Below are 55,879 nucleotides of genomic sequence, written 5' to 3'. Positions count from 1 at the left end.
CGGGGCGGCGGTCCCCCTTGGCCGAACCCGGGCCGCCGCCGGTCAAGAGGTAGAGTCGTTGCTCGTGAAGATCGCCCTCGTGGACTCCGGAATCGGACTGCTCGCCGCCACCGCCGCGCTGCGCCGGCTGCGGCCGGACGCGGACCTGGTCATCTCCTGCGACCCCGACGGCATGCCCTGGGGCCCGCGCACCCCCGAGGACATCACCGAGCACGCCCTCGCCTGCGCCCGCGCCGCGGCCGCGCTGGAACCCGACGCGCTGGTGGTCGCCTGCAACACCGCCTCCGTGCACGCGCTGACCCGGCTGCGCGCCGAGTTCGAGCCCGACCTGCCGGTGATCGGCACCGTTCCCGCGATCAAGCCCGCCACCGCGGCCGGCGGCGTGGTCGCCATCTGGGCCACTCCCGCCACCACCGGCAGCGCCTACCAGCGCGGCCTGATCGCCGAATTCGGCGGCGACGCCGGCGAGGTCCACGAAGTCGCCTGCCCCGGCCTGGCCGAAGCCGTCGAGCACGCCGACGAGGACGCGATCGCCGCCGCGATCGCCTACGCGGCGGCCCGCACCCCCGCCACCACCACCGACATCGTCCTCGGCTGCACGCACTACGAACTCGTCGACGACCGCATCGCCTCGGCCCTGTCCGTCCCCGCCCGCTTCCACGGCTCCGCCGACGCCGTCGCCGCCCAGGCCCTCCGCCGCATCACCCGCACCACTCCGGGCGCGGGCACCCTCACCGTCCTGCACTCCGGCCGCCCCGCCGCCCTCCAGACGGCCGCCCTCAACTACCCCCAGGGCGAGATCCTCATCGGCGCCCGAGTCTGACCCTTCCGGCCAGCGCCACCCCCGGCCGCCAGGCCCGTACGCCTTCCGCGACCGGGCGGCCTTGCGCCGAGTCCGACACCGCAGCCCCCGCCGACCGACCGAACCACACCCAGGCCACCGACCGGCACCGCCCATCTCGGACAACCCCACCCGTCGCCCCTCGACCCGACGGACCGGGCCCGACGTCCCACACCTCTCCGGGCCACCCCCACCGCCCCCACCCGGCGACAGCCCGTCGCGCCTCGGCGTCCCCGCACCGCCCGTGAGGCACCCCGCCCCCGACAACACCGCCCCCACGGCCACCCCCACCCGGCGACAGCCCACCGCGCCTCGGCGCCCTCACACCACCCGTTAGGCACCCCGCCCCTCCCACGCAACACCGCCCCACCTCGACGCCCTCGAACCACCCGCCCCCAACAGCACCACCCCCGCGGCCACCCCCACCGCCCCCACCCGGCGGCAGCCCGTCGCGCCTCGGCGTCCTCGCACCGCCCGTGGGGCAGACTGCCGGGGTGACCGTGCTGTGGTGGGTGTCCGTGGTGGCGCTGCTGGCGTGGGTGTGGCTGGCGGTGTGTCACGGCGGGTTCTGGCGGACCGATCAGCGGCTGCCGCCGAGGCTCGCGGAGCCGTCGCGGTGGCCGGACGTGGTGGCGGTGGTGCCGGCCCGCGACGAGGCCGGCGTGCTGCCGCTGTCCCTCCCGTCCCTGCTCGCGCAGCAGTACCCGGGTCGGGCCCGTGTCGTCCTGGTCGACGATCACAGCACAGACGGCACGGCCGAGTTGGCCCGGATGCTCGCCGCCGCACCCGGCCTGGAGCTGGAGGTCACCACTCCCCCGCCCCTTCCGGAGGGCTGGACGGGCAAGCTGTGGGCGTTGCGGCACGGCGTCGCGCGCGCGGGCGACGCCGAGTGGCTGCTGCTGACGGACGCCGACATCGCGCACCGACCCGGTTCCCTGCGGGAGCTCGTCGCGGCGGGCGAGGCGCACGGCCTGGACCTGGTCTCGCAGATGGCCCGCCTGCGGGTGGCGTCCGGCTGGGAGCGGCTGATCGTCCCGGCGTTCGTGTACTTCTTCGCCCAGCTGTACCCGTTCCGCCGCGCCAACCGCCCCGCCTCCCGCACCGCCGCCGCAGCCGGCGGCTGCTCCCTGGTGCGCCGTCAGGCACTCGAACGGGCGGGCGGGGTGGCGGCGATCCGCGGCGCGGTGATCGACGACGTGTCACTCGCCCGGGCGGTCAAGCGCACCGGCGGCCGGACCTGGCTGGGGCTCGCCGACCGCGTCGACTCCGTCCGGCCGTACCCCGGACTCGCGCCGCTGTGGCGGATGGTCTCCCGCAGCGCCTATGCCCAACTCCGTTACTCCCCTGCCCTTTTGCTCGGCACCGTGCTCGGCCTGACGCTGGTCTACCTGGTGCCGCCGGTCGCCGCCATCACCGGCCTGCTCACGGCCGACTGGCGTACCGCCGGTACCGGCCTCGCCGCCTGGGCGGTCATGGCCGCCACCTTTGCCCCGATGCTCCGCTACTACGACCGGCCGGTCACGGAGGCCCCCCTCCTCCCCTTCACCGCACTGCTCTACCTGCTGATGACGGTCGACTCCGCCGTCCAGCACTGGTGCGGCCGCGGCTCGGCCTGGAAGGGCCGGACGTATCCGCACCCGCGGAGCGCCGACCGGCCGTCGACCACGCACCAGGCCTGACCGGATGATGGACCGTCGGGAAATCGGCCGGATCGCCCACCGCGACCACCCCGTGGCCGCCCCGGTCTCGGACCACTCGGTGCACCGCCTGCTGGAACGCCAGCTGCGCCGCTGCCCGGACGGCCGCGTCCTCGATCTCGGCTGCGGCGAATCCGCCTGGCTGGTACGGGCGTTGACCATGTGCCCGAACCTGCGCGCGGTCGGCGTGGACACCGACCGGGCCTCCCTGGACGACGGCCGCCGCGCCGCCGAACGCGCGGGCGTGACCGACCGAATCGCCCTCCACCCCATCGACGTCCGGGACTTCGAGGCGGCCGAGCCCTTCGACGCCGTCCTCTCCGTCGGCGCGACCTACGCCTTCGGCGGTCTGCTCCCGACCCTCGACGCCGTCCGTCCCCTCCTCGCTCCGGGCGGCACCCTGCTGCTCGGCGAGTCCTACTGGACCGGCCAACCCACCGCCCATGCCCGCGAGTTCTTCGGCGACGACCTCACCGACCTGCCCGGCATCCTCGCCACTCTCCGCGCCACCGGCTGGTGGCCGATCGCCGGCCATATCTCCACCCGCGAAGAGCTCGACACCTACGAATGGTCCTGGACCGGCTCCCTCACCGACTGGGCCCTCGACCAACCCCCGGGCCCCGACCGCACCCAGGCCCTGGACACCGCCACCCGCCACCGCACCCAGTGGCTGCACGAGTACCGCGACGCCTTCGGCTTCGTCACTCTCCTTCTCCGGCCCGCCGCTTGAGGGTGCTCCCACATCACGTCGGCAGGTCGACCATCATGTCGAGCGACAGCGAGCCGTCCGCCTCCGCGAACTCGCCGACCGACCGGAAGCCGTTCTTCTCGTAGTAGCGGATGGCCCGGAGGTTGTCGGCTCGGACGCCGCTCCACAGGATGATCCGCGTCCTGCCGAGCAGCCGGGCGACGTCCATGACCAGCGGAAAGGCGAGCGTTCCGAGGCCCCGGTCCTGCCAGTCGTCGGCCAGCGTCGGACCGAAGCGGCAGTCAGAACGCTCGGTGAGGCGAACACCCGCGTCCCGGTAGCGCGCGATGTCCGACGGAACCAGCGCGAGACTGAACTCGAACAGACCGACAATCCTGCCGGTCGCCACGTCCTCCAGCACCAGCCTGAGCTTGTCGTAGCGCGCGATGGCGTCGCACAACTCCCCGGCATGGGCGAGACCGTAGCCGCCAAAGGTGCTGAACCGCCGCGATTCGACGGACAGCGCCCCAAGAAACCCGGCCAGCCGCCCGACATCGGAGTGGGCCAGCGGACGGAAAACGATCACCCGACCCTCGCGAGCGGTCAGACGGCGCGTCAGGCGGCCGGGGTTCTCGGCGATGTCCGTCAGCGTGAGCACCCCGACATCCCTTCCGCGTCCACGTCCTGCCGACTCGAACCGTACCGACCGCCCCGGGTGGGAGCCTGCCGATCTGACAGGCCCGGGCCCGGCGGTCCGCACCACGCACCGCCCTCGGAGGTGGTCGGGCAGCAGGACGCCCCGCCCGGCCGAGCGCCGGGCGAAGGCCTCCCGTTGCTGCCGACCTGCGGCCGTGCCGCACGGATCCTGGACGGGCGACGGCCCGTCAGCGGGTGAGCAGGCGGCGGGCCGTCGGCTTGACGTATTCGTAGCGGGTCATCTGTTCGAGGTCGCGGAGCCAGGCGGTGCGGCCCGGGGGTTGGCGGAGGAGTTCGCGGTAGATCTCCTCGAAGGCGGTGGAGACGTGGTCGAGGGAGAACCGGCCGACGACCCAGTCGCGGCCCCAACTGCCAAGGTCGGCGCGGCGGTCGGGGTTGTCGGCGAGGGCGCGGATCTGGGCGGCGAGGGCTTTGGCGTCCGCCGGGCCGTCTCCGTGGCCGTACATGCAGCGGGAGGCGTGGGGTTCGACCAGGGGGCCGGGTTCGTGGATGGCGGTGTAGCCGTTCGCGCCGTGGACGATGACGGGTTTGGCGAAGGCGAGGCCGCGGAGGGCGGAGCCGCCCATGCCGAGGACGATGTCGGCGGCCTGGTAGGCGGGGCGCGGGTCGGCGCGCTGGCCGGTGAGGACGATGGCCTCGCGGCCGAGTTCGGCGTTGAGACGGGCGGCTTCGGCGCGCAGCGGCTCCTCGCTGGGGCCGCCGCCGACGACGGCGAGGACGAGGTCCGGGTCGTCGAGGAGGCGGACGGCGGCCATGGTGCGGCGGACGCCGGCGTCCTTCTCCAGGCCGGAGACCAGTCGGGTGACGATGCACAGCAGCAACTGGGAGGGAGCGGCGCCGACTTCGGCGCGGAAGGCGGAGCCGGGGACCGAACCGGGCGCGTCCTCCGCCGTGTTGACGGGGGGTTCGATGAGGCGCAGGTCGCGGTGTCCGAAGGCCCGCGCGTCGGGCATCAGCGCGCCGAGGCCGAGGACGAGGGGCTGGTGGCGGGGCATGCCGCGGAGCATGCGGATGCCGTAGAAGGTGGTGACGACGGGCAGGCGGCCCTGCCGGCCGGGGCCGAAGTACGCGTTGCGGGCGGCCCGGACCTCCCAGGCGTGGACGAGTTGGGAGCCGTGTTCGTCGGCGAGCCGGCCGAGGCGGGCGCGGATGACGGCGTGCGGGGTGTCGGGGTCGCCGGCCACCACGAGGTCGAGGTCGTGGGAGGCGGCGAGTTCGACGAGCGGCGCGGGGCCGTCGACTCCCTGCGCGAACAGCACGGGTTGGTGGCCGCGGTCGCGCAGGGTGCGGGCGATGTCGACGGCGTTGAGCTGGGCGCCGCCGAGGGCAAGGTTGTTGAGGTGGACCAGGACACGGACCGAACGCACGCTCACTCCTCCCACTGGTGCGGTACGAACACCGGCGCGGCGAGCACGACCGCGCGCGGCGGGGTGTCCAGCATCGGGCCGAACACGTCGAACTGGCCGGCGGAGTGCCAGCTCATCAGGGTGCCGCCGTCGGTCTTGCCGATGGAGTAGACGCCGGTCCACAGGGTGTAGCGGCCGCGCGGCAGCGGCAGCCGGGGGATGACGCAGGCGACGCGGTGGTCGCCGCCGGTCAGCCGGATCTCGTGGCTGATCTGGAAGATCGGGCTGGAGGTGCCTTCGCTGACGCCGAGGTGCAGGGTGGCGTCGCCGCGGTAGTCGCCGCCGAGGGTCAGTTCGACGGTGACGGGTTCGTCGGTGTGCAGGGTGTCCTCGCCGGCCTCGCCGCGCACCTCGTACTTGAGCAGTTGGAGGGGTTCGCCGACCCGGGCGGTGGCCTCGGACTGGGCCTCGATGGAGTCGCGGTAGCCGGCCAGCGCGTCCTTGATGCCGGCGTCGACCCGGACGGTGCCCTGCTCCAGCCAGACGCCGCGCCGGCAGATCGACTGAACGGCGGGCAGGTCGTGGGAGACGAAGACGATGGTGGTGCCCTGCTCGGCGACTTCGCGCATCCGGTCGAGGCAGCGCTGCTGGAAGACCGCGTCGCCGACGGCGAGCACCTCGTCGACCAGCAGGACGTGCGGCTCCAGGTAGGCGGCGACGGCGAAGCCGAGTCGCATCTGCATGCCGGACGAGTAGAACTTCACCTGCCGGTCGATCGCGCCGCCGAGCCGGGCGAACTCGACGATGTCGTCGAAGCGTCCGGCGACCTCGCGGCGCTTGAGGCCGAGCAGCGCGCCGAACAGGTAGATGTTCTCGCGGCCCGTCAGGTCGGGGTGGATGCCGGCCCGGATCTCGATCAGCGCGCCGATCCGGCCGCGGACGTCGATGATGCCCGCGTACGGGTACATGACCCGGGTGAGCATCTTCAACAGGGTGGACTTTCCCGACCCGTTGGAGCCGATCAGGCCGACCGACTCGCCCGGTTCGATGTGCAGGTTGATGTCCCGCAGCGCCCAGCGCCAGTCCTCGCCGCGGTCGCCGCGCAGTCGGCGGGCGGCCTGGTCGACCCGGTCGCGCAGCAGCATCCGCTGCTGGTCGGCGCGGAAGCGCTTCCAGACCTGTTCGGTGCGGATGGTGCCCAGTGGGTAGTCACGCGACATCGGCGATCCCCGTTTCCAGCTTCTTGAAGAACAGGTAGCCGCCGACCAGGAAGACCAGCGAGCTGGCGGCCGCGATCAGCGTCATCCGCCCGTCGGGGGCCTCGCCGTACAGCAGGGCCTTCCGGTAGCCCTCGATGACCGCGCCGAGCGGGTTGACGCCGACGTAGATCTCCTGCAGCCGGTGCGGGATCTTGGCCAGCGGGTAGGCGACGGGGGTGGCGAACACTCCCATCTGGGTGATGATCGGCAGCAGGTGGCGGACGTCGCGCAGGTACACCACGGCCACCGAGAGGATCAGCGCGATGCCGTAGGTGAAGGCGAACTGGATCAGCAGCAGCGGCAGCACCCACAGGAAGGTGGCGGCGGGGGCGGTCCAGAACACCAGGAACATCAGGCCGAGCACGCCGACGCCGATCGCCATGTCCACGGTGGCGACCAGCATGGTGGCCAGCGGGAACACCTCGCGCGGGCAGTACACCTTGTTCAGCAGGCTGAGGTTGTTGGCCAGGCTGAGCGCGCCCTGGTTCATGGTGTTGCTGAAGAACTGCCAGACGATCAGGCCGAGGTAGGCGAACAGCGTGTACGGGACGGCGCCGGTCTCGATCTTGACGGCGCGGTGGAAGACCAGCGTGAAGATGGCGCACAGCGCGAGCGGGGTGAGCACCGCCCAGGCGAAGCCGAGCACCGCCTGCTTGTACCGGGCGCGCAGGTCGCGTTCGGCCAGGGCGCGCACCAACTCCCGCGCGGCCCACAGCTCGTGGGCGACCTGGACGGGGCGCAGCCGGCGTTTGAAGACCAGTTCGGGCGGTGGCCCGGCCGGGATCGCGACGCCGCCGGGTGCCGGTCGGCCCTCGCGGTCGTCGATGACCTGTGCGCGCTGTCCCCCCACGGACTCCCGCCCTCTCCGGGCGCGGCGCGGCCGTGCCCGGTGTCTGTGTCGACTGTGTCGGAGCCGGGCGGACGGTGCGGTCCGGTCGGGCCCGGCGACCACCATGACACAGAGTGTGGGGGCAGCGGGCGGGTTCCGTGAAGATTGCGCCAGCTCAGCCCGGTTGTCGACGGTTCCTGGCCGAACTGTCCGCCTCGGCCCGGGAGTTCGCGTCGATCAGCGGGCCGGGGCGCCCTCGGCGAGCAGCTGGTCGAGCGCGGCGGGCACGTTGTCGACGCCGCCGGCCCGGTCGGGCGAGGTGCGGCGGTTGCCGTCCACGACCACGGTGGGCAGTTCGGTGACCTGGTAGTCGGTGAACAGCTTCGGCGCCTGCTCGACCGCTCGGTCCACCTCGGCGGAGCGGTACGCGGCACGGAACTTGGCGGCGTCGATGCCGTGCGCGGCGGCCCAGCCCGCGGCGCCCTGCTCGGTGGTCAGGTCGGCGTGCTCGTCACGGACGGCGTGGAACACCGCGGCCTGCTGGCGGTCGACCTCGCCGAGCCGGTCGAGCGTGTAGAACAGCCGCGCGTGGGCGCGCTGTTCGGCCTCGTTGGGGCTGCCGACCCAGATCGCGGGGACGCGGCGCAGCGTGACGTCCGCCCGGTGCTTGGCGGCCCAATTGGTGAGCGGGGCTTCGAGCGCGGCGGAGTGCATGCAGTTGTACCAGAAGAACTCGACGGCCTCGTGCACGCGGGCGACCTGCGGTCCGGCGGCCTGCGGACCGGCCGTCTGCGGACCGGCGGGCGGAGCCTGCGGCGCGGCAGCAGCCGGTGCGGGCGTCTCGGGAGCGGCCGCCCCGGAGTGCTGGCTCGGCCCGGAGTGCTGGCTCGGCCCGGACTGCTGAGCGGCGGCGAGGTACTGATCGGGCGTCAGCAGCTGCTTCCCGGTCAGGCCGTGCGACGCGTTCAGGCCGTGGGACGCGTTCGGGCCGTACGACGCGTTCGGGCGTGCGGACACGGCGTGGGCGGCGGTGGCCGGGGCGGCGGCCAGGCCCCCGGCGACGGCGATCAGGACGGTGGTTCTCAACAGCGGCTTCACGAGGGCAGCGTGGCAGGCCACCCCGGCGGGAGCCAGGCGATCCGGCCCCGGTCGGCGGAATTCGCCGGAACGGAGCAGTGCCGCTCGAACGGACGTCGGACGGTCGTGCACCGGCCGCACTCTCGGGCCAGTTTTCGGTTCCTCGGTGGGCGGGCGGCGCCCCCGCACACGCGCCCACCGGAACTCGACCTGCGGGGCCCGGTCTCCGGCCTGCGGCTACTTGCCGAGGTTGCGCAGCTGGGCCTTGGCGTCGGCCTCGGAGACCTGCGGAACGCCGATCAGCACCTGGGGAGAGCCCTCCTCCTTCACGGGGCAGTACCGGGCGTCCTTGACCTGCATGGGGAGGGAGAGCACGTCCTCGTTGCGGACCAGCACCAGCAGCGAGCCGGTGGTGCAGGAGGCGTTGGGGGCGACGGGCGGCGAGGCGAGCCAGGTGACGGCCTGGTAGATCGGCACGTTGGGGTGCAGCACGGTGCCGTGGGCCTTGTCGGTGGCGAAGGTGCCGGAGCCGAGGACGCCGGTGACGAGCTTCTCGAACTGGGCGGTGTGGTCGGTGCGCAGGTCGGCCTTGCCGTAGACGACGCAGTCCGTCTTGGTGGTGTTGGTGAGCTTGATGATGCCGGTGATCCGCGGGTCGGCGCTCCGGTCGAGGGTCAGTTCGGCCTTGACGTCGCTCTCCTTCTCGGAGTTGCCGCAGATCGGGACGTCGGCGGCGGACTTGCCGGCGGCGGCGGACGACGTGCCGCCGGTGCTGCCGGCTTCGCCGGCCGAGACGGGCGCGGCCGGCGGCGCGGCCGGGTTGCTCGCGGCCGTGCTGGTGGTGGACGCGGCGCTGGTGGAGCTGTCGGGGTCACAGGCCGTCAGAGCGAGGACGGAGCAGGCCAGCAGGGCCAGGGCGGCGGGCTTGCGGAGGTTCATCGAAGGCTCCTTGGGGGCGAGGCGTGCGGTCCGCCGATCGGCGGGCATGCGTCACCACGCGTCCGGTTGTCGGACGGTTCCTCGGGTATCTGTCCGGGACGCCGCTGTTACACACCCGAGGCCGTCCCGAAAGTGAACTCCCGCCAGGGCCGCGCCGGTTCGGACACGGACGACTCGGCGTGCGGCGACCCTCCCGACACTCCTGGCACAGCTGCGCACCGGCGCCGCCGGCAGCCGGGTCCCCCGAGCTGCTCGACGCTGCGCACCGGCGGGCATCGACCGACCGGTTCGGCTCCGCCGGGACGAGGTCAGCGGTCGCGGGCGACGTGGCGCAGCAGGTGCTGCCAGCGGGTGGCGACGGCGGCCAGGTCGAAGTGGGCGAGGGCGTGGGTGCGGGCGGCGTCGGCGTAGGGGGTGCGGTCGGCGGTGAGGAGGGTGCGGAGGGCGTCGGCGGTGGCGGTGGGGTCGTCGGGGGGTGTGAGGAGTCCGGTCTCGCCGTCGCGGACGACGTCGGAGACCCAGCCGACGTCGGTGGCGACGGCGGGCAGGGCGGCGAGGGCGGCTTCGATCAGGACGCCGGGGACGCCCTCCGAGTCGCTGGTGAGCAGCAGCAGGTCGGCGGCCCGGTAGAGCGGTGCGGGGTCGGCGAGCGGGCCGAGCAGGTGGGTGCGCGGACCGGCGGCGGCCACCAGGCTCGCGCGGAGCGGGCCTTCGCCGGCGAGGGCGAGGTGGACGCCCCCGGGCAGGCGGGCGTGGGCGGCGAGGGCGAGGTCGGGGCGTTTCTCGGGGCTGAGGGCGCCGATCCAGGCGATCAGCGGTCCGTCCTCGGGCAGCCCGAGAGCCGTGCGGGCGGCGGCCTTCTCGGCGGGCCCGGCCGGCGGCGAAAAGCGTTGCGCGGGGCGGGCGTTGGGCAGTACGTGCAGCCGACTCGCGGGCAGCCGGAACCGGTCGCGCAGCACGTCCACGGCGTGCGGCGAGATCGCCGCGACGGCGGCGGCCCGGTGCAGGAACGCGCCGACCCGCAGGCGGCGGGCGGGCGTCGACGTCCAGTGCCGGGGGTCGCCGATGTTCACGTAGACGAACGGGGTGCGGGCGGCGAGCAGCCCGAGCGCACACGCCTGGAGCGTGGACGAGCCGTGGGCGACCACCGCATCGACCCGCCCGGCTGCCCGTCGCAGGGCGCGCAGCGTCGCCGGGTGGTGCCGCGAGGGGCCCAGCACGGGCAGCGGGTCGGCGGGGTCGGCGTCCGGGTGCGGGTGCAGCGCCACCAGCTCGGACGCCTGCCCGCGGCGCAGCAGTTCGCCGTGCAGGTCACGGGCGAGGCGCTGCGCACCGCGGGCGCGCGGATCGGTGATCACGTGCAGGACGCGCGGCTCAGCCATGCGGCCGACCCTACCCAGGCGCCGGGGCCGGGCGGGCCGGGTTCGCCCAACTGCGGTCCGGTACAGCCCGGTTGCCTCTCCGGGTCGCCGACCGGCCGGCCGCCGCCGCTACAGTTCCGCCATGGAATTCGACTGGGCCGATTCGACGTACGAACTGAAGCTGACGCAGCGCCCGTCCGGCACGCACTTCTCGCAGTCGAGCACCACGGACGGGGAGAGCCCGCTGGCGCGGGACGACGGCGACAACTCGCTCCGCACTCATGCCGTGCTCTTCTCCGCCACCCCGGTGGCCGTGGGGATCTTCGTCGCGGGCCTCGTGGTGGGGGCCGTCGTCGCGGTGAAGGCCGCACCGCATGTCAAGCGCGGCCTCGGCAACCTCAGGTCGAAGCTGCGCCGCCGGGAGGACGAGAGCGCCGCCGTCGAGGAGTCGGCCGCCGTACCGGTCGAGCCGGAGCAGTCCGACCCCCCTCGGCTGCGCGCCGTCTGACCGACCGGGGCCGCCGCCCGGCCAGGCCCCGGCCCCGGCCCCGGCCCCGGCCCCGACGCATCCGGTCGGCACCGGACGACGCGACACGTCACGGCATGTCAGGTCAAGTCGGGTCACGGCAGGGTGAACATTGCCCGATGCGGCGCTGTGACCGGGAAGGTCGACCGTGTCCGGAAGGCGGCGCGAGGGGTTGGCGCACGCGAAGCGGCTGGTATTACTGGGGCATGCAGGAAGAGATTGCACGCTCCGCGATCGACACGTTCATCTCCGCGTTCAACGCCTCGGACGACAGCTATGTGACCGCCCTGCTTCCACAGGCCCTGACCTCGGACGTGGTCTTCTGGGGGCCGTTGGGCCGCAGCGAAGGAATCGCGGCGGTCGAGCGGTTCGTGCTGGACATCCGGCACCACCCGGCGGGGACCGGCACGATGGTGCGCTGCTCGGCGGTGGACATGCCCGACGAATGGGCCCGGTACCAGTGGGTGTTCACCACGCCCGACGGCGGCCCCCGCCTGGCGGGGACGGATGTCGTCCATCTGCGACGGAGCCTCATCGACCAGGTCATCGTCTTCGCGGGGGAGATCGAGCCGTTCGTCTCCTGAGTCGTCCCGGCAGTAGACGCCTATCCTCCGGTTTCGCGGACGCGGGCCCGTTCCGGCTGGGATGCTGAGCGGCGGTCAGGGGGTGGCCTGGGCGAGGGGGTTGCTGCGGTGCGCGTGGTGTACGTGATCGACAGTGTGAGCCGGGTGGGCGGCGCGGAGCAGGGGCTGGCGGCGATGGCGCCGCTGCTGGTGCGCGCGGGCGTGGACTTGCAGGTGGCGTTCCTGAAGGAGTCGCCGGACGGGTTCCAGGAGGAGTTGCGGGCGGCGGGCGCCGAGCCGGTGCCGGTGCTGCGCGGCTCGCGTCCGGCCCGACTGGCGGCGCTGCGCGCCGAGTTCCGCCGCCGCCGCCCGGACCTGGTGCACACCACGCTGTACGAGTCGGACGTGCTGGGCCGTCCGGCGGCGCTCGCGGCCCGGGTGCCAGTGGTCTCCAGCCTGGTCAACTCCGCGTACGGTCCGGAGCACCTGCGGGCCCGCGGCCTGAACCCGTGGAAGGTGCGGGCCGCGCAGGGCGTGGACGCGCTGACCGCGCAGGGCGTGCGGCGTTTCCATGCGCTGACCGAGCACGTCGCGGGCGCGATGGCGACCCGCCTGCTGGTGCCGCGCCGCCGGATCGACGTGGTGCCGCGCGGCCGGGACCCGCAGTTGCTCGGGTCGGTGACGCCGCAGCGGCGGGCCGCGGTACGGGCGGAGCTGGGCATCGGCGAGGAGGTGCCGGTGGTGCTGGCGGCGGCCCGGCAGCAGTACCAGAAGGGCCTGGACGTGCTGCTCGCCGCCTGGCCGGCGGTGCGCGCGGCCCGGCAGGACGCGGTGCTGCTGCTGGCGGGCAGCCGGGGCGCCGAGACGGCCCGGCTGGAGCAGTTGGCGGACCGGACCGAGGGGGTGCGGTTCCTGGGGCCGCGCGGCGACGTGTTCGACCTGATGGCGGCGGCGGAGGTGTGCGCGGTGCCGTCCCGCTGGGAGGGGCTGGGCAGCGCCGCGATGGAGGCGATGGGCGTCGGCGTGCCGCTGGTGTGCGCGGACGTGCCGGCGCTGCGCGAGACGGTCGGCTCGGAGGACTACGCGCTGCTGGTGCCGCCGCAGCGCCCCGGGGAGCTGGCCGCCGCACTGCTGCGGACGCTGGACGGGCCCGGCGAGGCGCTGGTGCGGGCGAAGGCGGCCCGGGCGCGTTTCCTGACCAGGTTCACCCTCCAGCAGGTCTCCGCCCGGATGGTGGAGTTCTACGAACGCGCACTGGCCTGACGGATCAAGGGCGGTTCGCCGACGGATGGAAGCGGAGCGCTTGATGACGGTTCGTCAGGTTGTGTGCAGGCGTCCGGAATACGTCCACGGCTTGGTACCGGAATCGCCAAAGTGCTTGCGCCGCAGGTCCGGGCCGGGAAGCATCGTTCGGTAGGGGATGTGGTCTGGGGGGACCGTCCATCTGTACGTGGCCGCAGCCGTGGAACGCCGTCCGTGGGACGGGTGGGCGCGGGCGTCGGGACGAGGCGAGGGGAACCAACCGGTGGAACCGGCAAATCTGTTCACCGTTCTGCGACGCTACTGGCGGCTGCTGGCCGGCTGTACCGTCGCCGCGCTGATCGTGGGGTTCGTGCTGACGCCGGCCGGTGACACGGTGGACAACGGCAAGTGGCAGTGCAAGGTGGCGATCACTCCGGTCGCGGGCGCGGCCGACACCGTCCGGGCCGACCAGGTGCTGTCGTACGCGCAGGGCTCGGCGGTGACGACGGCGGCGGCGCAGAAGCTGCACATCACGGACGTCGCCGGCCTCTCGGCGCGCCGCACGGTGGCGGCCGCCTCCACCCAGATGCTGGTGTTCACCACCACCGGGCCCACCCAGCAGGCCTGCGCGGACCTGGCGGCGGCGCTGTCGGAGGCCACCATCACCGGCTACAGCCAGGAGTCGAAGAAGAGCGCCGACGAGTCGATCAAGCGGCTGCGCGCCCAGTCCGACGCCCAGCAGCAGCAACTCGACGATCTGCAGAAGCAGTTCAGCCGGGCGAACGCCACCGATCAGGCCAAGCTCCAGCCGCAGCTGTCCACCGCGACGGCGGCGCTGACCAAGACCCTCGGCGCCATCGCCGACCTGCAGAACTACAGCCAGACCGACGCGATCCAGCAGTGGGGCTCGATCGACGCGAAGGAGCTCGGCGGCAACATGCTGACCTCGCCCACCCGCAGCGTCCGGCTCGCGCTGGCGGTGGTGCTGGGCCTGGCGCTGGGCGTGGTGGCGGCGCTGATGCTGTCCCGGATGGACACCCGGCTGCGCACCCGCGAGGGCGCCGAGGAGGCGTTCAACCTGCCGGTGATCGGCGAGATCCCCCGGCTGTCGCGGCGGCTGCTGCGGCTGCGCGAGCCGCTGGTGACGGCCCGCCCGGAGGATCCGGCGACCGAGGCGTACCGTTCGCTGCGCTCCACGCTGCTGCTGACCGGCCCGCGCGCGCTGTCCGCGCAGCTCGGCCAGGGCGGCCTGGACCCGGACGACCGACGGGCCCGGCGGGCCGCCGAGCCCGCGCCGGTGGTACTGGTGATGTCGGGGCGTTCGGGCGACGGGCGGACCACCACGGTGGCGAACCTGGCGGCGACGCTCGCCGAGACGGGACGTCAAGTCCTGCTGCTGGACTGCGACTTCCGCCAGCCCGGCTTGCGCGGCCACTTCGGGGTCGGCGACGGCCCGGGCATGGCGGAGCTGCTGTCGGGCGAGCAGCTGCCGGACCCGGTCGACCTGATCCGCCGCACCAACGTGGCGGGCGTGGCGCTGATCACCGGCGGCAACACCACCGCGTACCCGGCGGCGCTGGTGCTGCGCGCCGGGGAGGTGCTGAAACTGGCCCGCCGGCACGCCGACGTGGTGCTGATCGACACCTCGCCGCTGCTGCACGCCAACGACGCCTACGACCTGGTGCAGCACGCGGACGCGGTGCTGGTGACGGTGATGGCGGGCAACGTCCGCCCGGAGGAGGCGGACCGGGTCTCCGAGCTGCTGGCCCGCACCGGGGTGCCGGTGGCGGGCGTGGCGCTGCTGGGCGCGGAGGGCACCACGGGGCGGCGCAAGCGCACCCTGCGCCCGGGCCGGGCCGCCGCGAAGCCCGGCCCGGCCGCCCCCGCCGACCCGGCCGCCCCTCCGGGCCCGGCGGCCCCGCCGGCGCCCGAGCAGCGCCGCCCCGAGCAGCAGCGCCGTGAACCGCAGCACCGCGAACCGCAGCGCCGGGCCGAGCCGCAGCCCCGGGTGGAGCCGCAGCGCCGCCCGGGCGAGCACCAGCGGCCGGCCGATCCGCGCCCGGCCGCGCCCGGGTACGGCGAGCGGCCGGACCGCCGGGACGGGACGACGAGTTGGGGCCGCCGGCCGGCCGAACTGCCGCCGGAGGAGCCGGGCGAGACCACCCTGCAGCTGCGTCTCGGAGAGGACCGGTGAAGGGCGGACCGATCCGGGTGCTCTGGCTGGCCAAGGGCCTGGGCCGGGGCGGCGCGGAGCAGCTGCTGGTCAACTGCGCGGGCCACGTGGACCGTTCGCGGTACGAGGTCGAGGTGGCGTACGTGCTGCCGCACAAGGACGCGCTGGTGCCGGCGCTGGAGGCGGCCGGCTTACCGGTGCACTGCCTGGGCGGCGCGCCGGGGCGCCGTTGGCCGCTGCGGCTGCGGGCGCTGCTCGCGGAGCGCCGCTACGACCTGGTGCACACCCACATGCCGGTGCCGGCCGTCGCCGCCCGCCTGCTGACCTTCGGGCTGCGCACCGCCCGCGGGCGGCGGGTCGCCCTGGTGCACACCGAGCACAACCTGTGGGAGCGCTACCGCCTCCCGACCCGCTGGGCCAACGCGCTCACCTACTGGCGCAACGGCGCGGTGATCGCGGTCTCGCACGCGGTGGCGTCGGGCATCGGCTTCCGCCGCCCGGGCGACCGGCTGACGGTGGTGCACCACGGCCCGGACCTGGGCGACGCCCCGTCCGGCCCGGCCGCCCGCCGGGCCGCCCGTGCCGAACTCGGCCTGCCCGAGGACGCGTTGGTGATCGGCACGGTCGGCAACCTGACGGCGAAGAAGGACCAGGCCTCGCTGTTGGCCGCGTTCGCCCTGCTGCGCCGCGAGCACCCGGACGCCCGGCTGGTGCTGGTCGGCGCCGGGCCGCTGGAGCCGCAGCTGCGCCGACTCGCGGGCGAGGGCGTGCTGTTCACGGGCTCCCGGGGGGACGTGCCGGCGCTGCTGCCGGGATGGGACGTGTTCTGTCTGAGTTCCCGCCAGGAGGGCCTGCCGGTGGCGCTGATGGAGGCGATGACCAGTGGCCTGCCGTCGGTGGTGACCGAGGTCGGCGGCATGCCCGAGGTGCTGGACGACGGCGTCGAGGGCCGCCTGGTGCCGCCCGGCGACCCCGCCGAACTGGCCCGCGCGCTGGGCGGGTTGGCGGCCGATCCGGCGCTGCGGGAACGGATGGGCGCGGCCGCCCGGGAGCGGTCGAAGTCCTTCGACGTGGCGGGCGCCCAGCGGGCGATCGAGCGGGTGTACGCGCGGGTGCTGGCACGCTGAGTCCGGAGGGGACGAGCACGACGTGAGCGGTGAACTGACGTACCGCGGCCTGGAGTCGGCGGACGTCCCGGCGGTCCTGGAGCTGCTGACGGCTTCGCTGGCGGGCGGCCCGACCGGGCGGCGCAGCGCCGAGTTCTTCGAGTGGAAGCACCGGGCGAACCCGTTCGGGTCGAGCCCGGGCCTGGTGGCGCTGGCGCCGGACGGGCGGCCGGTCGGGGTGCGGCTGTTCCTGCGCTGGTCGTGGCGGGGCGCGGGGGGCCGCGAGGTGGCGGCGGTGCGGCCGGTGGACACCGCGACGCACCCGGACTTCCAGGGCCGCGGGATCTTCCGCCGGCTCACCCTGGATCTGCTCCGACAGGTGTCCGGTGACGCCGAGTTGGTGTTCAACACGCCGAACGGCAACAGCCTGCCGGGGTATCTGAAGATGGGCTGGCGGGAGCTGGGCCGGGTGCCGGTGGCGCTGCGGGTGGCCCGGCCGCTGTCGTTCGCCCGGGGTGCGCGGGCGGCGCTGGCCCGCCGCCCGGGCCCGGCGGGGCCGCCGCGCTGCGAACTGCCCACCGCCGCCGACTGGTTCGCCTTCCCGGACCCGCGACTGCCGGAGCTGCTGGCGGAGCGGGAGCTCGCGGACGCGGCCGAGGCCCGGCTGCACACGGCGCGCACGTCCGCCTACCTGGCCTGGCGGTACGGGGCGGCGCCGGGCCTGGACTACCGGGTGGTGACGGTGGAGCGCGGCGGCGAGCTGGTCGGGCTGGCCTTCGGCCGGCCCCGGCGGCGCGGCCCGCTGGCCGAGTTCACCCTGTCCGAGCTGATCGTCCGCCCCGGCGACCGGGCCGCAGCCGGACGGCTGCTGCGGGACGCCGCCGCCTGCGGCTGCGACCACGCGGCGACCCACCTGGCGCCGGGCACCGAGGCGGCGGCCGCGGGCCTGCGGGCGGGCTGCCTGGCGGCGCCGCGCACCGGCATGGTGCTGGCCGCCCGCACCCCGACCGGGCCGCTGCCCGCCGAACGCACCCTCGCCGACTGGCGGTTCAGCCTCGGCGACCTGGAGGTCTTCTGATGGCGACGGCCCTCCCGGCCGCCGGTCCCCGACTGCTGCGCCTGCGCGAGGCGGTGCGCCGCGGCCGGCTGACGGCGCTCGCCTGGGCGCTGGTGATGGGCTACGTGACGGTGTTCGTGCTGGCGATGGTGCACACCTCGTACGACACCTGGGGCGCGCTGCTGGTCGCGCCGGCGCTGATGGCGATCGGCACCCCGATCCTGGCCCGGGTGGCGGCGGTCAACCCCGAGCCGGCGGTCTTCAAGCTGCTGATCGTGGCGATGGGCGCCAAGCTGTTCTGCGCGTTCCCGCGCTACCTGATGGCGTTCGTGCTGTACGGCGGCGCGGCGGACGCCAAGATGTACCACCAGAAGGGCTCGGACCTCGCCCGGTACCTGACCACCACCGACCTGCTGTCCGGGCTGCACTACGACCTGGGCATGAAGGTGGCCGGCACCGGGTTCGTCATCATCGTCACCGGCGTGGTCTACGCGGTCACCGGGCCGACCCTGGTCGGCGGGTTCCTGGTGTTCTCCTGGCTGGGCTTCTGGGGGCTGCTGTTCTTCTGGCGGGCCCTCCAGATCGCCTTCCCGGAGGCCGACTCGCGGCGCTACGCGAAACTGCTGTTCTTCCTGCCCTCGCTGCTGTTCTGGCCGTCCAGCATCGGCAAGGACGCCTGGATGATGTTCTGCCTGGGCCTGACCACGTACGGCGTGGCCCGGCTGCTGGACCGCCGCCTCGGCGCGTTCGTGTGCATCGCGCTGGGCTCGCTGGGCACCGCGATGGTCCGCCCGCACGTCACGGTGCTGGCCGGCGCCGGGCTCACCGTCGCGTACGTGCTGCGCAAGCGGCCGCAGCAGGTGTCCGCGCTGGGGCCGCTGCGCACCGTGCTGACGGTGGCGGTGCTGGGCGTCGGCGTGATGCTGATGCTGCAACAGGTGTCGACGTTCTTCGGCACCAACGGCACCGGCGGGGACGCCGTCAACCAGGTGCTGTCGGAGACCTCGCGGCGCACCTCGCAGGGCTCCTCGGTGATCAACGCCTCGACCGCGGAGGATCCGGCGCCCGCGTTCAGCCTGAACCCGGCCCGGCTGCCGGTGTCGGTGATCAGCGTGCTGTTCCGGCCGTTCCCGTTCGAGGCGTCGAACATCCAGAACCTGATCCAGTCGGTGGAGTGCTTCGCGCTGCTGGTGATGTTCATCCGGGCCTGGCCCCAACTGGCCCGCGTGCCCAAGCTGTTCGTCCGGCACAGTTATGTCGCCTTCACGGTGGTGTACACCCTGCTGTTCTGCTGGGCGTTCTCCACCATCAACAACATGGGCATCCTGTCCCGCGAACGGGTGCAGGTGCTGCCGCTGGTCCTGGTGCTGCTGGCGATCCCCCGGCCGGCCGGGTCCGGCCCGGTGACGCGCCGCCGCCGCCCGCCGGTGTGGCGGGTGCAGCCCGGCCAGTGGGGCGGCGGCCCAGGACCCGAACCTCCGGTCGCCGTCGGCGCACCGGACACCATCATGTCCCGAACCCAGGGGGGATCGACCACATGACGACCGACCAGCTGCGCCCCGCCGTCCTCGACGGCGCGCCGGCCTTCCCCGACGGCCTGCCGCTGACCCGCGTCCGGGTGCCCGACCGCGAGCGGCTGCTCGGCCGGCTCGCCGGGGTGCTCGACTCGGGGATGCTCACCAACGGGCCGACCGTCCGCCAACTGGAGGACGAGGCCGCCGAGTTGCTGGGCGTCCCGCACGTCGTCGCGGTCTCGAACTGCACCGCCGGGCTGATGCTCGTCCTCCAGGCCGCCGGGGTGGACGGCCGCCGCCCGGTGCTGATGCCCGGCTTCACCTTCTCCGCCACCGCGCACGCCGCCCACTGGGCCGGCGGCACGCCGCTGTTCGCCGAGGCCCGCGAGCAGGACATCACCCTCGACCCGGCGGACGCCGAGGCCCGGCTGAAGGCCGCCGACTCCCCCGCCGCGCTGATGGCCACCCACGTGTACGGCACGCCCTGCCAGGTCGAGGAGCTCCAGCGGATCGCCGACGAGGCCGGCCTGCCGCTGGTGTACGACGCCGCGCACGGCCTCGGCTCGGCCCGGCGCGGGGTGCCGGTCGGCAACTTCGGCCTGGCCGAGGTGTTCTCGATGAGCCCGACCAAGGTCGCGGTGGCCGGCGAGGGCGGCCTGGTCGCCACCCGCGACGCGGCGCTCGCCGCCACCCTGCGCACCGCCCGTGACTACGGCAACCCGGGCGACTACGACACGCTGTTCCCGGGCCTGAACGCCCGGATGAGCGAACTGCACGCCGCCGTCGGCCTGACCTGGCTGGCCGGCCTGACCGAGCGGGTCGCCCACCGCGGCGCGCTGGTCGCCGAGTTCGCCCGCGCCACCGCCGGCCTGCCCGGCCTGCGCCTGGCCCTGCCGGAGGACGGCGACACCTCCACGTTCAAGGACCTGACGCTGATCCTCGACGCGGACGCGTTCGGCCTGAGCAGCCGTCAGCTGGCCGCCGCGCTCGGGGCCGAGGGCGTCGACACCCGCCGCTACTTCCACCCGCCCGTGCACCGGCAGCGCGCCTACGCCCACCTCGGGCAGGCGGCGGAACTGCCGCGCACCGACCGGCTCGCCGACGCGGTGCTGACCGTCCCGCTGTGGTCGCACATGAACGCCGCCACCGTCCGCCGGGTCGCCGACGCGGTGGTGCGGGTGCAGTCCTTCGCGCCGGAGGTCCGGGCCGCACTGGGCAACGTCTGAGCGGGCCTCGCACGGCGGTTCGACCGGGTCGCCGGATCAGGTGAACTCGGTTGGACCGCCGGGAGGTTGGCCCGTCAGGATGGCGGGCATGTTCAAGGGATTCCGCAGCTTCCTGCTGCGCGGCAACGTGGTCGACCTCGCGGTCGGCATCGTCATCGGCGCCGCTTTCACCGCCGTCGTCACCGGCTTCGTCGGAGCCTTCCTGACCCCGCTGGTCGGCGTCGCCTCCGGCGCGGTCGGCGACTTCAGCAAGGAGACGTTCACCGTCGCCGACGTCACCTTCCCCTACGGCGCCTTCCTCCAGGCGCTGATCAGCTTCGTGCTGGTCGCCGCCGTCATCTACTTCGCCGTCGTGCTGCCGGTCGCCAAGCTCCAGAACCGCTTCAATCCGGTCAAGGACACCCCGGTGGCCAAGACCGACTGCCCCGAGTGCCTCAGCACCGTCCCGGCCGCCGCCACCCGCTGTGCGCACTGCACCAGCGAGCTGTCCGGCCGCCCGGGCTTCCCCTCCCAGGCCACCGCCCCGGCGGCCACCCGCTGAGCACCTTCCCCGCACCACCCGGCCCGGACGGCGCCCGCCGCCCGGGCCGTCGCCTGTGCCACCGGTCTTAACAGAAGCTTGACGAACCCTTTCCCCGGCCGCAGGTGAACCTTTTGTCCCTTTCCCACCGGCGGATCGCCCACGTACCATACGTCGCGGATGGCCGAAATGGGCTGACCCTTCGCCCAACTAGCTCCGGTATTGTCCGATTTGAGCCCGCGAAGACTCTGTAAACTGTTGAACTCCGGGCCCTCCCGCTCTCCTCAGCAGGTGTGTTGTGGGCTTACGGTATGCCCCATGACCTCGCCCCGCTCCTACGACGGAGTCGGCTACCCCTCTCCGTCCTTCTCGTCCTCGTCCGGCACGCCCATCTACGACAGCCTGGTCGCAGAGCGGGGCATCCCGCAGATCGCGCCGATCAACGTGCCCCCGGCCAACGCGGCCCCCACCTGGTCCACCGCCTACGGCAGCGCCCTCACCGACAGCTTCGGCGGCGGCGGCCTCGGCACCGGCTTCGACGCCCCCGCGTCGAACCTGCCCGCCCTGCCCCCGGCCCGCCTCGCCCTCGGCCCCGGTCCGAGCAGCACCCCGGTGCCCGCGCCGCACATCCCGGTGCAGCCCGGCTACGCCGCCGCGCCCGTCCCGCCGCAGCCGTTCATGCCCGGCCAGCGCCCGGCCGCCCCGGCCTACCCGCAGCCCGCCCAGGGGTACCCCACCGCCCCGGTGAGCTCGTTCGCCTCGGCGCCGCAGAACTTCGCCCCCCAGCAGTTCGGCGGCCAGCAGCAGTTCGGCGCGCAGCAGTTCGGCGCCCAGCCGGCGGGCCAGCAGCAGTCCTTCGGCGACCAGTCCTTCGGCGGCAACAACCTGCGCCCGGCCCAGCCGAACCCGCCGCAGCAGTACCCCCAGTACCGCCAGTACCCGCAGGCAGGCTGACGGAGCACAGCGGCAACACCCCTCCCCACAGGGGCCAGGTCTCATAACCAAAAAGCTCGCCGCGCTCCGCGCAGCGAACCGCACTCGTTCCCCGCGCCCCGTCAGGAGCGCGGGGAACTGTGCGTAGGGGGGCGGGAGCACCGGCGCGACCCGCCCGCCGACCGGCCCCCGCTCCCCGGACGGCCTCTGGCAGGATGTCCGCATGCCGACCCTCGCCTCCCTCCACCTGTACCCCGTCAAGTCCATGTACCGCCTCAGCCCGACCACGGCCGACGTGCAGCCCTGGGGCCTGGCCGGGGACCGCCGCTGGATGCTGGTGGACGCGGAGGGCGTCGCCCTCACCCAGCGCGACGAGCCGTCGATCGGCCAGTTCCGCCCCGTCCCGTCCGCCGACGGCACGTCGCTCACCCTGACCGCCCCGGACGGCGCCACCCACACGCTCGCGGTGCCCACCCTCGCCGGCGGCGCCGCCGAGGCGACGGTCGACGTCTTCGGCACCCGCTTCTCCGCCGCCGTCGCCGAGAAGGACACCGGCGCGTGGCTGGCCGGGCGCCTGCCCGCGAAGCTCGGCGAGGTGCGCCTGGTGCACCTGGACCGCCCGGAGGTCTCCCGCCCGATCAACCCGAAGTACGCGGGCCCCGACGAGACCGTGTCGATGGCCGACGGCTACCCGCTGCTGGTCACCACCGGCGCCTCGCTGGCCGAGCTGAACGCCCGGATCGCCGAGGACCACCCCGGCGACGGGCGCAAGGGCGCGGCGCTGCCGATGGAGCGGTTCCGCCCGAACCTGGTGGTGGCCGGCACCGAGCCGTGGGCGGAGGACGGCTGGCGGCGGATCCGGGTCGGCGCCCTGGAGTTCCGGGTGGCCAAGCCGTGCGCCCGCTGCGTGGTGACCACCACCGACCAGGAGAGCGGCGAGCGCCGCGGCCCGGAGCCGCTGCGCGCGCTGGGCCGGCACCACCGCTTCGGCCAGAAGCTGGTGTTCGGCCAGAACCTGATCCCGGTCCGCCCGACCCCCGCCGCCGACGTGCTGGGCACGCTGACCGTCGGCGACGAGGTCGAGGTCCTGGAGACGGTCGAGGCCCCGCTGCCGGACCGCCGCTGACGGCGACCCGGAACCACCCCGGAGCTCGTTCGTTGAACCGGACGACGGTCCGGTCCGCCCCTCACGCTACGGTGGGGGTGATCGCGCAGCGTCTCGCACGCACTCGACGAAGGCGGGGATGACAGATCGTCATGGGTGAGCTCAGGGTCCGGGTCACGCAGGACAGCGCCTCCCGGTGGCGGCGGCGCAGCGGGGAGTACGCGACGCTCCGCGAGGCCCTGGAAGTGGCCGAGCCGGGTGACACCCTGACGGTCCGGGCGGGGACGTTCCACGAGGCGGTGCTGGTCGACAAGCCGGTGACGCTGGTCGCCGCGCAGGGCCCCGGCAGTGTGCGGATCGCACCGCCGGAGAGCGCGGTGCGCGGCGGAACGGCGCTGACGGTGACGGCGGGGGCGACGATCCGCGGCCTGACCGTCGAGGGCTCCGACCGCTCCGCCCCGGCGGTGCTGCTGTCCGGCACGGACGGTGCGGTGCTGGCGGACTGCCGGATCGAGACCTCCTCCGCGGTGGGGGTGGAGCTCGCCGACGGCGCCCGGGCGCAGCTGGTCAACTGCACGGTGGAGAACCCGTCCGGGCTGGGCGTCCGGCTGCGCGCGCAGGCCCACGCCGAGCTGGTGGACTGCGAGGTGTCGGCGGCCGGGCAGAGCGGCGTGGCGGTGCTGTCGGGGTCGCGGCTGCACGCGGAGCGGCTGAAGGTGCATCACACGGGCGGCGCGGGCGTGCTGCTGGCCGACCCCGGCTCGCTGGCGGAGCTCACCGGCTGCGAGGTGTACGAGGTGCGCGGCTCGGGCGTGCAGGCCGAGGCGCAGGCGGTGGGGCGGCTGACGGACTGCACGGTGCGCCGGGTGTCCGGCAACGGCCTGAGCCTGGACACCGGGGCGGAGCTGGAGCTGACGTCCTGCCGGGTGCACGAGGTGCCGGAGAACGCGGCGGACCTGCGCGGCGGTGCGAAGCTGACGCTGCGCCAGGTGACGGTGCACGGGTTCGGCCGGGGTGCGCTGTCGGTGTGGGACGGCGGCACGAAGGTGCTGGCCGAGGGCTGCCGGTTCCATTCGGCGCAGGGCGACTACCCGGCGCTGTGGGTGAGCGACGGCGCGGCCCTGGAGCTCGCCGACTGCGCGCTCGACGACCTGCCGGACGCGCTGTTCGTCCTCGACCAGGGCTCGTCCGCCGCCGCCCGCGACTGCTCGTTCACCGCGATCCGCTCCTCGGCCGTGTCGGTCTCGGGCGGCGCCAGCGCGGACCTGTCGGGCTGCCGGATCCAGGGCGCGGGCACCGGCCTGTGGTTCCGCGACCACGGCTCGGGCGGTCTGTTGACGGACTGCGAGATCGCGGACGTCGCCACCGGTGTGATCGTCACCAAGGGCGCGGACCCGGTGCTGCGCGAGTGCACGGTGCGCGGTGCGAGCGAGGCCGGGGTGTACGTGTCGGCGCAGGGCCGCGGCGAGTTCGACGCGGTGCGGGTGTCGCAGGGCGGCGGTTTCGGCTTCCACGTGATCGACGGCTGCCGGACGAAGCTGGTGCGCTGCCGGGCGGAGCGCAACGCCCGGGCCGGGTTCGAGTTCTCCGAGCCTGGCCCGGTCGCGGAGGGCTGCACCTCGGACGACGCCGCGCCGCTGCCCGCCCCGCGCCCGGCCGAGCCGGCCGCTCCCCCGTTGGCCTCCCTGGTTCCGGCCGTGCAGACCTCGGCGTCCGCTCCGGCCGCCGCGGTGATCGCGCCGATCCCGGACTGCCGTCCGGCCGAGGAGGCGCTGGCCGAGCTGGACTCCCTGGTGGGCCTGGCGACGGTCAAGCAGGAGGTGCGGACCCTGATCGACCTGATCTCGGTCGGCCGGGCCCGCCAACGCGCGGGCCTGAAGGCCCCGTCGCCGCGCCGGCACCTGGTCTTCACGGGCTCCCCGGGCACCGGCAAGACCACCGTCGCCCGCCTGTACGGGGAGATCCTGGCCTCGTTGGGCGTCCTCCAGCGCGGGCACCTGGTGGAGGTCGCCCGGCTGGACCTGGTCGGCGAGCACATCGGCTCCACCGCGATCCGCACCGCCGCCGCGTTCGACAAGGCGCGCGGCGGGGTGCTGTTCATCGACGAGGCGTACGCGCTGGCCCCGGAGGACGGCGGGCGGGACTTCGGCCGGGAGGCGATCGACACCCTGGTGAAGCTGATGGAGGACCACCGCGACGAGGTGGTGATCATCGTGGCGGGCTACACCGCCGAGATGGAGCGCTTCCTCGCCGCCAACCCCGGCCTCTCCTCGCGCTTCTCGCGGACCGTCACCTTCCCCGACTACACCGCCGACGAGCTCCTCGACATCGCCCGCTCGCAGGCCGCCGAGCACGAGTACCACCTCGACCCGGCCGCCGAGGCCGCCCTGCACGCCCACTTCACCACCCTCGACCGGGGCGCCGGCTTCGGCAACGGCCGCACCGCCCGCCAGGTCTTCGAGAGCATGATCGAACGTCACGCCTCCCGCGTCGCCCACCTCACCGACCCGACCACCGAGGACCTCCAACTCCTGGTCCCCGCCGACCTCCCGTCCTGACCTCCCGCTCCACCGGCGGCAGTTGCCCACACTCCGGCACGCCGGCGGCGGCCGTGGACGACCGCGCCTGCGGTCGCACCACGACCTGCGGCGGTACGGCGCCCGTGGGCACACCGACCGGGGTTCTCAGCCCTCCCGGTCGCCCTCCCGGTCGCTCTCCCGGTCGCCCTCCCGGTCGCTCTCGTGGTCGCCCGCCCGGTCGCCCTCCCGGTCGCCGTGCCGGGCGAGCGTCGCGGCGAGGCGGTCGCGCAGCGCGGTCTGGGCGGCGATCCGGCGGTCCAGCACCGCGAGGCGCTCGCGGGCGACGGCCAGCGCCCGCCCCGACGGCGGGCCGCTGGTCAGGTCGCCGTCCAGGCACGGCAGGAACACCTGCACGTCGTCGAGAGTGAGCCCGGCGGCCAGCAGCGTCCGGATGTTGCGCACCCGCACGGCCGCGCCCGCCGGGTACACCCGATAGCCGTTCTCGGCGCGGCCCGAACTGATCAGCCCCGCCTGCTCGTAGTGCCGCAGCGCCCGGGCCGTCGTCCCCGTCGCGGCGGCCAGCTCCCCGATCCGCACCCGCCGATCATGCCACCACCGCCCCGCCGTCCACCGGCAGCACCACCCCCGTGACGAACGACGCCGCCGGATCGGCGAGCCGGGTGATCGCCCACGCCACCTCCTCCGGCCGCCCGAGCCGCCCCGCCGGCGTGTGCGCCACCTGCCACTCCCGCAGCGCGGCCACCCGCTCCGGGCTCAGCTCCCGGACGATCGGCGTCTCGACCGCCCCCGGCGCGACGGCCACCACCCGCACACCCTGCGGCGCCAGCTCCACCGCCCAACTGCGGGTCAGCGCCTCCAGCCCCGCCTTCGTCGCCGCGTACACCGAACTCCCCGGCCACCCGCGCTGCCCGATCGACGTACTGACGTTGACCACCACACCCCCGGCAGCCCGCAGCAGCGGCAGCACGCTCCCCGTCAGCATCGCCGGCCCGACCAGATTGGTCGCCACCTGCTCCTCGACCGCCGCCCGCCGCAACTCCCCGAGCGGCGCACTGCGCACCACCCCCGCATTGTTGACCAGCACGTCCAGCCGCCCGTACCGCTCCGCCACCGCCTCCCCGATCCGCTCCGCCCCACCCGCCACCGCGACGTCCCCCACCAGCACCTCAACCCCCGGATGCCCTGCCGCAGTTGCCTCCAGCGCCGCCTCCCCCCGCCCAACGGCCACGACCCGCGCCCCCGCCCCCGCGAACGCCCACGCCGTCGCCCGCCCGATCCCACTGCCCGCCCCGGTGACCAGGACGATCCGCTCCTCGTTCGTCATGCCCCCGATCGTCCGACCCTGCCCCCAACGTCAAGGTCAAGCGTTCATCCGCCCAGCATTCGTTCGATCCACCCCCGCTGCCGAGCCGCGCGTGGGTCCCCGCGAAAGCCAGGGCCGCCTCGGTGTCGCCCTGTTCGCGCAGGATGTCAGTGAGCATGCGCAGCGCGGAGCTCAGGCATCCGGGATGTCCGGCTTCGCTGCGGTGAGCAGCGCTCCGGGGATGACGATCAGGCGTTCGCCCGCGCCGATGCGGACTCCTTCGGGGAGGCGGCCCCGGTAGGAGTCGGTGGCGTCCGTTCCTATGACGGCGATGTCTCCGTTGGCGAGTTGCCAGATGTCCGGGCATTCGTCGCGGCCGTCGGAGGAGCCCAGTTCGGCGGCGGACCTGCCCAGTCGTTCGGCGAAGGGTGCGGAGAGGTCGGCGTTCCATGTACGGCCCATGTGTGCCCCATCCATCGACGCAGCGGTGGTCGACCAGCGTACCGCTGACGGTCCATCATCGAACCTGTGTCGAGCGGCCGATGCTGCGGGGACGGGAGTTCACGGGCCGGTGGAACGGCCACCCGGCGCCGCGCCGCACCCGCGGCGCCGAGTGCCGCGTCCGCCCGGTCGAACTCGCCGCCCCCGCCCGCCGCGACGCCACCGGGCGCCGGGCCGCGGGGTGTCAGAAGACGGCGGTGAACGCGTCCATGCGGCTGTCGTCGAGGTCGGGGCGGAGTCGGCCGCCGCGGGCGAGGGTGGCCATGCCGTGGAGGGCGGACCAGGCGAGTTCGGTGTAGCCGGACGGGTCGAGGCCTGCGGCGGTGGCGCTCGCGGTGGCGGGGTCGGCGATGGCGGCGAACGCCTCGTGCAGGGCGGCGGGGGCCTCGGGGGTGCCGAACGGCAGTGGGGTGGCCATGGTGAAGATGGCGTCGTAGAGGGCGGGGTTGGCGGCGGCGAACGCCAGGTACGCGCGGGCGACGGCGGCGAACGCGGCCCGCGGCCCGTCCGCGTCGGCCGCCGCGGCGCGCAGGTGGACGGCGAGTTCGGCGCAGCCCTCGACGGCGACGGCGGCGACGATCGCGTCCTTGCCGGCGAAGTGGCTGTACAGGACGGGCTGGCTGTACTCGATGCGTTCGGCGAGGCGGCGGGTGGTGACGGCGTCCCAGCCCTCGGTCTCGGCGAGTTCGCGGGCGGCCCGGACGATCAGCTGTTCACGTTCGGCGCGTTCGCGCGCCCTGCGTTCCTTGATAGCCATGCCCGAAATCCTAGCAGCGCTAGACAACTGACGGACCGTCGGTCTAGCGTTGTTCACATCGCTAGCGCCGCTAACCAACAGGCGGCGCACCACTCTTGGGGGAACCGCCATGTCCATCGCCACCACCGCCGCGCGCCCGACCACGACGAATCTGCGAGTCCGCATCGCCACCGTCGGCACGGTGCTGCTCGGCCTCTTCCCGCTCTGGTTCGGCCTCGGCTACATCCTCGCCCCGGAGTCCACCGCCCCCGGCTTCGGCCTCCCGGCGTGGCCGCACGGCGACGCGGCGACGTTCCTGATCACCAAGGGCATCCGCGACGTGATCTCCGGGCTCGTCCCGCTGTCCCTGCTGCTGCTCGGTCAGCGCCGGGCCTCGGGCTGGGCGATGCTGGTCACGGCGCTCGTCCCGATCGGCGACGCGACCACCGTCCTGACCCACCACGGCAGCGTCGCCGCGGCGTTCACGATCCACTACGCGACGGCCGCGGTCATGATCGCCGTCGCGTCCCTGGTCCTCACCGAGAAGACCGCACAGCCCGGGAGCGCCGGAAAGGCCGGGGAGGCGGCAAGGACCGGGAAGGCCGGGACGTCCGGGAAGGCCGAGCAGAAGCAGGGCCGGCAGAAGCAGAGCTGACGGAAGGTCAGCCGTCCGCCCAGTCGCCGCCCGCGAGGAACGCCTCCAGGGCGGCGCGGTGCGGCCCGGGGTCGATGCGTTCGGCGGCGAGCCACTCGGCGGAGTAGTACTTGTCGAGGTAGCGGTCGCCGGGGTCGCAGATCAGGGTGACGACGCTGCCGGTGTGGCCGGCGGCGCGCATCTCGGCGACCAGCTTGAGCGCGCTGTACAGGCCGGTGCCGGTGGAGGCGCCGGCCTTCTTGCCGAGGACGGCCTCCAGCAGGTGGACGGCGGCGACGGACGCGGCGTCGGGGACGCGCATCATCCGGTCGATCGCGCCGGGCACGAAGGACGGCTCCATCCGGGGGCGGCCGATGCCCTCGATCCGGGAGGACGTGGCGCAGCTCGCGTCGGGGTCGCGGTGGACCCAGCCGTCGAAGAAGCAGGAGTTCTCCGGGTCGGCGACGCAGATCATGGTGTCGTGCTGCATGTAGTGCACGTACCGGGCGATGGTGGCGGAGGTGCCGCCGGTGCCGGCGGTGGCGACGATCCAGGCGGGCTCGGGGTGGGGCTCCAGCCGCAGCTGGGCGAAGATCGACTCGGCGATGTTGTTGTTGCCGCGCCAGTCGGTGGCCCGCTCGGCGTACGTGAACTGGTCCATGTAGTGCCCGCCGGTCTCGGCGGCCAGTCGGGTCGCGGCGTCGTACACCTCGCAGGCGTTGTCGACCAGGTGACATCGGCCGCCGTGGAACTCGATCAGTTCGATCTTGGCGCGGCTGGTGGAGCGGGCCATCACGGCGATGAACGGGACGCCGATCAGCTGCGCGAAGTACGCCTCCGAGACGGCGGTGGAGCCGCTGGACGCCTCGATGACGGGCTTGCCGGGGCGGATCCAGCCGTTGCACAGGCCGTACAGGAACAGCGACCGGGCCAGCCGATGCTTCAGACTGCCGGTGGGGTGGGTGGACTCGTCCTTCAGGTACAGGTCGATGCCCCACTCGGCAGGCAGCGGGAAGCGCAGCAGGTGGGTGTCGGCGGAGCGGTTCGCGTCGGCCTGGACGCGCCGCACGGCCTCCTTCAACCAGGCGCGGTACTCGGGGTCGGAACGGTCCACGTCCAGAGTCGTCAGGGTCGGAACGGTCATCGCGCACTCTCCTCACACCCGCCGGATTCCCACCCACTGTAACAGGTGACTACGATAAGTGACGATTACGGCGGCCCCAGCTTCCACTTATGGGAGAGCCGGGGCCGCCTACCTGACGGATCGTCAGAACACGTCCACCACCTGCGGAATGTCCGGCCGGGACGCTCGCGCGGCGGCGGTCATCGCTTCACCCCCGGAGCGTCCTGCTCCTCGGCCAGCACGGCACGGCGCTCCCGGTACTCGTCGGCGTCGATCTCGCCCTGCGCGTAGCGGCGTCCGAGCACCGCCAGCGGCGCGTCCTCGGCGCGCGGGCCGCAGAGACCGCGGCGCCGCCACACCGCCCGGCGCAGCACCAGCACCACGAACACCACCACCAGCAGCCAGAAGAACGGGAACACCAGCACCCACGGCCCGGGCCAGTGCCCGTAGCCGTACCCGTCGGCCAGCATCTCGACCATCGGAACTCATCTCCTCGGGACTCCGAAGGGCCCGGGATCCGCTCCCCGGCCACTCCTCCACCGTCCCGCCGACCCCGCCCCCGCCGCGTCCCCCACCGGGCGGCACCTCGGCTACTCCCCCCGTACTACCCCAGCCAGCCGGGCCGGACCAGGCCGGACTCGTAGGCGGCGACGACGAGTTGGGCGCGGTCGCGGGCGCCGAGCTTGACCATGGTGCGGCTGACGTGGGTCTTCGCGGTGAGCGGGCTGACCACCAGGCGGCGGGCGATGTCCTCGTTGGTGAGGCCCAGGCCGACCAGGGCGAGGACTTCGCGCTCGCGCTCGGTGAGGACGTCCAGGCGGGCGGTGGACGGCTCCTTGGAGCGGGCGGCGAACTCGCCGATCAGGCGGCGGGTGACGCCCGGGGAGAGCAGCGCGTCACCGGCGGCGGCGACCCGGACGGCGCGCAGCAGGTCGCCCGGCTCGGTGTCCTTGACCAGGAAGCCCGCGGCGCCGGCCCGCAGCGCCTCGAAGACGTACTCGTCGAGTTCGAAGGTGGTCAGCACGACCACCCGGACGCCGGCCAGTTCGGGGTCGGCGCAGATCCGGCGGGTCGCGGCGAGGCCGTCCAGGCGGGGCATCCGGATGTCCATCAGCACCACGTCGGGGCGCAGTTCGGCGGCCCGGGCGACGGCCTGTTCGCCGTCGTCGGCCTCGCCGACCACCTCCAGGTCCTCCTGGGCGTCCAGCAGGGCCCGGAAGCCGGCCCGGACCAGCCGCTGGTCGTCGGCGAGCAGCACCCTGATCATGCGTCGGTTCCTTCCGGTGCGAGGGGCGTGAGCGGCAGCCGGGCCCGGACCTGCCAGCCGCCGGCGCCGTCGGGGCCGGCGTCCAGGGTGCCGCCGAACGCGGCGGCGCGTTCGCGCATGCCGATCAGCCCGGTGCCGCTGCCGCCCGCGTCACCGCCGCCGGGCGGCCCGGGGTCGGCGACGGTCAGCTCCAACCGACCCTTCTGCCAAGCGAGTTCGACGGTCGCGGTGCGGGCAGTGGAGTGCCGCAGCACGTTGGTCAGCGCCTCCTGGACGATCCGGAAGGCGGCCAGTCCGAGGCCCGCGCCGAGCGGGGCGGCCCGGCCCTCGGTGCGGACGGTGACGGCCAGCCCGGCGTGGCCGGCCTGCGCGACCAGTTCGTCCAGGCGTTCCAGGCCGGGCGCGGGGGTGCGCGGCGCGGCGGCCCCGGGGGTGCGCAGCGTGCCGAGCACCTGGCGGACCTCGCCGAGCGCCTCCTTGCTGGTCGCCTTGATGGTGGTGAGCGCGTCCCGGGCCTGCTCGGGCCGGGTGTCCAGCAGCTCCAGCGCGACGCCCGCCTGGAGGTGGATCAGCGAGATCGAGTGCGCCAGGATGTCGTGCAACTCCCGTGCCATCCGGAGCCGTTCCTCGTCGCTGCGGCGCGCCCGGGCCTCTTCCTCGGCGGCCCGCACCGCGGCGATCTGCTCGCGCCGGAACCGCGCCAGCTCGGCGCCCGCGAAGACCAGCAGCAGCCAGGCGGTGACGCCCAGCTCCTGCCAGCCCGCCACCTCCCGGCCCGGGGCCCGCAGCCAGGACGCCGGCAGCACGTAGCCGACCAGCAGGTGCAGCAGGTAGAAGCCGCCGGCGCTGATCCACGCCGCCCGCCGGTGGCCGCGCTGCACGGCCGAGAAGAACGCCACCACCATCGCCACGAAGGCCGGCCCGTACGGGTACCCGGCCCACAGGTACACCGCCGTCACCGCCGACACCGCGCCGACGGTGAACGCCGGATGCCGGGCCCGCAGCACCAGCAGCGCCGGGCCGAGCACCAGCAGCAGGTACCCCCAGGCGTCCAACGGCACCCGGGTGCTCTGGTGCCGGGCGGCCACGGTCGTCCCGGCCACCTGGAGCACCGCCACCACAACGGCGGCGGCCACCGGCCACCCCGCCTTGCCGGCCCGCACCCGGACGGGCACCCGAACGGGCACCCGCGGCCGCCGAACGTCTCCCATACCGGAAGGCTAACCGCGCCCCGGGCCTGCGCCGTCGGCCTCGCGGAGCAGACACGCCTACTCCCGCCGCAGTACGCGCCGCCACCCGGAGCAACCACGTTGGTACGGTCGGTGCCGACCGGCACCGCGACCCGTCCAGGAAGATCCGTCCAGGAAGTCCCGTCCACGGAAATCCCTTCAGGGAATCCCTCCGGGGAAGTCCGTCCAGGAACAGGAACAGGAAGAGGTCCCATGAGCGCCACCCTCCGCCGAGCCGTCATCCCCGCGGCCGGCCTCGGCTCCCGGCTGCTCCCGCTCACCAAGGCGATCCCGAAGGAGATGCTGCCGGTCGGCGACCGGCCCGTGATCGAGCACACCGTGCGGGAGCTGATCGACTCCGGCATCACCGACATCACCGTCGTGGTGTCCGGCGACAAGTCGCTGATCCAGGACCACTTCCGCCCCAATCAGGCGCTGGTCGACCAGCTGCGCGCGAACGGCAAGGACGCGTACGCGGACGCGGTGGCGGACGTCGCCGAGCTGTCCCGGCGCGGCCACATCACCTACCTGTTCCAGCACGGCCCGTACGGCAACGGCACCCCGGTGCTGAACGCGGCCCGCGACTTCGGCGACGAGCCGTTCCTGGTGCTGTGGCCCGACGACGTGTTCGTCTCGGAGGTGCCGCGCGCCCGGCAGTTGATCGCCGCGCACGAGAAGACCGGCGCCCCGGTGCTCGCGCTGATGCCGATGGACCCGTCCGAGTCGCACCGCTACGGCGTCCCGGTGGTCAAGGAGGACCTGGGCGACGGTGCGCTGCGCATCACCGGCCTGGTGGAGAAGCCCGACCCGACCGTCGCCCCGTCGCACTACGCGGCGATCGGCGGCTACGTGCTGACGCCCGGTGTGGTGGACGAACTGCGCGAGCAGTACCGGCGGTTCCGGGCCGATCCGGTCGGCGAGCTGTACCTCACCGACGCGCTGAACGCGTACGCGGCCCGGCGTGCCGTCTACGGCCAGGTCATCGAGGGCCGGTGGTACGACACCGGCAACCCGCAGGCCTACCTGCTCGCCCAGTTCGCGCACGCCCTCGCGCACCCCGAGTACGGGCCGCCGCTGCTCGACCTGGCCCGCACCCGGCTCGGCCCCGACGCCGGCTGAGACCACCGCCGGGGCCGGGGCCCGACCGGGGCCGGGCCTGCCGGGGCCGGACCCGCCGGGGCCGACCGTCCGTCAGGGGATCCGCACTGCCCGTCAGGGGATCCGCACCGCCCGGCCGGTGACCCGGACCCGGGTGTCGCCGGCGGCGAGGTCCACGGTCAGCAGGCCGGGCCGGCCGAGGTCCTCGCCCTGGTGCAGCGTCAGTCGGGCGGCCTCCAGGTGCCGCAGGTGGCGCAGGTAGGCGCCGAACGCGGCGGCGGCGGCGCCGGTGGCCGGGTCCTCGACGATGCCGCCGACCGGGAACGGGTCGCGGACGTGGAAGGTGGTGGCGTCCTGCTCCCAGACCAGTTGGAGGGTGACCAGGTCCAGCCGCCGCATCAGCGCGGCGAGCGCGTCGAAGTCGTAGTCGAGGTCGGACAGCCGGGCCCGGGTGGCGGCCCCGATCACCAGGTGCCGGGCGCCGGCGTACGCGATCATCGGCGGCAGCTTCCCGTCCAGCTCGGCGGCCTGCCAGCGGAGCGCGTCCAGCGCCTCCGCGAGGTCCTCCGGCTCCACGTCCTCGACGTACGGCGGAACACTCGTCAGCGTTGCCGTGAGCTCCCCGGCCGGGGTGCGCTCCACCGCGACCGGCACCGGACCGGCCTTGGTCTCGAACAGCAGCTCGCCGGCGCCGATCCGCTCGCCCAGCGCCACGGCGGCGGCGATGGTGGCGTGCCCGCAGAACGGCACCTCCGTCAACGGGCTGAAGTAGCGGACGGTGCGGGTGCGCGGCTGGTCGGGCACGGCGGTGAGGAACGCCGTCTCGGAGTAGCCGAGCCGGGCCGCCAGGGCCAGTTGCTGCTCGTCGCTCAGCGCGCCCGCGTCCAGCACCACACCGGCCGGGTTGCCGCCGGCGGGATCGGCGGTGAAGGCGGCGTAGCGCAGCGGTTCGGCGGACTCGGCCGGAGTGTTGTCGGTCATGCCCGCTGAACGGACGGCAGGTCTCGGCGATTCCCCTGACGGGCCCCCGGAACGTATGTGCGGGGATCAACGCTAGACTGCCGCGTCCGGCTGTCACAACCGTATCGAGGACAGAAGAAACATGGCTGAGGCCCACCCGAAGGTGGTTGTGGTTGTTCCGACGTACAACGAGCGGGAGAACCTCGCGATCCTCGTAGGTCGGTTGGGCGAGCTCGGCATGCCGAACCTGCACGTGCTGGTAGTGGACGACGCCTCCCCCGACGGCACGGGCGACATCGCGGACAAGCTGGCCGCCGACTCGGGCGGCACCCTCACCGTGCTGCACCGCACCGAGAAGGACGGCCTGGGCCGGGCCTACGTCGCGGGCATGACGCAGGCGCTGGACAACGGCGCGGACATCGTGATCCAGATGGACGCCGACCTGTCGCACCCGCACACCGCGATCCCCGCCATGGTGGAGAAGCTCACCACCACGCGCGCCTCCGTCGTGCTGGGTTCGCGCTACGTGCCGGGCGGCTCGACCGCGTCGGAGTGGCCGTGGCACCGCAAGGCCCTGTCGGTCTGGGCGAACTTCTACGTCAACGCGATCCTGGGCCTGAACGTCAAGGACGCCACCGCGGGCTTCAAGGCCTGGGAGGCGCAGGCGCTGCGCAAGGTCGATCTGCCGTCGGTGCGTTCCAACGGCTACTCGTTCCAGGTCGAGATGAACTACCGCGCGGTCAGGCGCGGCATGCGCATCTCCGAGGTGCCGATCCGCTTCGAGGAGCGCGTCGAGGGCATGTCGAAGATGAGCCTGGACGTGCAGCTGGAGTCGGCGATCCTGCCCTGGAAGCTCCGCTTCGGCAGCTGACGCCCCCGTACGCCCCCGTTAGCCCCCGTACGTGCGCCGGACGGCGCGGGTCGACGATCCGTCGGCCCGCGCCGTCCGCGTCTCTCCGCGCCGTCCGCGCTTCTCCGCACCGTCCGCGTCTCCCGGCGTCTCTCCGCACCGTCCGCGTCTCCCGGCGTCCCTCGTGCGTCACGGGGCCAGGACGGCCTGCGGGTCGTCCAGGTAGGGCTCCCAGGCGAGTTCGGCGGCCCCGACCAGGCCGGCGTGCGCGACCTGCGCGGGGACGATCGGGACGCGTCCGCTGCGGCCCCACAGGCAGCGTTCGGCGACCTGGGCGGCCAGCCGGTCGGGGGCGGCGGCCAGCAGGTCCAGGTGCAGGCCGCTGAGCACGATCCGGTCGGGGTTGAGGATGTTCACCAGCCCGGCCAGGCCCAGGCCGAGGCGGTCCACCACGTGCTCGACGGCGTCGGCGGCCTCCGGGTCGCGGGCCAGTTCGCGGGCCTGCCCGAGCAGCGGCCGGCCGGGGTCGGGGCGGCGCTTCGCGGCGGCGAACAGCGCCTCGGTGTCGGTCTCGGCGTTCAGGCAGCCGCGGTTGCCGCACGGGCAGGGCCGGCCGAGCGGGTCGACGGTGAGGTGGCCGACCTCCAGCGCGAGGCCCGAACTGCCGGTGTGCAGGCGGCCGTCGACCACCAGGGCGCCGCCGACGCCGCGGTGCCCGGAGGTGACCAGCAGCAGGTGCCGGGCGTCCCGGCCGGCGCCGTGCCGGTGTTCGGCGAGTGCGGCCAGGTTGGCGTCGTTGGCGACGGCGGTCGGGAGCGCACCGCGGGCGCGCGGGCCGAGGTCCGCGCCGGCCGCCTGCGCGGCGAACAGCTCGGCGACGGGGGTGCCGGACGGCCAGTCGAAGTGCAGCGCGGCGAGCGCGGTGCCGTCGGGTTCGGTGACGGGGTTGGGCAGCGCGAGGGCGAAGCCGAGCACCCGGCGGCGGCTGCCCCGGGCGAGCGCCGCACCGGCCTCGGCGACCGCGCCGAGCAGGCGTTCGGGCGCGGTGTCGGCGGGCAGCGGCAGGTGGACGGTCTCCAGCAGTCGGCCGCCGAGGCCGGCCAGCGCGACGGAGATGCCGTCGGCGTGCAGCTGGGCGGCGAGCACGGCGGGCCCGGGGTCGGCGAGCGCGAGGCGGTGCGAGGGGCGGCCGCGGCCGCCGCCGGCCGGGCGGGAGTCCACGCTGATCAGGCCGAGCGCCTCCAGTTCGCCGGTGACCGCGCCGGCCGTGGCACGGGTGACGTCGAGGGCGCCGGTGAGCGCGGAGCGGGTGGGGGCCTGCCCGGTGTGGATCAGTCGCAGCGCCGGTCCGAGCAGGGTGCGGCCGCGGTCGGGGGCGGTACGGCGCGGGGTGCTCACGGCGGTGCTCCGGTTCGGGCTTGAAGGTGTGTGCGGCACACCCCTATTCTGACTTTGTGCCGCTAATGAACAAAACAGTAGCCCGACCTTCCTCCACCACCTCCCCGTCCGGCCGACGCTCCTCCTGGTCGGCGGCACGCCTCGCCCTCACCGCCTTCTTCGCCGTCGACGGCTTCCTGTTCGCCGCCTGGGTGGTCCGCATCCCCGATGTCCGCGCCCAGGTCGCCGCCTCGCACAGCGCCCTCGGCATGGCCCTGCTGTGCATCTCGGCCGGCGCGGTCGCCACCATGGCGCTGATCGGCCGGCTCTGCCTGCGCTACGGCTCCCGCCCCGTGACGGTCGCCGCCCTCGCCGTGTTCTCCCTCGCCGTCGCCCTGCCCGCCCACACCCACTCCGTGCTCGCCCTCGGCGCGGTGCTCCTCCTCTTCGGCGCCGGGTACGGCGCGGCCAACGTGGCGATGAACAGCGCCGCTGTCGACCTGGTCGCCGAACTCCGACGGCCCGTCATGCCGAGCTTCCACGCCGGCTACAGCCTCGGCGGCCTGCTCGGCGCGGCCGTCGGCGGACTGCTCGCCGGACGGCTCTCCGCCTCCTGGGCACTGGCCTCGGCCGCCGCCCTCGGCCTGGCCGTCACCGCCGTCGCCGGCACCGCCCTGCTGCGCGCCCCGGCGGCCCGCCCGCGCCTCGCCGCCGGCGCCGCGACGCCCGCCCGTTCGCGCCTCTCCCCGCACGCCCGCCTGCTCGTCGTCCTGCTCGGCCTGACCGCCCTGTGCACCGCGTACGGCGAGGGCGCCCTCGCCGACTGGGCCACCCTGCACCTCACCGACGACGTCCACGCGAGCGCCGCCCTGGCCGCCACCGGCTACGCGGCCTTCGCCTTCGCCATGACGGCGGGCCGCCTCTCCGGCACCTGGCTCTCCGAACGCCTCGGCCAGACCCGCGTCGTCGTGCTCGGCGGCCTCACCGCCTGCGCCGGCATGACCACCGCCGCCCTCGCCCCGTCCGTCCCCGCCGCCCTCACCGGCTTCGTCCTGGTCGGCCTCGGCCTGGCCAACGTCTTCCCCCTCGCCATCGCCCAGGCCGGCGCGACCGCCGGCCCCCAGGGCGTGGCCACCGCCTCCACCCTCGGCTACGCCGGCATGCTCGTCGGGCCCCCGGTCATCGGCTTCCTCGCCGACGCCACCTCCCTCCCCACCGCCCTCCTCACCGTCGCCGCCACCTCCGCCCTGGCCGGCCTGCTGTCCCTCACCGTCCGCCGCCACCGCCGGGCCTGACCCCCCGCCCGCTCCCCGATCGGGCCGGCGAGTCGTCCTCGACCCCGGTCCCGCCCAGGCCCGCGCCGTACGTCGATCAGTACGGCGCGGGCCTGGCGGATCCGCGCCGGGCAGGCGTCCGGCCGGCTCCTGCCCACCGGGCCGCCGTCGCACTCGCCCTCACCGCCGTCGCCGCCACCACCACCGTCGCCGCCCGCACCATCGGCGAACTCCGGTGCTTCGCAGCAGGCTTCGCACGTCCCCTCCGCCCACGCGGCCGCAGCGTCGACCCGATCCACCTGCGCCGGCCGGGCATGCTCCACCGCCGGCCCGTGAGGTTCTCGCGCCCGGAGCCACCCACGACGGTGTCGCCCCGGGCTCGCACGGGCAGAGAACAGGGGACCGGCGGCCCGGACGCCCCCACGCGCCCAGGCCGCCGGCCGGTCATTGACGGCTCGTCACGGGTGGGACGCATCGTCGATTCGAGGTGAACTCGGAGCAGGTGCCACCGACTTGGCCGGGACCTGTCGGTGCCCCCGCGGCCCGGCCCCGTCACATCCAAGATCCACGAGGGAGCATCCTGCCCCACTCGACGGCCCTCACCACGCCGATCCGGCCTTCCCGGTTCCGGGTGTTGTCCACCTGTGACGGTCGTTGCATCCTGTGCCGCACCTCTCGGCGCGTCGCGGTACTGCGGGTCAGCTCCCGTTACCGGTACGGCCGTTGACGCGGTACGGCTCACCGGGGACGAGGCCGATCCGGGCCGCCCACGCCGCCGCCTGCTCGTCCGTGACGTCGCGGTCGACGAGCCGGGCCGAGGCCAGCCCGGGCGGCAGCACCGGCAGTGCCTCCCATTGGCCAAGCGTCAGCGCCAGGTGCCGCAGGCCTGTCAACTCCCCCAGCACGGACAGGTCGAGAGGCCGGCAGCGCGTCAGGTTCAGCCACCACAGGGCGGGCAGGGTGCGCAGCACGGCGAGGTCCAGCGGTCCGTCACCTCCGCCGTCGGACAGGTCGAGGACGGCCAGCTGCGGGTGGCCGGCGAGCGGGGCGAGGTCGTCGGCGGCGACGGGGGCGGTGAGCGATTCGAGGGCCACGCCGCGCAGCGCGCCGAGGCCGTCGGCGGGGCGGGCTGCCAGGGTGACGCGGCGCAGGCGGGGTGCGGCGGCGAGCGGGGCGAGGACGGGGGCGGGGCCGGTGAGGTGGGCGTACAGCAGGGTGGTGGGGACGGTGTCGGGCGCGGTCTCGGCGTGCAGGACGGTCGGCGGGCCGGCCGGGTCGCGGGCGGACTCGGTGAAGTCGAGGTACGGCAGGTCGTCGTCCTCGTCGTCGATCTCGTAGCAGCCGCGGTCCAACAGGTCGAGGCAGCGGGCGAGCAGGGTGGTGACGGAGTCCGCGACGTACAGCGGGCCGTCGTAGCGGTCGCGGCCGATTTCGATCACCTGACCGGGGCGGCCGGCCTCGGCGGGGGCGAGGTCGACCGCGTAGTAGTTGCCGTCGTCGACGGTGGCGAACGGCAGCCAGGCCGGGTGGTGGTGTCGGCGGCGGACGGCGTCGAGCGGGCCGGGCTCGTCCTGCACCGTGGCCTCGTTCGGGTTGTCCCAGTTGAACCGCATGGCGTACGCCAAGTGCGCATGTCTGCCGGGGAGTTCGGCGAGCGGCAGCAGGCGGGGGCCGTCGAACACGTCGATGGAGTCCAGCACGTCGCCGCTGCCGTCGGCGACCAGGTACAGCGCCCGCAGGTCGGCGGGCAGCGGGTGGCCGAGCAGCGCCTCCGTCTCGGCGATCTGCTCCGGCGTGGCGGGCGGCGGCAACTCTCGGCGGTGGCCGAGGAGTTCGGCCCGACGGTCGACGCCGGCGCGGAGCAGGGCGGCGGCGCGTTCGGGGTCGCCGGCCGGGGGTGCGGTGGAGTCGGGACGGTCGTCGCCGGGGGCGGGGACGTGCAGGTCGGGGTCGAGGGCGGCGCCGATGCCACCGAGGGACGAATGGGTGAGGGTGGTGTCGCGGGTCGCGGTGACGGTGAACGACCCGGCGGCCAGGAGGTGCAGTTCGAGGCGGGTGCGGGGCCAGCCGCGCAGCGCGCCGATCGCGGTGGCGAGCGCGTCCAGGTCCGCCGCGACGGGGATCCACCGGCGGTGGACGCCGTCGGGCAGCGTCCAGTGGCCCTCGATCTGCTGGAAGGGGGCGCCGCCGAACTCGAGGTGCAGTTCCGTCCATTGCGCGGGCGCAGCACTCGCCAGCCGCAGGCAGCTCCGCCGGGCCGCCTGCTTGATCCGGTCCGCCGTCAATTCGCCGTCGTCATACGAGTGTTCGTTCACGGCGGCATCCTCGCAGCACCCTCCGACAGTTACCCCTCGGGGGCGCTCTCGCCCGGGAGGCGGAGGTCCCAGCCGACCAGGGCGCGGAGTTGTTCGGCGGTGACGCCGTCGGGGACGGGGCGGGGGGCCTCGTGGCGGATGGGGGGCTGCCAGCCGGCGTCCGGGTCCCAGGTGCGGACCTGGCGGGCGGGGGCACCGGCGACGACGGCGTAGTCGGGGACTTCGCCGGAGACCACGGAGTTGGCGGCGACCACGACGTTGCGGCCGAGCCGGGCGCCGGGCAGGATCACGGCGCCGGTGCCGATCCAGGAGCCGGCACCGATCGAGACGGGCTCGTTGCGCGGCCACTGCTTGCCGATGGGGAGTTCGGTGTCGCGGTACTCGTGGGCCTGGTCGGTGATGTAGACGTTCGGGCCGGTCCACACGTCGTCGCCGAGCACGATCTGCTGGTGGCCGACGATGTGGCTGCCGCGGCCGATCACGCAGCCGCCGCCGATCCGGACGATCGGTTCGGGGCCGAGGTCGAGTCCGGGCAGGAAGCCGGCCGAGATGGTGACGCGTTCGCCGATGATGGAGAACGGGCCGATGGTGATCCACTGTTCGTTGAAGACGGCGCCGAGCGGGAACGCCAGCTTGGTGCCGTCGCCGAGCTCCCCGAACCGGTACGGCCCGGGGTTGCGGTTGCTGACGGCGCCGGCGTCCTGCACCCACCGCCAGCCCTGGTGGACCGCGCGCCCGGCCGCCCGGCGTGACTTCGCACGGACGGATCCCAGCAGCGCGCGGACGATCGACATGCGCTCACCGTATCGGCCGGTGGCGGCCCGCGGCGGGCAACGGGACCAAACTCACACCGGCCGGTAACTTGTGTCGAACAGCCAGCTCAGCGCCCCGGCCGCGATCACCTGCGGCGCCGGCTCAGCGCACCCAGCGGGCCGGCCGCTTCTCCAGGAACGCGCGCATGCCCTCCTGCGCCTCCTCGGAGCCGAACAGCCGCGCGGACTGGGCGACCAGCTCCTCGGTGTGCCGGTCGAAGGATTCGCGGACGGCGGCGTTGGCCAGGTGCTTGGACTCGGCGAGGCCCTGCGGCGAGCAGAGTCGCAGCGCGTCCAGGAGGGTCTTCAGCGCGGCGCCGGTGTCGTCGGCGGCCTCGGTGACCAGGCCGATCCTGGCGGCCTCGGCGGAGTCGAAGGTCTCGCCGGTGAGGTAGTAGCGGGCGGCGGCGCGCGGTTCGAGCTTGGGGCGCAGCGGCAGCGAGATGACGGCGGGGGCGAGGCCGAGGCGGGCCTCGGTGAAGGCGAAGGTGCAGGCCGGTCCGGCGACGGCGAGGTCGCAGGCGCCGACCAGGCCGAGTCCGCCGGCCCGGACGTGGCCGTCGAGGCGGGCGATGACGGGCTTGGGGCAGTCGACGACGGCGCGTTGGAGGGCGACCAGGCCGCGCGGTCCGACGGTCGGGTCGTCGCCGGTGGCCTCGGAGAGGTCGGCACCGGCGCAGAACACCCGCCCGGTGTGGCCGAGGACGACCGCGCGGACGTCGGGGTCGGCGGCGGCGTCGGCCAGGCCGCGGGTGAGTTCGGCCATCAGCCGGGTGGAGAGCGCGTTGCGGTTGTGCGGGGAGTCGAGTTCGAGGGTGGTGACGGCGTCGGCGGTGCTGCGACGCAGGAGGGGCGCTTCGCTGGTCATCTGGGCTGGCCTGCCTTCCGGCTGAGGGTGGGTCGGACGGTGTCCGCCTGCACCCTGGCACGACAGCGCCCCCAGTGGCCAGCATTTGGTGCGTGCACACTCTCAATTCCCTTAAGGTCTAGACCTATTGACTGTTAACGGTCAACCTGGGTTGAGTGCTCGGCACACCGCTCGTTCCCCCCACAAGGAGTGGCCGATGTCCCCCACCCGCACCACCCCCCACCGCCGCACGGTCTCCCACCGCCGCACCCGCTCCGCCCGCGGCCGGGTCGCCGCCCTGCTGACCGGCGCGCTGGCCGCCGCCGGTCTGGCCGTCATGGTGCCGACGGCCTCCACCGCGGCCACCGCCTGCGCCGGCCCGTACTCGGCCTCGCAGGTGTACACCGGCGGCATGACCGCCTCCTACAACAGCCACAACTGGAACGCCAAGTGGTGGACCCAGGGCGAGACTCCGAGCACCGGCGGCTCGGGCGTCTGGGCCGACCAGGGCTCCTGCGGCACCGGCGGCGGCACCACGCCGAGCCCGAGCCCGACCCCCACCGGCGGCACCCAGAGCCCCAGCCCGAACCCCACCGGGACGGTCTGCGCCTTCCAGATCTGGGTGGCGGGCACCCAGTACACCACCGGCACGGTGGTCAAGTACGCGCCCAACGGCCAGTTCTACGTCGCCACCCACGACAACCCGGGCTACGACCCGACGATCTCCACCTGGTACTGGAGCCCGTCCAACTGCGCCGTCGACCAGCCCTCGCCGGGCCCGAGCAGCAGCACGACCGGCACCCCCAACCCGGGCGGATTCGTGGTCTCCGAGGCCCAGTTCAACCAGATGTTCCCGAGCCGGAACCCGTTCTACACGTACAGCGGGCTGGTCGCGGCGCTGAACGCCTACCCGGCGTTCGCGGGCACCGGCTCCGACACCGTGAAGAAGCAGGAGGCGGCGGCCTTCCTCGCCAACATCAGCCACGAGACCGGCGGGCTGGTGTACGTCGTCGAGCAGAACACCGCCAACTACCCGCACTACTGCGACACCACCCAGCCCTACGGCTGCCCGGCCGGCCAGGCCGCCTACTACGGGCGCGGCCCGATCCAGCTGAGCTGGAACTTCAACTACAAGGCGGCGGGCGACGCACTCGGCATCGACCTGCTGAACAACCCGAACCTGGTGCAGACCGACGCGGCCGTCGCCTGGAAGACCGGCATCTGGTACTGGATGACGCAGAACGGCCCGGGCACCATGACCGCGCACAACGCCATGGTCAACGGCAAGGGCTTCGGCGAGACCATCCGCTCGATCAACGGCTCCCTGGAGTGCAACGGCGGCAACCCCGCCCAGGTCCAGAGCCGGGTCAACGCCTACACCAGCTTCACCGCCATCCTCGGCGTCCCCACCGGCTCGAACCTGAGCTGCTAGCACCACGGCGGCGCGGGTGACGGCCCGTCACAGGCCGTCACCCGCACCGCGTCTGCCGTGCCGCCGGTCAGCGGCGCACCAGCATCGTCATGCCGACGCCCGCGGCGGCGAACATCGCGGCCAGCAGCAGCCAGCCGGCCATGCCGTGGGCGATCACCACCGAGGTGATCAGCACCGGGCCGATCATCAGCGCGCCGGACATGCCGGTGTTGAAGACGCCCTGGTAGGCGCCGTGCGCGTGCTCCTTGGCCAGGTCGTAGCCGAGCGCCCACGCACCGGCCTGGCTGTAGACCTCGCCGAGCGCCTGGAGGCCGACACCGGCGGCGATCACCAGCGCCGCCGCCCAGCCCGGCAGGCCCGCGGCCAGCGCCAGCACCGAGCACGAGCCGGCCACCAGCAGCGCGCCGCGGCGGAAGATCCGCGCCGCGGCGCCGATCTCCTCGGTGCCCCGGGTGGCCCGGACCTGAAGGACGATCACCAGCGCGGTGTTCACCAGCAGGGCGCCCGCCACCATCCAGCGCGGCGCGTCGGTCTCCCGCACCACCCACAGCGGCACCCCGACCTCGATCATCACGAACTGGAGGGTGATCACCGCGTTCAGGCCGGTCATCGCCAGGTAGCGCCCGTCCCGCAGCACCGCCGCCACGCCGCCGCCGGCCTTCGCCCTCGCGGCATGGTCGGCGGTCCGCGGCGGGACGTGCACCAGCAGCAGGTACATCAGGGCGATCACGCCGTAGGTCGCGCCGTCGACCAGCAGCGCCGCCAAGTACGCGCCCCGGCTGTCGAGTTGGAGCACCACCGCAGCGGCCACGGTGCCCAGCGAGATGCCGACGTTGGTGACCGAGCGCAGGTACGCCCGCCCCGCCACCCGGGTCTCCACCGGCAGCACCTCGGCGAACAGCGCGCCACGCACCGCCGAGCTGCCCCGGTCGGCGACGGCCAGCAGGCAGGCCAGCACCGCGAACACCGCCAGGTCGTGCACCAGCACGTACCCGACCGCGCACACCCCCTGGGCCAGCAGCAGCACCACCTGCACCGGCTTGGGCCCGTACCGGTCGGACAGCCAGCCGGCCGGCACGCCCGCCGCCAGCCCGAACGCCCCGGCGACGGTCAGCACCACGCCGACCTGCGCGACCCCGAAGCCCAGGATGCGGGTGAAGAACAGCACCGACAGGGTCATCGACAGGCCGTTGCCGGCCGTGTTGATCAGGGTGATCACGGACAGCCGGCGCAGCACCGGCTCCTGGGGCAGCAGCCGGGCGAACCGGCCGGGGGCATGGCTGGGCAACGCGGCCTGGTCGGCCGCGAGTTCAGTGGCGGTCATGGTCCGATCAGACCGGGTACGGAGCGGTCGTGGTATTGATTTAGCCCGGGACTGAATCCTCGGCCCCGAACAGGGGGAACACCATGGTGCTGCGGTTCCGGCTGGGCCTGGCCGATCTGGCCGCCACGTACTTCGCCTGCTCGCCGATCCAGGAGACGGTGCTCAGCCTGCGGATGTGGACGCACCCCGGCCAGTACCCGCACGGGGCGGCGTTCGAGCGGATGCGTCCGGCCTTCGAGGCGCTGCCGCAGGCCCCGCTGCTGCGCGCCCTGGTGGCGAGCAACAAGTACGTGCCGGACTTCATGACGCCCCGCCCGAGCGTCCCGTTCCCGGACTTCCGGTCCGAGCTGGCCGCCGTCCGCGCCTTCGATCCGGCCCGGCTGCGGCACGAACTGGAGATCACCTTCCTGCCGCACGACCGCGGGCTGCCGCCGCTGCTGGCCGGGCGCGCCGACCGCCCGGCGGAGCTGCTCCAGGACATCGCCGACGCCCTGGAGCAGTACTGGACGCGGGTGTTGGAGCCCCACTGGTGGCCGCGCGCCCGCTCGGTGCTGCACGCCGACATCGTGCACCGCGCCCGGGTGCTGGCCGAACGCGGCGCGGCCGGCCTGTTCGCCGACCTCGACCCCCGGCTGCGCTGGACGGACGGGGTGCTGACCATCGAACGGAACTGGGGCTGCGGCGATCTGGACATCCCGGTGGACCGGCGCGGTCTGGCGCTGCTGCCGACCTGCTTCGCCCGCGGTGCGATCACCGCGATCGGCCCCGACCTCACCCCGTCGATCAGCTACCTGGCGCGTGGGCAGGGCAACCTGACCGGCCCGGCCGACCCGCCGCCCGCCCCGCAGGCCCTGGAGCAGCTGCTCGGCGCGCCCAAGGCCCGCCTGCTGGCGACGCTCCAGGAGCCCACCGCGACCACCGAGTTGGCCCGCCGGCTGGGCGTCACGCCGGGCGCGGTCAGCCAGCACCTCGCCGTCCTGCACGCCACCCGCCTGGTCACCCGGGCCCGGCACGGCCGCCTGGTGCTGTACGCGCGCAGCCCGCTCGCCGAGCAGTTGATCGGCCCCTGAGTCCCCGTCAGCAGAACGCCATGACGGCGCCGGTCTCCACCGAGCAGCGGGCCGCCCGCATCAGCTGGAGGCAGATGAACGACTCGGTGGCGTAGCGCCGCCAGCCCTCGGGCGGCGGGCCGACGCCGTCGATCGCGTCGACGACCTCCGCGCCGTCCGGGTCGAGGTCCTCGGGCAGGCCGAGCACCTCGGCCAGGACCTTCAGCTCCGCCAGCAGCCGCACCGAGGACCCGAGCATGCCGCCGGACAGCTCCTCGTCGATCACCACCGGCCCGAAGTCCACCGGGACGTAGTAGCCCTCGCAGTCCGAGTGGTGGATCAGGTGGTCGAACGGGCCCGGCGGGTCGTCCGGTATGTCGAAGTAGGCCTCCCTCAACTCCGGGTCCTCGGAGGCCCGTTCGCCTTCCTTCAGCGGCTCGGGCAGCTGCCCGTTCGCGGCCAGGTGCGCGGCGACGCGGCGCAGCGTGTGCAGCCCCGAGTACCCCCACACCCGGTCGCTGAACTTCGGCCCCGCCAACGGCTCCTGCCAGCCGGGCAGGCCCTCGCGCTCCAGCACCGCGCCGATCGTCGCGCACTCCTCGCGGAACCAGTCCGCGACGTCCTCCTCGGCGCCGATCAGCGCGCCCACCACCACATCGAGTCCCATGCCGGGGATCCTGCCAGCCGCCGCCGACAGTCGGTCGATCATGGGCCCCTCCTGCTGTCAACCTCCGTCCGGTATAGACCTGTTGACGAGTTGGTCCAGTCCATTTACCCTCCTGTGTGCTGGCTCCCCGGCACCCCTGTACGGAATCCCCCACACCAGACAGGGAGTACCGATGCACGTCCGCTCCAGGCAACGCTTCAGGGCCCGTCTGCTGGCCCTGCTGGCCACGCTCGCCCTGCCGATCGCCCTGCTCGCCGCCACCCCCGCGCATGCCGCGGCCAAGCTCACCGCCACCTTCACCAGCGACAACTACGGCTCCTGGTGGAAGGGCACGTTCGTCGTCAAGAACCCCAACGCCACCGCCGTCACCGGGTGGACGCTGGAGTTCGACCTGCCGTCCGGCGTCACCATGACCGGCACCTACAACGGCACGGCCACCACCACCGGCAGCCACGTCGTCGCCACCAACGCGTACTACAACGCGACGGTGCAGCCGAACGGCTCCACCGAGCCGTACAGCTTCTGGTTCATCGGCAACGGCCCGATCACCGCGCCGCTCAACTGCCGGGTCAACGGCGACAAGTGCGACGGCACCCCGGACGTCCCGCCGACCGCGCCCGGCGCCCCGACACTGGTCGACGCCACCGCGCACAGCCTCTCGCTGAGCTGGCCGGCCGCGGGCAAGGGCGACTTCCCGGTCGCCTCGTACGACGTGCTGAACGGGTCGGTGATCCTCGGCTCGGCCACCGGCACCTCCACCACGCTGACCGGGCTCACCCCGGCCACCACGTACAGCCTCACCGTCCGGGCCAAGGACACCCGCGGCAACACCGGCCCGGTCAGCGCCGCGCTGAGCGCCGCCACCGTCGACCCGGCCACCGACACCGTGCCGCCGACCGCGCCCGGCAACCTCCGGTCCACCGGCGTCACCTCCACCAGCGTCTCGCTCGCCTGGGACGCCTCCACCGACAACAAGCGGGTCGCCGCGTACGACGTCTACCAGGGCAGCACCCTCGTCCAGACCGTCGCCACCACCTCCGCCACCGTCGGACAGCTCTCCCCCGCCACCCCCTACACCTTCACGGTCGTGGCCCGGGACGCCGCCGACAACAACTCGCCCGCCTCCAACGCCCTCACCGTCACCACCGGCGACCTGGCCGGGCCCGGAAAGTACTCCCGGGTCGGATACTTCGTCCAGTGGGGCATCTACGGCCGCCAGTACTTCGTCAAGAACCTCGACACCTCCGGCAGCGCCGCCAAGCTCGACGTCGTCAACTACGCCTTCGAGAACATCGACCCGGTCAACCTGACCTGCCTGGCCGGCGTCACCAAGGGCACCACCTCCGACCCCGAGGACCCCGAGCAGGGCACCGGCGCGGGCGACGCCGACGCCGACTACGCCCGGCCGATGAGCGCCGCCCAGTCCGTGGACGGCGTCGCCGACGACGGCTGGTCGCCGCTGCGCGGCAACCTCAACCAGCTGAAGAAGCTCAAGGCGAAGTACCCGAACCTCAAGGTCGTGGTCTCGCTCGGCGGCTGGACGTACTCCAAGTTCTTCTCCGACGCCGCCGCCACCGACGCCTCCCGCAAGAAGCTCGTCTCCTCCTGCATCGACATCTGGATCAAGGGCAACCTGCCGTCCTACAACGGCGCGGGCGGCCCCGGCACCGGCGCCGGCATCTTCGACGGCATCGACATCGACTGGGAGTGGCCCGGCTCCGCGGACGGCCACCCCGGCAACCACTACAGCGCCGACGACAAGGCCAACCTGACCCTGCTGCTGGCCGAGTTCCGCCGCCAGCTCGACGCCCTCGGCGGCTCGCACAAGCTGCTCACCGCCTTCACCCCCGCCGACCCCGCCAAGATCGGCCAGGGCTGGGACCTGTCCCGGATCTTCCAGTCCCTCGACATCGCCAACGTCCAGGGCTACGACTTCCACGGCTCCGGCTCCGACAACTCCTGGGAGCCGAACCGCACCGGCCAGCAGGCCAACCTGCACGCCGACCCCACCGACCCCTACCCGTTCCACTTCTCGGTCGAGAACGCCGTCAACACCTACCTCGACGCCGGCGTCAACCCGCGCAAACTCACCATCGGCTTCCCGTTCTACGGCCGCGGCTGGCAGAACGTCACCGACGGCGGCGCCCACGGCGCCTGGCAGGCCGCCGGTGGCGCGGCCCCCGGGCAGTTCGCCGAGGAAGCCGGCACCCGCGGCTACAACAACCTGATCACCTCGGTGCCCAACCTCACCGTCTACCACGACCCGGTGTCCGTCTCCACCTACGGCTACACCGGCAACAACGGCCAGTGGTGGACCTTCGACGACGCCTGGTCGATCGCCCAGAAGACCGCCTGGCTCAAGTCGAAGAACCTCCTCGGCGCGATGATCTGGGAGATGTCCGGCGACACCCCCACCGGCACCCTGATGAACGCCCTGGACACGGGCCTCAAGTAACCCCCCGGCAGGGGCGCGGGGAACCCCCGAATCCCAACCCCCGCGCCCCGCAACACCACGCAGGACAGCGCAACGCGAGACAACGCAACAACGCAACAACGCAGAAGGATCCGCCCGAGGAGGGAACTCCCCTCCCCGGGCGGATCCGTGAGCGCCGCCGGCTACCGGCCCGCGATCGACGCCAGCTTCCGCGCCGCCCGGTGGTCCCGCATGAGCTGCGCGAACGTCGTGTGCCCCTGGGTGGTCCGGGCGAACGCCCGCCACGCCGGGGTGATCAGCGACACCGCCGCGTGGAACATGTGCGGGCGCTTCTCGAACGAGGCCAGCATGATCTTTCCGGCCCGCATCTCCACGCCCAGGCCCGCCTTGATGGCGAAGGAGTAGTTGAGCGCCTGGCGCCGCACGTCCGCCGCCCCGTTCGCCTCGGCGACCTGCACCGCCCACTCGCCGGCCAGCCGGCCCGACCGCAGCGCGTACGAGATGCCCTCGCGGGTCCACGGCTCCAGCAGACCGGCCGCGTCGCCCGCCACCAGCACCCGGCCGCGGGACAGCGGCGAGTCCTCGGCCCGGCAGCGCGTCAGGTGCCCGGACTCCACCAGCGGCGTGAACCCGGACAGGCCGAGCCGCCGGATGTAGTCCGCCAGGTACTGCTTGGTCTTCTCGCCGTCGCCGCGCGCCGAGATGACGCCGACGGTCAGCGTCCCGGAGTCGGTCTTCGGGAACACCCACCCGTACGAGCCGGGCAGCGGGCCCCAGTCCAGGTGGATGCGTCCGGCCCACGCCCGGGAGACCGTCTCGGGGACGGGGATCTCCGCCTCCAGGCCCAGGTCGATCTGGTCGAAGCTCACGCCGACATGACGGCCGATCCGGCTCGCGGAGCCGTCCGCGCCGACCACCGCCCGCGCCTCGACCCGCCCGCCGCCGGCCAGCGTCACGAAGACGGTGCGGCTGTCGCCGCCGGCCTGCTCGACGCCGGTCGCGGTGACGCCGGTGACCAGCACCGCGCCGGCCTGCTCGGCGGCCTGCACCAGACGCAGGTCGAACTCGTCGCGGTTGACCACGCCGAACAGCATCCGCTTCGAGCGCCGGGTGCGCGTCCACTTGCCGTTCAGCGCGAAGGTGACGGCCGAGATCCGGTCCTGCAACGGGAGTTTGAAGTCGGCCGGCAGCGAGTCCCGGGACGGGCCGATGATGCCGCCGCCGCAGGTCTTGTAGCGGGGGTGCTCGGCCTTGTCGAGCAGCAGCACCCGCCGACCCCGCGTCGCGGCCGCGTACGCCGCGGACGACCCGGCCGGCCCGGCGCCGACCACCACCACGTCCCACACCTCGTCGAGCAGCGCGGCCCTCTCGGCGTCCTCCGCCGCCGCGTCCGCATCGACGCCCGCGTCGCCGCCGGCATCGACGTCCGCCTCGGCGTCCGCACTCGCGCGCGCCGCCGACACGGCGTCCGACGGTCCGTCCGACGCGGCGTCCGCCGTCTCGTCCGACGCCCCGTCACCGGCGTCGTCGGCAAGGGCCGCGACCGGCTCGACGGGGTCCAGGTCCTGGGTGCTACCGGTGTCAGTCACGGTCGCCCATCCTAATCTGCCGACCCCGCTCTCCGGCCAGGACCCGCCCCCGCCGGACAACTGCGGTACGCCCGCCGTACGGCACGCGTCGCAGCCGACTGTCACCGACCCCTTCCGGAGAGCTGAACCGCAGGTCAAGGCCTTGCCAAGGGCGTCCCGAACCGGTTCAGTAAGGGCCATGCCGCATATCGCGCTCCCCACCCCCGACCCCGGTATCCGGGGCCTGCTGTCCTTCCACCCCGCCTCCGGACTCCGTCTGAGCGAGCTCGCCGAGCAGCTCCTGCGCGGCGAGTCCCCGCTGTCCGTCGGCGAACGCGAGCTGATCGCCGCCTACGTCTCCTCCCTCAACTGCACCCGCTACTGCGCGGCCGCGCACGGCGCCACCGCCGCGCACCGCCTGGACGGCGATTTCGCCCTGGTCGACGCCGTCCAGAACGATCTGGCCACCGCCCCCGTCTCCGACCTGATGCGGGCCCTGCTGCACCTCGCCGGCAAGGTCGCCGAGAGCGGACTGTCCGTCACCGAGCAGGACATCGCCGCCGCGCGGGCCGTCGGCGCGGACGACACGATCATCCACGACACCGTGCTGATCGCCTCCGCGTTCTGCATGTACAACCGCTACGTCGACGGCCTCGCCGCCCTCACCCCCGACGACCCGGCCCTCTACCGCATGATCGGCGCCCACCTCTCCGACCACGGCTACCTCCCCCAGCCCGACGAGCAGCCCGCGCAGGCCGTGCAGCCCGCGTAAGCCCGCGCAGCCCGCGTCCCGCCGCCCGGACACCCCGCCCGGGCGGCGGCCCCACGGCTCACAACTTGGCGAGGAACCGGTCCAGTTCGGTCCGCGAGTGGTACGACACCTTCACCCGCACCGGCCGCCGCCGCCCGGGCAGACGCAGCCACAGCGAGTTCCACGTCGTGCCGCGCTTCACCCCGGCGACCAGCCCGGCCGCCTCCGCGAGCGGCGCCATGTGCAGTGCCCGGTTCGGCCCGTCCCCACCGCCGGGACCGGTCAGCACGAACACCGAACGGTCCGTCGCCACCAGGTAGTACCACGTCGCCAGCCTCCTCCCCAGCCACGGGCCGAACGCCCCCACCAGCCAATCGGCGCCGCCGCCCACCCCCAGCACGACCAGCCTGGGCCGCTCGCTCTCGTCCATCCGCAGCACGGCCCGCCGCGCCGCCGAGACCAACGCCAGCTGTCGCTCCGTCACGTCTTCCCCAACCCCTCCAGTGGCGCGCACGTTCGTACCCGCAGCGGCAGAGGCTACCGCGCCCGGCCGCTCGCGCGCGGCCGCCGCTCAGCGGGCGGGCGCAGCCCCCGTCGCCGCCCGTCGCCCGCCCTCCAGGTACCTCAACTCCCCTTCCGCCCGGGCCTCCAGCGCGGCGACCAGACGGCGCAGCCGCGCCGCCGGCAGCATCGTCCCGGCCTCCCGGAGGGTCGCGAAGTGCCAGTCGCGGAGTTCACCGGTGGGCAGCCTCAGCCGCAGGATCTCGGAGGGGCCGAGCCGCCCGCCGTCGTAGACCAGGCGCAGGCCGCCGCGGGCGCGGCCCTTGCCCGGTTCCCAGTCGACGGCGAGCAGCCGCAGCTCTTCGGGGTGCAGTCGCAGGCCGAGCTCCTCGGCGGCTTCCCGGACGGCGGCGGCGGTCGGCGACTCGCCGCGTTCGACGACGCCGCCGGGGAACTCCCAGTGCGGCTTGTAGGCGGGGTCGACCAGCAGCACCCGGTCCCGGTCGTCGAAGAGCAGCACGGCGGCGGCGACGGTGTCCCCGTCCCCGCCCTCGGTGCGCACGATCGGACAGCGGGCGGCCCCGCTGCGCACCAACTCGGCGATCCGTTCGGCGGTCTGACGAATTGTCAGTACGCCGTTGTCGATCATCCGGGCGTCGCCGGCCAGCCAGCCGCGCGCGGTGAGGTACGCGGGCAGCGCCTCCCGGCTGCGCTGTCGGAGCGAGCCGTCCCCGGTGGTGGCGATCCGGGCCCGCAGGATCGTTTCGACAGGGTCGAGGACGACGTGGTGGACGGCGAGCCCGCGGCCGGCCAGCGAGCCGAAGATCTCGTCGCGGTGGTCCTGGCGCAGCAGCGTGATCGGGACGAGGACGGGCCCGGCGGTCTCGTCGGCCAGCGCGGCGGCGGTCTCGGTGACCAGCCGCCGCCACGCGGGCAGCTCCTGCGGGTCCGTCACCTCGGCGAGGCGGCCCGGCGGCAGCGTGGCGCGCAGCAGCGTCTCGACGGTGTCCGACTCGAACAGCACGCTGCCGGGCAGCAGCTCCGCCAGCTCCCGGCAGGCGCTCGTCTTGCCTGCCCCGAATGCCCCATTGACCCAGACGATCACAGCATCCCTGCCCCTCTGTGCCGGCCCGGCAGGTCCGCCGGGCAGCGCGGGGCCCGGGCCCCCACGCCTTCCCAGTGGTACCCACTCCCCGGGCTCCTGAAAGGACCGCCTTGGCCGCGCCGGAGCACCCCGCCCTACCTGCCCGGCTCCAGCAGTTGCTTCTTCAGCACCTTGCCCATGGCGTTGCGCGGCAGGTCGTCGACCATGACGACCCGGCGGGGGCGCTTGTGCACGGACAGCCGCTGCGCCACGAAGTCGATCAGCTGGTCTTCGGTCAAATCTTTCCCCGAGGCGACCACGTAGGCGACCACCAGCTGCCCGAGGTCGTGGTCGGGGGCGCCGACCACGGCGGCGTCGGCGACGCCGGGGTGGTCGCGCAGCGCGGCCTCGACCTCGCCGGCGCCGATCCGGTAGCCGCCGCTCTTGATCAGGTCGACGGAGGCGCGGCCGACGATCCGGTGGAAGCCGTCGGGTTCGATCACGGCGACGTCGCCGGTGCGGAACCAGCCGTCGGCGGTCCAGGACTCGGCGGTGGCCGCGGGCCGACCGAGGTAGCCGTCGAACAGGGTGGGGCCCTGGATCTGGAGGTCGCCGACGCTCTCGCCGTCGTGCGGCAGCTGTTGCCCGTCCTCGCCGATCAGTCGGGTGCGCACGCCGGGCAGCGGCACGCCGACCGCGCCGGGCCGCCGTTCGCCGTCGGCCCGGGTGGCGACGGTGATCAGCGTCTCGGTCATGCCGTAGCGCTCGGCGGGGGCCTGCCCGGTGAGCCGGCGCAGCTGTTCGAAGACGGGGACGGGCAGCGGAGCGCTGCCGGACACCAGCAGCCGGGCGGCGGCCAGTTCGCGGGCGGCGTCGGCGTCGGCGGCGATCCGGGACCAGACGGTGGGGACGCCGAAGTACAGGCTGCCGCGGGCGGCGGCGTACCCGGCGGGGGTGGGGCGGCCGGTGTGCACCAGCCGGCTGCCGGTGCGCAGTGCGCCGAGCACGCCGAGCACCAGGCCGTGCACGTGGAACAGCGGCAGGCCGTGGACGAGGGTGTCGTCGGCGTTCCACTGCCAGGCGTCGGCGAGGCCGTCGAGTCCGGCGGCGACGGCCCGGTGCGGGATCAGCGCGCCCTTGGGGGCGCCGGTGGTGCCGGAGGTGTACAGCACGAACGCCGTCCGGTCGGGGTCCTCGGCGGCGGGCCGCCACTGGCCGCTCGGCCGGTCGGTGAGCCGGACCGGAAGGGCCGTCAGCCCCTCGGTGTCCGCGGGCAGACGGGTGCCCGCCAGCAGGGTGGCGCCGCTGTCGCGCAGGATGTGGGCGCGTTCCAGCGGCCCGGAGTCGGGCGGCAGCGGCACCACGGGGACGCCGGCCAGCAGTCCGCCGACCACGGCCGCCACGGTCTCCGCCTCGGGGCGGGCCAGCACGGCCAACGCCGGGGCCCCGGCGGCCCGTTCGGCGACCGCCCCGGCGGCGCGCAGCAACTCTTCCCGGGACAGCGCGAGGCCGTTCACCACCACCGCGTCCGCGCGGTCCCCGTACACGCCGTCCAGTGCCGTCAGCAGTTCCATGCCGCCCGACTCTACGAGCCGGGGCGTCCGGAGTACACCGGCGACGCCGTTCGCCGGGCGAATCGTCATCGACCGTGCTGAGCTGGGGCGTTACTGAATCACTCCAGTTTCTTTACCAAATCCGGTGGCCGACCGGAACCATCCCCACCACCCGTTTCGGACTATGGCCGGGCCTCGCCGGTGCCGGTGGGATAGGGATCGCCCGGCCGGTCGAGCCGGGAACCGTCTCTCTAGGAGTCCCCTTGGGCATGCCCCCCGCCACCGCGGGTCCCCGACGCTCCATCGTGCTGCGGGCCGCCGCGCTGTTCGCCGTCGGGGCCACCGCCCTGACCGGCGCCACCGCGACCGCCCGGACGGCGACCGACCTGCACCTGCCGGCCGCTTTCCATCTGCGCCCCGCCTCGGCCGGGCACATCGACGCGGTCGGCCGGGTCGCGCCGATATCGACGTCGGACTGTGTGTCGCAGATCGGCATCCACTGCTACTCCCCGCTGCAGTACCGCCAGGCCTACAACCTGAACCCGCTGTACCAGCAGGGCGTCACGGGCAAGGGTCGCACCATCGTGATCGTCGACTCGTTCGGCTCGCCGACCATCCAGCACGACCTGGAGGTGTTCGACAAGCAGTGGGGCATCCCGGACACCCAGGTCGAGGTCGTCAAGTGGGGCAACGTCCCGGTGTTCGACCCGACCAACCCGGACCACACCGGCTGGGCCGGTGAGACCACCCTCGACGTCGAGTACGCGCACGCCGTCGCCCCCGACGCGCACATCGTGCTGGTGGAGACCGGCGTCGCGGAGACCGAGGGCGTCACCGGCCTGCCGGAGATGATGGACGCCGAGAAGGCGCTCATGCAGCACCGCGACGTGGACGTGATCTCGCAGAGCTTCGGCGCGACCGAGAACACCTTCCCGGGCTTCGACAAGGGCGACTTCAAGTCCATCGAGAGCCTGCGGTACGCCTTCAAGTTCGCCGCCGCCAAGGACGTCACCGTGCTCGCCGCCTCCGGCGACAACGGCGCCACCGACTCGATGGAGAACGGCGACGACCTGTACCCGTACCGGGTCAACTCCTGGCCGTCCGCCGACCCGCTGGTCACGTCGGTCGGCGGCACCGAGCTGACCCTGGACAACAGCGGCAACCGCACCGCCCCGGACAAGGTCTGGCACGACGCCTACGGCGCGGCCGGCGGCGGCGTCTCCGGAGTCTTCGAGCGCCCGTGGTACCAGACGGGCGTGGCGAACGTGACCGGCAACCACCGCGGCACCCCGGACATCTCGATGAGCGCGGCCGTGGACGGCGCCGCCTGGACCTACGAGTCCTACGACCCGACGGCCGTCGGCTGGCACCTGACCGGCGGCACCAGCGAGGCCACCCCGATCTTCTCGGGCATCGTGGCGCTCGCCGACCAGGCCGCCGGGCACCGTCTCGGCCAGATCAACCCGCGCATGTACGCGCTGGCGGCGCTGCCCTCGCAGCTGAGCGGCATCGTCGACGTCACCGCGGGCGACAACTCGTGGGGCGGCGTGACCGGTTACAAGGCCGTCAAGGGCTACGACCTGGCGTCCGGCCTCGGCACCATCGACGCCAACCGCTTCGTGCACGCCCTCGCGGGCCGCTGACCCTCCGTCACGACCGCATGAGCGTCACGACCGCATGAACGACAGCGCGGCCCCCGGGAAACCCCGGGGGCCGCGCCGTTGTCAGCGTTCGACGAGTCAGCCCTTGCGGGCCTTGACCTCGGCGGTGAGCTGGGGCAGGACGGTGAACAGGTCGCCGACGACGCCGTAGTCGACGAGTTCGAAGATCGGGGCCTCGGGGTCCTTGTTGACCGCGACGATGGTCTTCGAGGTCTGCATGCCGGCGCGGTGCTGGATCGCGCCGGAGATGCCCGCGGCGACGTACAGCTG

At 74.0% G+C, this 55,879-nt stretch carries 51 protein-coding genes; 24 read left to right on the top strand and 27 right to left on the bottom strand.

Annotation, left to right across the window (positions count from 1 at the left end; translation table 11 throughout):
• Positions 1–64 precede the first annotated feature (64 nt).
• From ACIQF6_RS31605 to ACIQF6_RS31595, 3 genes are all read left to right on the top strand, one after another.
• A complete protein-coding gene (locus tag ACIQF6_RS31605) occupies positions 65–823 on the top strand; it encodes a glutamate racemase (RefSeq protein WP_400901178.1) in 759 nt (252 codons plus the stop codon).
• 512 nt (positions 824–1,335) lie between these two features.
• Positions 1,336–2,520, top strand: a complete 1,185-nt coding sequence (locus ACIQF6_RS31600; RefSeq protein ID WP_400901176.1) for a glycosyltransferase — start codon at positions 1,336–1,338, stop codon at positions 2,518–2,520.
• A gap of 4 nt (positions 2,521–2,524) precedes the next feature.
• Complete coding sequence (locus tag ACIQF6_RS31595; RefSeq protein ID WP_400901174.1) at positions 2,525–3,268, top strand: SAM-dependent methyltransferase; 744 nt, start codon at positions 2,525–2,527, stop codon at positions 3,266–3,268.
• 13 nt (positions 3,269–3,281) lie between these two features.
• Here ACIQF6_RS31595 and ACIQF6_RS31590 read toward each other — a convergent pair whose 3' ends face one another.
• The 7 genes from ACIQF6_RS31590 to ACIQF6_RS31560 all read right to left on the bottom strand — a co-directional run bounded on the left by ACIQF6_RS31590 (position 3,282) and on the right by ACIQF6_RS31560 (position 10,775).
• Positions 3,282–3,884: a GNAT family N-acetyltransferase gene (locus ACIQF6_RS31590; protein WP_400901172.1), complete on the bottom strand. Its 603-nt coding sequence runs from the start codon at positions 3,882–3,884 to the stop codon at positions 3,282–3,284.
• A 226-nt stretch (positions 3,885–4,110) separates the two neighbouring features.
• The gene (locus ACIQF6_RS31585) at positions 4,111–5,310 is read right to left on the bottom strand and encodes a glycosyltransferase family 4 protein (RefSeq protein WP_400901170.1); all 1,200 of its coding nucleotides are present in this window, start codon (positions 5,308–5,310) and stop codon (positions 4,111–4,113) included.
• Between the two features lie 2 nt (positions 5,311–5,312).
• Positions 5,313–6,509 carry a polysaccharide ABC transporter ATP-binding protein gene (locus ACIQF6_RS31580; RefSeq protein WP_400901168.1) on the bottom strand — a complete coding sequence of 399 codons (1,197 nt, stop codon included), beginning with the start codon at positions 6,507–6,509 and terminating at the stop codon, positions 5,313–5,315.
• Positions 6,499–7,398, bottom strand: a complete 900-nt coding sequence (locus ACIQF6_RS31575) for an ABC transporter permease (RefSeq protein ID WP_400901166.1) — start codon at positions 7,396–7,398, stop codon at positions 6,499–6,501. The genes ACIQF6_RS31580 and ACIQF6_RS31575 overlap by 11 nt, the downstream gene beginning before the upstream one ends.
• A gap of 216 nt (positions 7,399–7,614) precedes the next feature.
• Positions 7,615–8,475, bottom strand: a complete 861-nt coding sequence (locus tag ACIQF6_RS31570) for a thiol:disulfide interchange protein DsbA/DsbL (protein ID WP_400901164.1) — start codon at positions 8,473–8,475, stop codon at positions 7,615–7,617.
• 216 nt (positions 8,476–8,691) lie between these two features.
• Positions 8,692–9,393 carry a hypothetical protein gene (locus tag ACIQF6_RS31565; protein WP_400901163.1) on the bottom strand — a complete coding sequence of 234 codons (702 nt, stop codon included), beginning with the start codon at positions 9,391–9,393 and terminating at the stop codon, positions 8,692–8,694.
• Between the two features lie 308 nt (positions 9,394–9,701).
• Positions 9,702–10,775: a glycosyltransferase gene (locus ACIQF6_RS31560; protein ID WP_400901161.1), complete on the bottom strand. Its 1,074-nt coding sequence runs from the start codon at positions 10,773–10,775 to the stop codon at positions 9,702–9,704.
• A 121-nt stretch (positions 10,776–10,896) separates the two neighbouring features.
• Between ACIQF6_RS31560 and ACIQF6_RS31555 the strand changes: the two genes are divergently transcribed.
• The 12 genes from ACIQF6_RS31555 to ACIQF6_RS31500 all read left to right on the top strand — a co-directional run bounded on the left by ACIQF6_RS31555 (position 10,897) and on the right by ACIQF6_RS31500 (position 25,277).
• A complete protein-coding gene (locus ACIQF6_RS31555; RefSeq protein ID WP_400901159.1) occupies positions 10,897–11,262 on the top strand; it encodes a hypothetical protein in 366 nt (121 codons plus the stop codon).
• Positions 11,263–11,486: 224 nt separating this feature from the next.
• On the top strand, positions 11,487–11,864 hold the full coding sequence (locus ACIQF6_RS31550; RefSeq protein WP_400901157.1) for a nuclear transport factor 2 family protein: 378 nt from the start codon (positions 11,487–11,489) through the stop codon (positions 11,862–11,864).
• 108 nt (positions 11,865–11,972) lie between these two features.
• Positions 11,973–13,106 (top strand): glycosyltransferase family 4 protein, encoded by a 1,134-nt coding sequence (locus tag ACIQF6_RS31545; RefSeq protein ID WP_400901155.1) that lies wholly within the window; start codon positions 11,973–11,975, stop codon positions 13,104–13,106.
• A gap of 262 nt (positions 13,107–13,368) precedes the next feature.
• Positions 13,369–15,279 carry a tyrosine-protein kinase family protein gene (locus ACIQF6_RS31540; protein ID WP_400901153.1) on the top strand — a complete coding sequence of 637 codons (1,911 nt, stop codon included), beginning with the start codon at positions 13,369–13,371 and terminating at the stop codon, positions 15,277–15,279.
• Entirely contained in the window at positions 15,276–16,385 is a 1,110-nt protein-coding gene (locus ACIQF6_RS31535; protein ID WP_400901151.1) for a glycosyltransferase, read from the top strand. Before ACIQF6_RS31540 ends, ACIQF6_RS31535 begins: the two co-directional genes overlap by 4 nt.
• Before the next feature lie 22 nt (positions 16,386–16,407).
• On the top strand, positions 16,408–17,442 hold the full coding sequence (locus tag ACIQF6_RS31530) for a GNAT family N-acetyltransferase (RefSeq protein WP_400901149.1): 1,035 nt from the start codon (positions 16,408–16,410) through the stop codon (positions 17,440–17,442).
• Entirely contained in the window at positions 17,442–18,962 is a 1,521-nt protein-coding gene (locus tag ACIQF6_RS31525) for a hypothetical protein (protein ID WP_400901147.1), read from the top strand. Before ACIQF6_RS31530 ends, ACIQF6_RS31525 begins: the two co-directional genes overlap by 1 nt.
• Complete coding sequence (locus ACIQF6_RS31520; protein WP_400901145.1) at positions 18,959–20,161, top strand: DegT/DnrJ/EryC1/StrS family aminotransferase; 1,203 nt, start codon at positions 18,959–18,961, stop codon at positions 20,159–20,161. Before ACIQF6_RS31525 ends, ACIQF6_RS31520 begins: the two co-directional genes overlap by 4 nt.
• Positions 20,162–20,249: 88 nt before the next feature.
• On the top strand, positions 20,250–20,702 hold the full coding sequence (mscL, locus tag ACIQF6_RS31515; RefSeq protein WP_400901143.1) for a large conductance mechanosensitive channel protein MscL: 453 nt from the start codon (positions 20,250–20,252) through the stop codon (positions 20,700–20,702).
• Positions 20,703–20,999: 297 nt separating this feature from the next.
• Entirely contained in the window at positions 21,000–21,635 is a 636-nt protein-coding gene (locus ACIQF6_RS31510; protein ID WP_400901141.1) for a DUF6643 family protein, read from the top strand.
• A gap of 202 nt (positions 21,636–21,837) precedes the next feature.
• Complete coding sequence (locus tag ACIQF6_RS31505) at positions 21,838–22,740, top strand: MOSC domain-containing protein (protein WP_400901139.1); 903 nt, start codon at positions 21,838–21,840, stop codon at positions 22,738–22,740.
• 131 nt (positions 22,741–22,871) lie between these two features.
• On the top strand, positions 22,872–25,277 hold the full coding sequence (locus ACIQF6_RS31500) for a right-handed parallel beta-helix repeat-containing protein (RefSeq protein WP_400901137.1): 2,406 nt from the start codon (positions 22,872–22,874) through the stop codon (positions 25,275–25,277).
• A 126-nt stretch (positions 25,278–25,403) separates the two neighbouring features.
• On the opposite strand, the gene ACIQF6_RS31495 is transcribed toward ACIQF6_RS31500, so the two are convergent.
• From ACIQF6_RS31495 to ACIQF6_RS31480, 4 genes are all read right to left on the bottom strand, one after another.
• Positions 25,404–25,835, bottom strand: a complete 432-nt coding sequence (locus ACIQF6_RS31495; RefSeq protein WP_400901135.1) for a MerR family transcriptional regulator — start codon at positions 25,833–25,835, stop codon at positions 25,404–25,406.
• A 7-nt stretch (positions 25,836–25,842) separates the two neighbouring features.
• Positions 25,843–26,583, bottom strand: coding sequence for an SDR family NAD(P)-dependent oxidoreductase (locus ACIQF6_RS31490; protein ID WP_400901133.1), 741 nt, complete (start codon positions 26,581–26,583; stop codon positions 25,843–25,845).
• 171 nt (positions 26,584–26,754) lie between these two features.
• Complete coding sequence (locus ACIQF6_RS31485) at positions 26,755–27,024, bottom strand: hypothetical protein (RefSeq protein ID WP_400901131.1); 270 nt, start codon at positions 27,022–27,024, stop codon at positions 26,755–26,757.
• Positions 27,025–27,247: 223 nt separating this feature from the next.
• On the bottom strand, positions 27,248–27,820 hold the full coding sequence (locus ACIQF6_RS31480) for a TetR/AcrR family transcriptional regulator (protein WP_400901129.1): 573 nt from the start codon (positions 27,818–27,820) through the stop codon (positions 27,248–27,250).
• Positions 27,821–27,929: 109 nt separating this feature from the next.
• Between ACIQF6_RS31480 and ACIQF6_RS31475 the strand changes: the two genes are divergently transcribed.
• Positions 27,930–28,454, top strand: a complete 525-nt coding sequence (locus tag ACIQF6_RS31475; protein ID WP_400901127.1) for a DUF4267 domain-containing protein — start codon at positions 27,930–27,932, stop codon at positions 28,452–28,454.
• Between the two features lie 7 nt (positions 28,455–28,461).
• On the opposite strand, the gene ACIQF6_RS31470 is transcribed toward ACIQF6_RS31475, so the two are convergent.
• The 4 genes from ACIQF6_RS31470 to ACIQF6_RS31455 all read right to left on the bottom strand — a co-directional run bounded on the left by ACIQF6_RS31470 (position 28,462) and on the right by ACIQF6_RS31455 (position 32,034).
• On the bottom strand, positions 28,462–29,577 hold the full coding sequence (locus ACIQF6_RS31470; RefSeq protein WP_400901125.1) for a PLP-dependent cysteine synthase family protein: 1,116 nt from the start codon (positions 29,575–29,577) through the stop codon (positions 28,462–28,464).
• Between the two features lie 179 nt (positions 29,578–29,756).
• A complete protein-coding gene (locus ACIQF6_RS31465) occupies positions 29,757–30,035 on the bottom strand; it encodes an SHOCT domain-containing protein (RefSeq protein ID WP_400901123.1) in 279 nt (92 codons plus the stop codon).
• 125 nt (positions 30,036–30,160) lie between these two features.
• On the bottom strand, positions 30,161–30,823 hold the full coding sequence (locus ACIQF6_RS31460) for a response regulator (protein ID WP_400901121.1): 663 nt from the start codon (positions 30,821–30,823) through the stop codon (positions 30,161–30,163).
• Positions 30,820–32,034, bottom strand: a complete 1,215-nt coding sequence (locus ACIQF6_RS31455) for a sensor histidine kinase (RefSeq protein WP_400901119.1) — start codon at positions 32,032–32,034, stop codon at positions 30,820–30,822. The genes ACIQF6_RS31460 and ACIQF6_RS31455 overlap by 4 nt, the downstream gene beginning before the upstream one ends.
• A gap of 231 nt (positions 32,035–32,265) precedes the next feature.
• Between ACIQF6_RS31455 and ACIQF6_RS31450 the strand changes: the two genes are divergently transcribed.
• Positions 32,266–33,171, top strand: coding sequence for a UTP--glucose-1-phosphate uridylyltransferase (locus ACIQF6_RS31450; RefSeq protein WP_400901117.1), 906 nt, complete (start codon positions 32,266–32,268; stop codon positions 33,169–33,171).
• 93 nt (positions 33,172–33,264) lie between these two features.
• Here the strand turns inward: ACIQF6_RS31450 and ACIQF6_RS31445 are convergent, their stop codons facing one another.
• On the bottom strand, positions 33,265–34,131 hold the full coding sequence (locus ACIQF6_RS31445; protein WP_400901115.1) for a PhzF family phenazine biosynthesis protein: 867 nt from the start codon (positions 34,129–34,131) through the stop codon (positions 33,265–33,267).
• Between the two features lie 121 nt (positions 34,132–34,252).
• On the opposite strand from ACIQF6_RS31445, the gene ACIQF6_RS31440 reads away from it, so the two are divergent.
• Entirely contained in the window at positions 34,253–34,981 is a 729-nt protein-coding gene (locus ACIQF6_RS31440; protein WP_400901113.1) for a polyprenol monophosphomannose synthase, read from the top strand.
• A 168-nt stretch (positions 34,982–35,149) separates the two neighbouring features.
• Here the strand turns inward: ACIQF6_RS31440 and ACIQF6_RS31435 are convergent, their stop codons facing one another.
• A complete protein-coding gene (locus tag ACIQF6_RS31435; RefSeq protein ID WP_400901111.1) occupies positions 35,150–36,358 on the bottom strand; it encodes an ROK family protein in 1,209 nt (402 codons plus the stop codon).
• A gap of 56 nt (positions 36,359–36,414) precedes the next feature.
• Here ACIQF6_RS31435 and ACIQF6_RS31430 point away from each other — a divergent pair, with 56 nt between their 5' ends.
• Positions 36,415–37,632, top strand: a complete 1,218-nt coding sequence (locus ACIQF6_RS31430; RefSeq protein WP_400901109.1) for an MFS transporter — start codon at positions 36,415–36,417, stop codon at positions 37,630–37,632.
• Positions 37,633–38,309: 677 nt separating this feature from the next.
• Here ACIQF6_RS31430 and ACIQF6_RS31425 read toward each other — a convergent pair.
• The 3 genes from ACIQF6_RS31425 to ACIQF6_RS31415 form a co-directional block, all read right to left on the bottom strand.
• Positions 38,310–39,926, bottom strand: a complete 1,617-nt coding sequence (locus ACIQF6_RS31425) for an SMI1/KNR4 family protein (protein WP_400901107.1) — start codon at positions 39,924–39,926, stop codon at positions 38,310–38,312.
• A 29-nt stretch (positions 39,927–39,955) separates the two neighbouring features.
• Complete coding sequence (locus ACIQF6_RS31420; protein ID WP_400901105.1) at positions 39,956–40,720, bottom strand: acyltransferase; 765 nt, start codon at positions 40,718–40,720, stop codon at positions 39,956–39,958.
• Between the two features lie 121 nt (positions 40,721–40,841).
• A complete protein-coding gene (locus ACIQF6_RS31415) occupies positions 40,842–41,606 on the bottom strand; it encodes an enoyl-CoA hydratase family protein (protein WP_400901103.1) in 765 nt (254 codons plus the stop codon).
• Positions 41,607–41,922: 316 nt separating this feature from the next.
• Between ACIQF6_RS31415 and ACIQF6_RS31410 the strand changes: the two genes are divergently transcribed.
• Positions 41,923–43,017 carry a glycoside hydrolase family 19 protein gene (locus tag ACIQF6_RS31410; protein WP_400901331.1) on the top strand — a complete coding sequence of 365 codons (1,095 nt, stop codon included), beginning with the start codon at positions 41,923–41,925 and terminating at the stop codon, positions 43,015–43,017.
• Positions 43,018–43,084: 67 nt separating this feature from the next.
• On the opposite strand, the gene ACIQF6_RS31405 is transcribed toward ACIQF6_RS31410, so the two are convergent.
• On the bottom strand, positions 43,085–44,341 hold the full coding sequence (locus tag ACIQF6_RS31405; RefSeq protein WP_400901101.1) for an MFS transporter: 1,257 nt from the start codon (positions 44,339–44,341) through the stop codon (positions 43,085–43,087).
• Positions 44,342–44,424: 83 nt separating this feature from the next.
• Here ACIQF6_RS31405 and ACIQF6_RS31400 point away from each other — a divergent pair, with 83 nt between their 5' ends.
• Positions 44,425–45,411: an ArsR/SmtB family transcription factor gene (locus ACIQF6_RS31400; RefSeq protein ID WP_400901099.1), complete on the top strand. Its 987-nt coding sequence runs from the start codon at positions 44,425–44,427 to the stop codon at positions 45,409–45,411.
• Between the two features lie 7 nt (positions 45,412–45,418).
• Here the strand turns inward: ACIQF6_RS31400 and ACIQF6_RS31395 are convergent, their stop codons facing one another.
• A complete protein-coding gene (locus ACIQF6_RS31395) occupies positions 45,419–46,099 on the bottom strand; it encodes a hypothetical protein (RefSeq protein ID WP_400901097.1) in 681 nt (226 codons plus the stop codon).
• Positions 46,100–46,229: 130 nt separating this feature from the next.
• On the opposite strand from ACIQF6_RS31395, the gene ACIQF6_RS31390 reads away from it, so the two are divergent.
• Positions 46,230–48,512, top strand: a complete 2,283-nt coding sequence (locus ACIQF6_RS31390; protein ID WP_400901095.1) for a glycosyl hydrolase family 18 protein — start codon at positions 46,230–46,232, stop codon at positions 48,510–48,512.
• 161 nt (positions 48,513–48,673) lie between these two features.
• Here ACIQF6_RS31390 and ACIQF6_RS31385 read toward each other — a convergent pair whose 3' ends face one another.
• On the bottom strand, positions 48,674–50,080 hold the full coding sequence (locus ACIQF6_RS31385; protein WP_400901093.1) for a geranylgeranyl reductase family protein: 1,407 nt from the start codon (positions 50,078–50,080) through the stop codon (positions 48,674–48,676).
• A 178-nt stretch (positions 50,081–50,258) separates the two neighbouring features.
• Between ACIQF6_RS31385 and ACIQF6_RS31380 the strand changes: the two genes are divergently transcribed.
• Positions 50,259–50,831: a carboxymuconolactone decarboxylase family protein gene (locus ACIQF6_RS31380; RefSeq protein ID WP_400901091.1), complete on the top strand. Its 573-nt coding sequence runs from the start codon at positions 50,259–50,261 to the stop codon at positions 50,829–50,831.
• Positions 50,832–50,889: 58 nt separating this feature from the next.
• On the opposite strand, the gene ACIQF6_RS31375 is transcribed toward ACIQF6_RS31380, so the two are convergent.
• The 3 genes from ACIQF6_RS31375 to ACIQF6_RS31365 all read right to left on the bottom strand — a co-directional run bounded on the left by ACIQF6_RS31375 (position 50,890) and on the right by ACIQF6_RS31365 (position 53,969).
• The gene (locus ACIQF6_RS31375) at positions 50,890–51,294 is read right to left on the bottom strand and encodes a hypothetical protein (protein WP_400901089.1); all 405 of its coding nucleotides are present in this window, start codon (positions 51,292–51,294) and stop codon (positions 50,890–50,892) included.
• An 87-nt stretch (positions 51,295–51,381) separates the two neighbouring features.
• Positions 51,382–52,416, bottom strand: coding sequence for an NUDIX domain-containing protein (locus ACIQF6_RS31370; RefSeq protein WP_400901087.1), 1,035 nt, complete (start codon positions 52,414–52,416; stop codon positions 51,382–51,384).
• Positions 52,417–52,550: 134 nt separating this feature from the next.
• Complete coding sequence (locus ACIQF6_RS31365) at positions 52,551–53,969, bottom strand: acyl-CoA synthetase (RefSeq protein ID WP_400901085.1); 1,419 nt, start codon at positions 53,967–53,969, stop codon at positions 52,551–52,553.
• Between the two features lie 248 nt (positions 53,970–54,217).
• On the opposite strand from ACIQF6_RS31365, the gene ACIQF6_RS31360 reads away from it, so the two are divergent.
• On the top strand, positions 54,218–55,591 hold the full coding sequence (locus ACIQF6_RS31360) for a S8 family serine peptidase (protein WP_400901083.1): 1,374 nt from the start codon (positions 54,218–54,220) through the stop codon (positions 55,589–55,591).
• A gap of 96 nt (positions 55,592–55,687) precedes the next feature.
• Here ACIQF6_RS31360 and ACIQF6_RS31355 read toward each other — a convergent pair.
• Positions 55,688–55,879: electron transfer flavoprotein subunit alpha/FixB family protein (locus ACIQF6_RS31355; RefSeq protein WP_400901081.1), on the bottom strand; the 192-nt coding region annotated here is incomplete at its 5' end.

The organism is Kitasatospora sp. NPDC092948, from assembly GCF_044754805.1.
Taxonomy (GTDB): Bacteria; Actinomycetota; Actinomycetes; order Streptomycetales; family Streptomycetaceae; genus Kitasatospora.
The sequence above is the reverse complement of the archived record's forward strand: the minus strand, read 5'-3'. Positions and strand labels throughout refer to the sequence as shown.

Bases quoted from the DNA above. Each gene is read 5' to 3' on its own strand.
- ACIQF6_RS31595 (WP_400901174.1), top strand. From the start codon at position 2,525: ATGATGGACCGTCGGGAAATCGGCCGGATCGCCCACCGCGACCACCCC.
- ACIQF6_RS31580 (WP_400901168.1), bottom strand. From the start codon at position 6,509: ATGTCGCGTGACTACCCACTGGGCACCATCCGCACCGAACAGGTCTGG.
- ACIQF6_RS31565 (WP_400901163.1), bottom strand. From the start codon at position 9,393: ATGAACCTCCGCAAGCCCGCCGCCCTGGCCCTGCTGGCCTGCTCCGTC.
- ACIQF6_RS31560 (WP_400901161.1), bottom strand. From the start codon at position 10,775: ATGGCTGAGCCGCGCGTCCTGCACGTGATCACCGATCCGCGCGCCCGC.
- ACIQF6_RS31555 (WP_400901159.1), top strand. From the start codon at position 10,897: ATGGAATTCGACTGGGCCGATTCGACGTACGAACTGAAGCTGACGCAG.
- ACIQF6_RS31550 (WP_400901157.1), top strand. From the start codon at position 11,487: ATGCAGGAAGAGATTGCACGCTCCGCGATCGACACGTTCATCTCCGCG.
- ACIQF6_RS31525 (WP_400901147.1), top strand. From the start codon at position 17,442: ATGGCGACGGCCCTCCCGGCCGCCGGTCCCCGACTGCTGCGCCTGCGC.
- ACIQF6_RS31520 (WP_400901145.1), top strand. From the start codon at position 18,959: ATGACGACCGACCAGCTGCGCCCCGCCGTCCTCGACGGCGCGCCGGCC.
- mscL (WP_400901143.1), top strand. From the start codon at position 20,250: ATGTTCAAGGGATTCCGCAGCTTCCTGCTGCGCGGCAACGTGGTCGAC.
- ACIQF6_RS31510 (WP_400901141.1), top strand. From the start codon at position 21,000: ATGACCTCGCCCCGCTCCTACGACGGAGTCGGCTACCCCTCTCCGTCC.
- ACIQF6_RS31505 (WP_400901139.1), top strand. From the start codon at position 21,838: ATGCCGACCCTCGCCTCCCTCCACCTGTACCCCGTCAAGTCCATGTAC.
- ACIQF6_RS31500 (WP_400901137.1), top strand. From the start codon at position 22,872: ATGGGTGAGCTCAGGGTCCGGGTCACGCAGGACAGCGCCTCCCGGTGG.
- ACIQF6_RS31490 (WP_400901133.1), bottom strand. From the start codon at position 26,583: ATGACGAACGAGGAGCGGATCGTCCTGGTCACCGGGGCGGGCAGTGGG.
- ACIQF6_RS31485 (WP_400901131.1), bottom strand. From the start codon at position 27,024: ATGGGCCGTACATGGAACGCCGACCTCTCCGCACCCTTCGCCGAACGA.
- ACIQF6_RS31480 (WP_400901129.1), bottom strand. From the start codon at position 27,820: ATGGCTATCAAGGAACGCAGGGCGCGCGAACGCGCCGAACGTGAACAG.
- ACIQF6_RS31475 (WP_400901127.1), top strand. From the start codon at position 27,930: ATGTCCATCGCCACCACCGCCGCGCGCCCGACCACGACGAATCTGCGA.
- ACIQF6_RS31470 (WP_400901125.1), bottom strand. From the start codon at position 29,577: ATGACCGTTCCGACCCTGACGACTCTGGACGTGGACCGTTCCGACCCC.
- ACIQF6_RS31465 (WP_400901123.1), bottom strand. From the start codon at position 30,035: ATGGTCGAGATGCTGGCCGACGGGTACGGCTACGGGCACTGGCCCGGG.
- ACIQF6_RS31460 (WP_400901121.1), bottom strand. From the start codon at position 30,823: ATGATCAGGGTGCTGCTCGCCGACGACCAGCGGCTGGTCCGGGCCGGC.
- ACIQF6_RS31455 (WP_400901119.1), bottom strand. From the start codon at position 32,034: ATGGGAGACGTTCGGCGGCCGCGGGTGCCCGTTCGGGTGCCCGTCCGG.
- ACIQF6_RS31450 (WP_400901117.1), top strand. From the start codon at position 32,266: ATGAGCGCCACCCTCCGCCGAGCCGTCATCCCCGCGGCCGGCCTCGGC.
- ACIQF6_RS31445 (WP_400901115.1), bottom strand. From the start codon at position 34,131: ATGACCGACAACACTCCGGCCGAGTCCGCCGAACCGCTGCGCTACGCC.
- ACIQF6_RS31440 (WP_400901113.1), top strand. From the start codon at position 34,253: ATGGCTGAGGCCCACCCGAAGGTGGTTGTGGTTGTTCCGACGTACAAC.
- ACIQF6_RS31420 (WP_400901105.1), bottom strand. From the start codon at position 40,720: ATGTCGATCGTCCGCGCGCTGCTGGGATCCGTCCGTGCGAAGTCACGC.
- ACIQF6_RS31415 (WP_400901103.1), bottom strand. From the start codon at position 41,606: ATGACCAGCGAAGCGCCCCTCCTGCGTCGCAGCACCGCCGACGCCGTC.
- ACIQF6_RS31410 (WP_400901331.1), top strand. From the start codon at position 41,923: ATGGTGCCGACGGCCTCCACCGCGGCCACCGCCTGCGCCGGCCCGTAC.
- ACIQF6_RS31405 (WP_400901101.1), bottom strand. From the start codon at position 44,341: ATGACCGCCACTGAACTCGCGGCCGACCAGGCCGCGTTGCCCAGCCAT.
- ACIQF6_RS31400 (WP_400901099.1), top strand. From the start codon at position 44,425: ATGGTGCTGCGGTTCCGGCTGGGCCTGGCCGATCTGGCCGCCACGTAC.
- ACIQF6_RS31395 (WP_400901097.1), bottom strand. From the start codon at position 46,099: ATGATCGACCGACTGTCGGCGGCGGCTGGCAGGATCCCCGGCATGGGA.
- ACIQF6_RS31390 (WP_400901095.1), top strand. From the start codon at position 46,230: ATGCACGTCCGCTCCAGGCAACGCTTCAGGGCCCGTCTGCTGGCCCTG.
- ACIQF6_RS31380 (WP_400901091.1), top strand. From the start codon at position 50,259: ATGCCGCATATCGCGCTCCCCACCCCCGACCCCGGTATCCGGGGCCTG.
- ACIQF6_RS31365 (WP_400901085.1), bottom strand. From the start codon at position 53,969: ATGGAACTGCTGACGGCACTGGACGGCGTGTACGGGGACCGCGCGGAC.
- ACIQF6_RS31360 (WP_400901083.1), top strand. From the start codon at position 54,218: ATGCCCCCCGCCACCGCGGGTCCCCGACGCTCCATCGTGCTGCGGGCC.